This is a genomic window from Pseudoalteromonas sp. S16_S37 (assembly GCF_014694405.1).
Classification (GTDB): domain Bacteria; phylum Pseudomonadota; class Gammaproteobacteria; order Enterobacterales; family Alteromonadaceae; genus Pseudoalteromonas.
On the sequence record NZ_JAAUWV010000046.1, the window covers coordinates 1 to 41,044 of the forward strand.

The 41,044-nt window shown below is 40.9% G+C and carries 35 protein-coding genes and 2 pseudogenes; 23 read left to right on the top strand and 14 right to left on the bottom strand.

The window, feature by feature from the left end; genetic code table 11:
* Window positions 1-120: 120 nt before the first annotated feature.
* The 3 genes and pseudogenes from HC733_RS16830 to HC733_RS16840 all read left to right on the top strand — a co-directional run.
* Window positions 121-381: pseudogene (locus HC733_RS16830) on the top strand (ISAs1 family transposase); the annotation flags it as partial.
* 607 nt (window positions 382-988) lie between these two features.
* The gene (locus HC733_RS16835; RefSeq protein ID WP_190366174.1) at window positions 989-1,222 is read left to right on the top strand and encodes a hypothetical protein; all 234 of its coding nucleotides are present in this window, start codon (window positions 989-991) and stop codon (window positions 1,220-1,222) included.
* Window positions 1,223-1,225: 3 nt separating this feature from the next.
* Window positions 1,226-2,158, top strand: coding sequence for a diiron oxygenase (locus HC733_RS16840; RefSeq protein WP_190366175.1), 933 nt, complete (start codon window positions 1,226-1,228; stop codon window positions 2,156-2,158).
* Window positions 2,159-2,686: 528 nt separating this feature from the next.
* Here the strand turns inward: HC733_RS16840 and HC733_RS16845 are convergent.
* Together HC733_RS16845 and HC733_RS16850 are read right to left on the bottom strand one after the other, a co-directional pair.
* Window positions 2,687-4,873 carry a winged helix-turn-helix domain-containing protein gene (locus HC733_RS16845; RefSeq protein WP_190366176.1) on the bottom strand — a complete coding sequence of 729 codons (2,187 nt, stop codon included), beginning with the start codon at window positions 4,871-4,873 and terminating at the stop codon, window positions 2,687-2,689.
* Between the two features lie 448 nt (window positions 4,874-5,321).
* Window positions 5,322-6,265 (bottom strand): annotated as a pseudogene (locus tag HC733_RS16850) (ISAs1 family transposase); the annotation flags it as partial.
* A gap of 150 nt (window positions 6,266-6,415) precedes the next feature.
* Between HC733_RS16850 and HC733_RS16855 the strand changes: the two are divergent.
* Window positions 6,416-7,524, top strand: a protein-coding gene (locus tag HC733_RS16855) for an IS3 family transposase (RefSeq protein WP_190366177.1) whose coding sequence is annotated in 2 segments (ribosomal slippage) — window positions 6,416-6,662 and window positions 6,662-7,524 — 1,110 coding nt in all. Because the reading frame shifts where the segments join, the coding sequence is not laid out codon by codon here.
* 225 nt (window positions 7,525-7,749) lie between these two features.
* On the opposite strand, the gene rnd is transcribed toward HC733_RS16855, so the two are convergent.
* The 3 genes from rnd to HC733_RS16870 form a co-directional block, all read right to left on the bottom strand.
* On the bottom strand, window positions 7,750-8,880 hold the full coding sequence (rnd, locus tag HC733_RS16860; protein ID WP_190366178.1) for a ribonuclease D: 1,131 nt from the start codon (window positions 8,878-8,880) through the stop codon (window positions 7,750-7,752).
* Between the two features lie 55 nt (window positions 8,881-8,935).
* Window positions 8,936-10,588, bottom strand: coding sequence for a long-chain-fatty-acid--CoA ligase FadD (gene fadD / locus HC733_RS16865; protein WP_190366179.1), 1,653 nt, complete (start codon window positions 10,586-10,588; stop codon window positions 8,936-8,938).
* A 120-nt stretch (window positions 10,589-10,708) separates the two neighbouring features.
* On the bottom strand, window positions 10,709-11,560 hold the full coding sequence (locus HC733_RS16870) for an alpha/beta fold hydrolase (protein WP_190366180.1): 852 nt from the start codon (window positions 11,558-11,560) through the stop codon (window positions 10,709-10,711).
* Between the two features lie 219 nt (window positions 11,561-11,779).
* On the opposite strand from HC733_RS16870, the gene HC733_RS16875 reads away from it, so the two are divergent.
* The gene (locus HC733_RS16875; protein WP_190366181.1) at window positions 11,780-13,114 is read left to right on the top strand and encodes an alkaline phosphatase; all 1,335 of its coding nucleotides are present in this window, start codon (window positions 11,780-11,782) and stop codon (window positions 13,112-13,114) included.
* A 31-nt stretch (window positions 13,115-13,145) separates the two neighbouring features.
* Here the strand turns inward: HC733_RS16875 and HC733_RS16880 are convergent, their stop codons facing one another.
* The 5 genes from HC733_RS16880 to HC733_RS16900 form a co-directional block, all read right to left on the bottom strand.
* A complete protein-coding gene (locus HC733_RS16880) occupies window positions 13,146-15,173 on the bottom strand; it encodes an EAL domain-containing protein (protein WP_194710087.1) in 2,028 nt (675 codons plus the stop codon).
* A 92-nt stretch (window positions 15,174-15,265) separates the two neighbouring features.
* Window positions 15,266-15,559: a hypothetical protein gene (locus HC733_RS16885; protein ID WP_190366182.1), complete on the bottom strand. Its 294-nt coding sequence runs from the start codon at window positions 15,557-15,559 to the stop codon at window positions 15,266-15,268.
* Between the two features lie 39 nt (window positions 15,560-15,598).
* Window positions 15,599-16,285, bottom strand: a complete 687-nt coding sequence (gene tsaB / locus HC733_RS16890; RefSeq protein WP_190366183.1) for a tRNA (adenosine(37)-N6)-threonylcarbamoyltransferase complex dimerization subunit type 1 TsaB — start codon at window positions 16,283-16,285, stop codon at window positions 15,599-15,601.
* Window position 16,286: 1 nt separating this feature from the next.
* Window positions 16,287-18,113 (bottom strand): ATP-dependent DNA helicase, encoded by a 1,827-nt coding sequence (locus HC733_RS16895; RefSeq protein WP_238937595.1) that lies wholly within the window; start codon window positions 18,111-18,113, stop codon window positions 16,287-16,289.
* A 167-nt stretch (window positions 18,114-18,280) separates the two neighbouring features.
* On the bottom strand, window positions 18,281-18,517 hold the full coding sequence (locus HC733_RS16900; RefSeq protein WP_190366185.1) for a hypothetical protein: 237 nt from the start codon (window positions 18,515-18,517) through the stop codon (window positions 18,281-18,283).
* A 330-nt stretch (window positions 18,518-18,847) separates the two neighbouring features.
* Between HC733_RS16900 and hisG the strand changes: the two genes are divergently transcribed.
* The 12 genes from hisG to HC733_RS16960 all read left to right on the top strand — a co-directional run bounded on the left by hisG (window position 18,848) and on the right by HC733_RS16960 (window position 28,354).
* Window positions 18,848-19,747 carry an ATP phosphoribosyltransferase gene (gene hisG / locus HC733_RS16905; protein WP_190366206.1) on the top strand — a complete coding sequence of 300 codons (900 nt, stop codon included), beginning with the start codon at window positions 18,848-18,850 and terminating at the stop codon, window positions 19,745-19,747.
* Between the two features lie 5 nt (window positions 19,748-19,752).
* A complete protein-coding gene (gene hisD, locus HC733_RS16910; protein ID WP_190366186.1) occupies window positions 19,753-21,051 on the top strand; it encodes a histidinol dehydrogenase in 1,299 nt (432 codons plus the stop codon).
* Complete coding sequence (gene hisC / locus HC733_RS16915) at window positions 21,044-22,117, top strand: histidinol-phosphate transaminase (RefSeq protein ID WP_190366187.1); 1,074 nt, start codon at window positions 21,044-21,046, stop codon at window positions 22,115-22,117. Before hisD ends, hisC begins: the two co-directional genes overlap by 8 nt.
* Before the next feature lie 10 nt (window positions 22,118-22,127).
* A complete protein-coding gene (gene hisB / locus HC733_RS16920; protein ID WP_190366188.1) occupies window positions 22,128-23,189 on the top strand; it encodes a bifunctional histidinol-phosphatase/imidazoleglycerol-phosphate dehydratase HisB in 1,062 nt (353 codons plus the stop codon).
* Complete coding sequence (gene hisH, locus HC733_RS16925; RefSeq protein ID WP_190366189.1) at window positions 23,186-23,779, top strand: imidazole glycerol phosphate synthase subunit HisH; 594 nt, start codon at window positions 23,186-23,188, stop codon at window positions 23,777-23,779. The genes hisB and hisH overlap by 4 nt, the downstream gene beginning before the upstream one ends.
* Window positions 23,780-23,787: 8 nt before the next feature.
* Window positions 23,788-24,522, top strand: coding sequence for a 1-(5-phosphoribosyl)-5-[(5-phosphoribosylamino)methylideneamino] imidazole-4-carboxamide isomerase (locus tag HC733_RS16930; protein ID WP_190366190.1), 735 nt, complete (start codon window positions 23,788-23,790; stop codon window positions 24,520-24,522).
* Window positions 24,504-25,283, top strand: a complete 780-nt coding sequence (hisF, locus tag HC733_RS16935; RefSeq protein WP_190366191.1) for an imidazole glycerol phosphate synthase subunit HisF — start codon at window positions 24,504-24,506, stop codon at window positions 25,281-25,283. The genes HC733_RS16930 and hisF overlap by 19 nt, the downstream gene beginning before the upstream one ends.
* A complete protein-coding gene (hisIE, locus tag HC733_RS16940; protein ID WP_190366192.1) occupies window positions 25,274-25,891 on the top strand; it encodes a bifunctional phosphoribosyl-AMP cyclohydrolase/phosphoribosyl-ATP diphosphatase HisIE in 618 nt (205 codons plus the stop codon). Before hisF ends, hisIE begins: the two co-directional genes overlap by 10 nt.
* 139 nt (window positions 25,892-26,030) lie before the next feature.
* A complete protein-coding gene (locus HC733_RS16945) occupies window positions 26,031-26,804 on the top strand; it encodes a glycosyltransferase family 25 protein (RefSeq protein WP_238937593.1) in 774 nt (257 codons plus the stop codon).
* A gap of 116 nt (window positions 26,805-26,920) precedes the next feature.
* Window positions 26,921-27,421 carry a hypothetical protein gene (locus HC733_RS16950; protein WP_190366193.1) on the top strand — a complete coding sequence of 167 codons (501 nt, stop codon included), beginning with the start codon at window positions 26,921-26,923 and terminating at the stop codon, window positions 27,419-27,421.
* Window positions 27,414-27,647 carry a helix-turn-helix transcriptional regulator gene (locus HC733_RS16955; RefSeq protein WP_190366194.1) on the top strand — a complete coding sequence of 78 codons (234 nt, stop codon included), beginning with the start codon at window positions 27,414-27,416 and terminating at the stop codon, window positions 27,645-27,647. Before HC733_RS16950 ends, HC733_RS16955 begins: the two co-directional genes overlap by 8 nt.
* Before the next feature lie 95 nt (window positions 27,648-27,742).
* On the top strand, window positions 27,743-28,354 hold the full coding sequence (locus HC733_RS16960; protein ID WP_190366195.1) for a M23 family metallopeptidase: 612 nt from the start codon (window positions 27,743-27,745) through the stop codon (window positions 28,352-28,354).
* Window positions 28,355-28,375: 21 nt separating this feature from the next.
* On the opposite strand, the gene HC733_RS16965 is transcribed toward HC733_RS16960, so the two are convergent.
* The 3 genes from HC733_RS16965 to HC733_RS16975 all read right to left on the bottom strand — a co-directional run bounded on the left by HC733_RS16965 (window position 28,376) and on the right by HC733_RS16975 (window position 30,883).
* Window positions 28,376-28,918 (bottom strand): cytochrome b/b6 domain-containing protein, encoded by a 543-nt coding sequence (locus HC733_RS16965; RefSeq protein ID WP_190366196.1) that lies wholly within the window; start codon window positions 28,916-28,918, stop codon window positions 28,376-28,378.
* 148 nt (window positions 28,919-29,066) lie between these two features.
* Window positions 29,067-29,969: a lipase chaperone family protein gene (locus HC733_RS16970; RefSeq protein WP_190366197.1), complete on the bottom strand. Its 903-nt coding sequence runs from the start codon at window positions 29,967-29,969 to the stop codon at window positions 29,067-29,069.
* On the bottom strand, window positions 29,966-30,883 hold the full coding sequence (locus HC733_RS16975; protein ID WP_190366198.1) for an esterase/lipase family protein: 918 nt from the start codon (window positions 30,881-30,883) through the stop codon (window positions 29,966-29,968). The genes HC733_RS16970 and HC733_RS16975 overlap by 4 nt, the downstream gene beginning before the upstream one ends.
* 574 nt (window positions 30,884-31,457) lie before the next feature.
* On the opposite strand from HC733_RS16975, the gene HC733_RS16980 reads away from it, so the two are divergent.
* The 5 genes from HC733_RS16980 to HC733_RS17000 all read left to right on the top strand — a co-directional run bounded on the left by HC733_RS16980 (window position 31,458) and on the right by HC733_RS17000 (window position 39,712).
* Window positions 31,458-33,107: a trypsin-like serine protease gene (locus tag HC733_RS16980; RefSeq protein ID WP_190366199.1), complete on the top strand. Its 1,650-nt coding sequence runs from the start codon at window positions 31,458-31,460 to the stop codon at window positions 33,105-33,107.
* Window positions 33,108-33,194: 87 nt separating this feature from the next.
* Window positions 33,195-34,400 carry a hypothetical protein gene (locus HC733_RS16985; RefSeq protein WP_190366200.1) on the top strand — a complete coding sequence of 402 codons (1,206 nt, stop codon included), beginning with the start codon at window positions 33,195-33,197 and terminating at the stop codon, window positions 34,398-34,400.
* 155 nt (window positions 34,401-34,555) lie between these two features.
* Entirely contained in the window at window positions 34,556-35,332 is a 777-nt protein-coding gene (locus HC733_RS16990; protein ID WP_190366201.1) for a putative porin, read from the top strand.
* Window positions 35,333-35,634: 302 nt separating this feature from the next.
* Entirely contained in the window at window positions 35,635-38,232 is a 2,598-nt protein-coding gene (locus HC733_RS16995; RefSeq protein ID WP_190366202.1) for an ExeM/NucH family extracellular endonuclease, read from the top strand.
* 256 nt (window positions 38,233-38,488) lie between these two features.
* A complete protein-coding gene (locus tag HC733_RS17000; RefSeq protein ID WP_190366203.1) occupies window positions 38,489-39,712 on the top strand; it encodes a hypothetical protein in 1,224 nt (407 codons plus the stop codon).
* A 79-nt stretch (window positions 39,713-39,791) separates the two neighbouring features.
* On the opposite strand, the gene HC733_RS23430 is transcribed toward HC733_RS17000, so the two are convergent.
* Window positions 39,792-40,166, bottom strand: a complete 375-nt coding sequence (locus HC733_RS23430) for an FAD-dependent monooxygenase (RefSeq protein ID WP_190366208.1) — start codon at window positions 40,164-40,166, stop codon at window positions 39,792-39,794.
* A gap of 90 nt (window positions 40,167-40,256) precedes the next feature.
* On the opposite strand from HC733_RS23430, the gene HC733_RS17010 reads away from it, so the two are divergent.
* Window positions 40,257-40,934, top strand: coding sequence for an ISAs1 family transposase (locus HC733_RS17010; protein WP_238937594.1), 678 nt, complete (start codon window positions 40,257-40,259; stop codon window positions 40,932-40,934).
* Window positions 40,935-41,044: the final 110 nt, after the last annotated feature.

The window sequence follows — 41,044 nt, forward strand, 5'->3', positions numbered from 1 at the left end:
AGCACACAAAAAGCAAAGGCTCAATTCGCAGCAAGCTCGTTGCTGCTAGTTTTGACGATGATTTTAGAGCAGAGCTTTTGTTTGGTTAACAGGAATTAACAAAGTGTGCTCGGGCCCTGTGATCTTGCTGATGTTTTGTTTCTTATCATCTCGGCAGTTTTATCGGGTTGTGAAGGCTGGAAAGATATCGAGGTGTTCGGGCACAGTAAACTGCCGTGGCTCAGGCAGTTCAGAGCATTTAAATACGGTATTCCAACGCGACATAACATTGCACGTATTCTTAAAACTGTGGAGACTGATTCTTTGGTTTTGGCCTTATTCAGTTGGGTCAACGAACAGCGCTCTCAGTCTGGTAAGCCAATAATTGCTTTTGATGGCAAAAACCAATTAGAAGTAAATAAACAAAACTAGTCAACAGACTTAATATTGAATAGAAAACTGGTTTTATTTAAATGAAAAACAAAAACAATTTACATTTATTAAAAGGCAGGGAGTAGAGAACAAATTAACACAAGACAAGACAAGACAAGACAAGACAACATTAAAACCCCGTATCATCTCACCAATCTCTATCAAGCAAACAAATTTTTTGTAAAAGATTAACCAAACTATATGGCCAATTAACGCCATACAGAAAAATTTGATTCTGTAATAAATGAGGCACGCCCGAATTCAACTAAAATACCAAGCTCCATAAAATTAACGATTTAACATCATCAAAAAGTGTCCTTTAAATATGGAAAATGAACGAGTACCCATTATGAGCACATTATTTTTAGATGATGGATATATATAAAAAAGCCAAAAAAAAAGTTAAAAGCTTGAATTTCAAACACTTAACATTGACATAAAGTTAGTAAACTAATCATAACTTCAAAACAATACATAAAATTTCTAACCACGTGATAATTCAACTGCGTCGTAAACATGCGAAGTTTAAAAACAAACAATAAGTTTCATTTACAAATTTTTTTAAGGATATGAAGAAATGTCAAAAACAACAAAAACAGTAATTTCAGCTTTCTTAGCGTGTTCATTTGGCTTAGCACCTATCAGTATGAGTTTTGCACAAAGTAACATTGGCATTGGCATTGGCATTGGCATTGATATTGTCATTGATATTGATATTTTTAGCTGTTCCAGCTTTCCAGAGTGCAAGCCGCCAGCAATAAAGAACGACAAAAAAGATATACTCAATAGCCTAAATAATAACGGAGAATAAGTAATGTACACAAACAGTGCCGAAGCATGCCTGAATGAACAAACGATTTTCAAAGTGCTCAGCAATAATTGGAATACTCGCGCTGCGGTTAGAAAAGAACGACTAGATTTAGATCAGTACTGCGAGTCGTCTCTTCCTGAATTTCCGATCAGTATGGTGCCTTTTTGGGATTGGCCTGAATTTGCAGATGTAACAGAAGAAACGAAACAACGCTTACTCGCCGGTGCGTGGATTTTCTACAACGAACACACTATCATGACTGAAGATGAAATCGTAAATCCTTTATGTAGCAAGCTTCTAAAAATAACCAATTTGGGGATTGATTCGCCAAAAACTAAACAGATCCTTGCGCAAACGATGGTCGACGAGCAGTTTCATATTCTGATGTGTCTGGAGGTATGCAATAGCGCTAGAAGGCGTTTCAACCTTGAATCGTTTGTTGTTCCCTCTTCAAGACCTATCATTAATCTTAAGAAGTACATCTCAGAGATTGAGGATGAACATCAATCTTTGTTAATTCAGCTTGCATATGCAACAGTCACAGAGCTAACTATCAATAATTTTCTTCGGGCAATCTCTGAAGATAAAACCATTCAGCCTTTAAATAGAATGAATACAGCTTTACATCGAAAAGATGAGGCTGGCCATGAAGCTGTGTTTAAAGAGCTCAGTGCAACCGCGTATAGTCACTTAACGCCAAAAAACAAAGCGTTCTTTAAGCGTTATGTTGAGCAAGCTCTCCATGACTTCGCAAACCCAGACAGCAGAAGTTGGGATGCGCTTTTAACCCACCTTGAGATACCTAATCGTGAGGCAATCATCGCTAAGTTAGAAGCTACGATGTACTTCCCCGACCTATCTGAAGATGTATTAGCACTTTATAAAATTATTGAAAAGTCGCAAAAAACATCGGGTACAACTGAATTAGTATCGTAAGAAATTGAGATGCATGTAGCTTCAGTAACACCAAGACAGTCACAAATCATAAAGAAGTGACTGTCAGCCTTAAACCGCAACTTTTCAGCGACCCCACAGACTTTTCTTTTTATATATGAGCAACCTGTATAAGTAATTTTGTACAGTGATTTAACCACTATTGTTTTGTTGACCGTAAATTGAACTTAACTCTGATAAATTATCATCGATACAATAAATTCTAGGCAAGAGTAGATATTAGCATCCGTAATTTGATACCACTTTATGGTAAGCCAATTAGCTTGGTGTATCACGTTGCCCGCGAACCACCTAAACCATATCGGGTAAACTTATGGTCATTTATAAGATTCTGACCTTCTTCAGCATGACGAAAGACATCTATTTTGGTACAACTGTCTGGTAAATTGTTCTCATAATTAAGCAACTATCATCACTCCAAACTTGTATCGTTTCAGGATCTCATTACCTTAAGTGAAAGTGTTATTTTAAGGTGTAGTTTCATGTTAAAAACAACAACTATATGCTTATTCAAAAGTCTATGCGGACTACATGGCTTTCTGTGGCCCTTTTCACCGGGTAATACAACTCTCCTTGGCCTATAGAGAAATACCAAGCGTTGTTCAAATCAAGTTCTATCTGATGAAGAGGTTCTTGTGAAGTCAAAGATTGAGCTTTCAACTTACCATTGTCAATGTAATACAGTACGCCCTTATACACATTCCAACTACCATCGCCAATGAACTGATTTTCGATGCTCGTCAATTCAGCCTGATCAAATGTATCACTTATTTTAAACAGCCCTCCGAAAGAGCGTGTTGCATAATATGCATTTTGTTCACAATCCGATTTAATAACATTGACATCACCCAACTTTCGCTCAAATTTGTGCTGTTCAACGTCTACTTTGAAGAGATTCCACTTTCGTTCTTCCAGTACGGATACGAGGATCTCTTTACTACTACACAACCAAACTGGAGATCTGTATAACGCACCACTATTGTTGAACGATAGTTCCCCTTCTTTACCTGTTGAAAAGTTCAAGGTGTAAAGTTTATTGTCTTTTATGTATAAAGCGTATGTGCCATCGTGTGATACTTGCAACCATTCAAGTGCATGATTACGTTTGAATTGAGACAACTGAAAGAACTTGTTATTTTTTAGTTCCCATATTTGTTTAATCCCGGAGCGATTGGAAATAAACAAGATTGAATCTCGAGCTTTAGCAGGAACAGGGTTGAAGTCATCAAAGCTAGATTGGATAAGAGGTTTTTTTTCAGGCGATTCAAGCTTTGTATCTAGCGATGTTGAATAGACGTCATAGCTATAAAAATTGCCACTGGCAGCATACAAACTAGTTTGCCCACCCCGAGTAAGATACTTAATACTCGGGTAGTCAGTTTTGTATTGCGTCACATTTTTAGTTTCAAGGTCAATTTTCGTCAGCTGATTATCTGCATTTATGTAAAAAACATGCTTTCCTAGAGGCCCCCAAACGACTCTATAAGGTGAATGTTCAAAAGAAGCAATGGTTTGCAAACTACCACTTGAAATATTCAGAAGCTGAAGCTTCACACTGGATAATGCTGCGGCTCGCAGAAATAATAAGTTTTTTCCGTCTGGTGAAAGGTCTAAACTGTAATCTCCAATGTATGAGACTGGCGGCGAAGATAATATTTCTTCGCTATTATTCAATAAATTAAACCGCTTGAGTATAAAAGGTGCGTTATTACTTTGTTTAAATGGGAAATATAACCATTTGTTGTCGTTGCTCACTTTCATTGCGCCAATATGAAATACGTTACCACAGCTCGTTAACTCCCTATGCTCGTTAGACATCATGCTATAGCGAATAATTTGGCATCCGTTTCTTTCATTTTGAAAGTAATAGACAAATTCATCGTTGTGACCCCAAACCGGTGAGCGACTATTCAACTGCGCGCCTGATAATACTTTGATTTCGCTCGTTTGGAGGTTTTGAAACACAATTTTCCAAGTGTCATTGATATCTCGCCGATGTTCAAACACAAGCCACTGACCATTATTTGAAACGGCCGGAGAAAACTCTTGCCCAGATAAATAAGAAACTGAGGAAATACTGAGTTCGCCCGTTTGAATCGTATTATCACGACCCAATTGCTGAACCCCCCATCCCGCCACTACGAATACAATGGCGATTAAAATGAATATTTTAATAAGTGTTTTTAGCGAAATAGCATTATAAGAAATAGCTTTGTCGTCGCTCATCTGTGGCTGTTTTTCAACAAGCATAGAGTCGTAATGTTGACTTGCAGTTTCTACCTTTGCTCTTAGGCTATTATCAGTCATGCATACAAGCGGCTCTATTGACTCATCTTGGGCACCTTGATTTGATTGAGGTGTCTCTTCGTTAACAGTGCGAATTGAACAAACGAGGGCATAACCTTTTTGATGGTAAGTTTTAATATATTTTGGTTGGTTATACTTATCGTTAAAAATCTTTCTCAGCTCTGATATTTTTGCGGAAATATTATTGTCTGACGTAAATCGACCACCCCAGACGAGTTCATAGAGCTTCTCCTTATCTAACACTCCCCCGTTTGCATTAATTAATGCCATTAACACTAGGCCCTGTTTATTTTCTAAATTATGCGTTACTGAGCCATGTGAGAGCGTATTCCGTTGGTAATCAAATCGATATTCACCAATTATATAAGTTGTATTTTCCTTAACGCCCATGATTCTCTGTTGCCTCTACTAATTTTATTATTATTATTCTTAGTATTTAATGCCATAACAACAATTGTAAATAGCTATAAACGTGCACATAGGTTATCCAAAATGATAATACCTAATATCCGTACAAAAAACCACACTCAAAACATTTAAAATTATTACAAAAAGAAAAACACCATAAAACCCCTAGCAAAAAACAAAAATAAAACCAATAATAACCAAAACTTAAAATGCAATTAAAAAGCAGGTGTCCACTTCCCTTAACATGCAGGGTGAGAGCATACTTCGTTAACGACCATTAACCGAAGATAAGCTCTGCCCTGAATTCATCGTCAAAGCTGGCCCGAACGCACTTACCACGTATCGAATCTTTACGGCCTGTGTGCTGTTTTACCAGATTGCGAACGACCCGTCTAAACAGCGCCATGTTTTCCGCCGAAATCGGCTCACTTATCTGACAGGCATCTTCTTTAAACACGACATCCAGTACCCAATGCTGCTGGTTCTCGATGTGCCAATGGTGACGGATAGCTTTTTGTAACATCTGAGCATCAGGCTCAACTGAAGTGACATAAAAGTGCGTGTCTATTTTTGTTATCGACTTGGATTTTTTGTGTCTTTCAACCGCGACCAGCGAAGTAAGCCCAGGCCATTTTTCTCTTATCTCTTCAGGTAGTTTGTCTGCGTTTAGAGCATAAGTAATGCGGGTTTCCTGACGTCCATGACCACCGCTGACTTGTACATCTTCAGGCAAATTCCTCTCTTCTTCAAAGGCTGCTTCAAAACATGAAGTGACTGCTTTATAAAGTTTTTCTGATTTGCTTTGACTTGAACCAAGTAATCAGCCCCTCTTGAAATCAGTGCTGAGAGCGTCGCTTTCTGACAATGTAGTGCATCTAGTGTGACGATAGAATCTGAAATATCGAGCACATCTAATAAGGCCCTAACTGCCGGTATCTCATTGGACTTATTTTCTACCATTCGCTGATACAAGGTTAAACCAGACTCGCAATCAAAAGCGGACACCAAGTGTAAGTTATCCTCACGCTTTTTACTGGCACCGCGCAGAGTTTTACCATCAAACGCAATGATTGGCTTACCAGACTGGGAGCGCTGTTCGTTGACCCAACTGAACAAGGCCAAAACCAATGAATCAGTCTCTACTGTTTTAAGAATTCGTGCAATGCTATGTCGCGTTGGAATACCGCGCTTAAATGCTCTGAACTGCCTGAGCCACGGCAGTTTACTGTGCCCGAACACCTCGATATCTTTCCAGCCTTCACAACCAGATAAAACCGCCGAGATGGTAAGAAACAAAACATCAGTAAGATCATGATGTTGATTGATAGAAGAACGCTTATCTTCAACAAGTTCAAGGTGGCTAAATAACGACATAATTAACAAGTAGATAGTGATAATGTGGGCGTTATTAGATCAGAAAAGGGGCGGGTGTTAAAGCCTTTTTACAAAGTGTGATCCCGCCGTGCCTTAACATGAGACATGTTTAATTAGAGTTTTCTGTAATATCAAAATCAGGAGACAACGATGAAAAAGTCACGTTTTACAGAATCTCAGATCATAGCTGTGCTTAAAGAAACCGATGCGGGTATGAAGGTTGAAGAAGTGTGGCGCAAGCATGGGATCAGCAGTGCTACGTATTACAACTGGAAAGCTAAATATGGCGGTATGGAAGCGTCAGATGTTAAGCGCCTGAAAGAGCTTGAAGAAGAAAATGCCAAGCTTAAAAAGATGTACGCAGATGTCAGCCTAGAAAATCATGCGATTAAGGAGTTATTCGCAAAAAAGGGTTGGTGACAGCGCAGAAGCGAAGTAGCGCCAACACACTGGTTCAAGCGGGTTTAAGTATTCTAAAAGCGTGTAAGTTTGTGGGTATTGGTCGCGCTACCTACTACCGCTCAGAACGAGACTGGCGAAAGGCTGACGCAGCTGTCATTGATGCCATCAATGCACAATTAAAAAAGTCCCCCAGAGCTGGATTCTGGAAATGCTATGGTCGCCTTCGTTTTAAAGGTTATCCGTTTAACCATAAGCGCGTATATCGGGTGTATTGCCAAATGGGTTTGAGCTTAAAGCGCAGAGTGAAACGCGTATTGCCTAAAAGAGTTGCGCAGCCATTGGAAGTTGTCGCTCAAGCTAATCATCAGGGGGCCTTAGATTTTATGCATGATTCTTTATACTGCGGAAAACGATTTAGAACGCTCAATATTGTTGATGAAGGCACTCGGGAGTGTTTGGCTATTGAAGTAGATACTTCGCTGCCAGCGGAACGGGTTGTTCGAACGCTTGAACAACTCAAAGCAGAGCGCGGTTTACCGAAACAAATTCGAGTAGATAACGGGCCTGAATTAATCTCAGCGTGTTTAACTGATTGGTGTGAAGCACATAACATCGAATTAGTTTATATCCAGCCTGGCAAACCACAGCAAAACGGGTTTGTTGAACGGTTTAATGGCTCATTTAGACGAGAATTTTTAGATGCTTACTTGTTTGAAAGTATCAATCAAGTGAAAGAAATGGTGTGGTTCTGGCGATTAGATTACAACGAAGAACGCACACATGAAAGCCTTGGTGATCTGCCGCCCGCAGCTTACCGAGAAAAATTAGAAAACTCTAGTTTACAGGTGTCTCACTAACGGGGGAGTGGACATTTCCTTTTTGTTCCCTTTTTGATACAAAAATATGTACCTTCTTTATACATCCACGCAGAATAAAATAAATAGAATATTCTTAACGCAGATTTCCTATTTAAAACATATAATTGACACAATATCAATGTTTGTGTCAATTATATGTTCTTTACAAAGTAGAGATTCACAGTTAAGTGCTAACAATAGTTCGTTTAAGTTATTCGATGGAAGCTAGACATCCCACTCTTCTAAAACATCTTTAACTAGTTCATAACGCCAAGGTTGTAGCAAATCAGGTTTCATTAAAGACGCGCGCTCTTCAGCGGTTTTCTTCCAATTCCAACTAATTAATTGATTGATTTGCTTTTTAGAAGCCAGTACATCAGCAGGAATGTCATTGTCTTGGGCAACTTGCTTAATGAGCGAAGTCAGTTGCTTTGCCGCCTTTTTATATTCAGGGTAATCAATCAGTCTAAGTAATTTTTTCGGGCATTGTGGTTCACTAACAGCTCTCCCCTTTTCTACGCAGGCAAGGATCTCCTTTCCAGATCGATTCACTTCCATTGCTTCGATGCCCGGCACGTTACGCAGTCCATTCAATGATGTTGGTCTGCGTTTTGCTATCTCGACCATATTGTGCTCTTTGAGAATAAAGCTCAGCGCAAGATTTTTCCTGTGTGCTTTGGCGCGTCGCCAAGCCGCCAGCTCTTTTAACACCGCTAAGTCTCGGGGTTTTAGCTGCCACGCGTTTTTTATATCTAAATATACTTGCTCGTCTGGCACGATAAAGGCACGTTTAGCGGCTATCAGCTCACTTTCACTAATAACAATATCCACCAGTCCACGCTCTTTGATAAGCGCAAAAATATGTTCAAAACACGGCATTAAATAAAAAACGTCAGAGGCGGCGTAGTCTAATTGCTTTTCCGTTAGTGGCCGCTGCAGCCAATTTGTTCTTGACTCGCTTTTGTCTATTTCAACGTCTAATATGGTTTTCACCATATTCGCAAAACCTACACAGTTGCCTTCTCCAAGCACCTGCAAAGCAAACTGAGTATCAAACATTGGACATGGTACGAAACCTGCAAACTTTTGAAAAACTTCAATATCTTCAGAAGGAGAGTGCAATACTTTGAGCACATTTGGATCTTTGAAGACAGCCCATAAAGGTGCCAAGTCTAGCTCCAAAAGTGGGTCAATCAAAGCAAGATGATTTGCGGCAAACACTTGGATCAATGCAACTTCAGGGTACAAGGTACGACGACGCATAAACTCGGTGTCTAACGCCACCACCTGCGCACCTAATATTTTTGCTACAAATTCATTAAGCTCTTTTTGGGATTGAATAACTTGGTACTGCACTGCGTCTCCTAGACATATTCTTGCTAAAAAAAAGCCGGCTAATGCCGGCGATTCTTTATTCTTTTAAGGCCCTGCGTAAGATTTTTCCTACGTTAGTTTTTGGCAGCTCATCTTTGAACTCTACCAATTTAGGTACCTTATAATTGGTCAGATTATCACGACAATGCTTGATTATATCCTTTTCCGTTAAAGAAGGGTCTTTTTTAACGACAAATACTTTAACTTGTTCACCACTTACGTCATGAGGTACACCTACAGCTGCAACTTCAAGCACGCCTTCATGCATTGCAACCACTTCCTCAACTTCGTTCGGGAACACATTAAAACCAGATACAATGATCATGTCTTTTTTACGGTCAACGATATAAAAGAAGCCTTCATCATCGTATGTAGCAATGTCACCGGTTGCAAACCAGCCGTCTTTTAAACACTCGGCCGTTGCATCTGGACGGTTGTAGTAACCAGCCATCACCTGTGGACCTTTTACACACAATTCGCCAGCTTCACCCTTCGGTGCTTCTTCACCATTTTCTAAAATAATTTTTAGATCGGTACTAGGCGCAGGTAAACCTATAGAACCATTATAACCATCTAAGTCATAAGGACAGATTGTGACAAGTGGCGCACATTCTGTAAGCCCGTAGCCTTCCATAAGTTTACTTTTGGTGACTTTTTGCCAGCGCTCTGCAACCGGACGCTGCACCGCCATACCACCACCTAAAGACATTTTCAAATGTGAAAAATCTAAGTCTGCGAACCCAGGGGTATTTAGCAGGCCGTTAAATAGCGTATTTACTCCTGTAATAGCCGTAAATGGATATTTGGATAGTTCTTTTACAAATGCAGGCATATCACGAGGATTCGTGATCAAAATATTATGCCCACCATACTTCATAAAGGTTAAGCAGTTCGCGGTTAACGCAAAAATATGGTAAAGCGGCAACGCAGTGATGACAATCTCTTGGCCTTTGTCTAACACTTTATCTAAACAGCCAGAAACTTGTTCTAAGTTACCAACCATATTGCCATGAGTTAGCATCGCGCCTTTTGATACCCCCGTTGTACCGCCAGTGTATTGCAAGAACGCTAAATCAGTTAAGTTTACATCGGGTACTACATATTCATTTGAGTTTGCACCAACCACACTTTTAAAGGAGATCGGGTTGGGTAATGAATAGGCAGGCACCATTTTTTTGATATGCTTAACAACAAAATTGACAAGGTGCTTTTTAATGCCTCCCATCATATCGCCAATTTCTGTCAGCACTATGTGCTTAACTTGAGTCTTCGGCAATGCTTTTTGTAATGTTTGTGCAAAGTTCGCTAAGATGAAAATAGCTTTGGTTTCAGAGTCATTCAGCTGGTGCTCAAGTTCTCTAACCGTATAAAGTGGATTCACATTGACCACAGTACAACCTGCACGCAACACACCTAATATTGCTAATGGTGTTTGCAATAAGTTAGGCATCATCACGGCAACTTTATCACCCTTGCCAAGCTTCAGGGTGTTTTGTAGATAGCTTGCAATGGCTTTGGTTTTTTCATCAACTTGTTTATAAGTTAACGTCTTTCCCATATTGGTGTAAGCAGGTAGAGACGCATATTCAGTAAAACTTTTGTCAAACAATTCAAGCAACGAGTTGTAGTGTTCTGGATCAATCGTTTCAGGCATACCTTCTGGGTAGCGCTTTAGCCAGATTTTTTCCACTCTTAGCTCCTGTGTTTTAGTTATTTTTTTGATACTTAACCTTAATAGATATAAGGCGCTTTAACAATTGAGCAAATACTCTAATTCGAGGATATTCCCACATTTAGTGAAAATATACAATTAGGTTAGGGTATTTCTATTCATGTGTTGTTCAACTAATGCAATACATTGCTGTGGGTTATCCATGTGGCAATGATGACCTCCCGAGATTTCCGTTACTTCTAAGTTGTTGAAGTTATTTTTAAATATAGAAAGGTTTTGCTTAACGAACTGATACCCTTTTGACCCTGTTATCAATAGGCTGGGGACATTAATATCTTTTAATACTGCTAATGCTTGAGCCTTTGAAAAGCGAAAGCCAGATTGCGTTTTCAGTCTAGGATCAGTAGTTAGATAAAAACCCCCCTCTACTTTTTGAGTATTTCTGCTCATCAATAATGCAGCATCTTGCTTCTTCAGGTCCCCTGCTTGACTTCTAGCGGTGGTGAGTGCGTCGAAATTAGAGTAAAGCCGTTTTTTAAACTTATCGGTTATCTTTCTTTGCTCGAATGCTGTTTGCATTTGCTGATGTATTTCATCAGGCTCAGAACACACGAGCCCAATGCCCTCAATCATAACTAAGCTATTAGTACGCTCTGGATATAAAGCAGCAAACAAGCCGCACACCATCGCGCCAAGAGAGTGCCCAACAAGATAGCAATTCGCTACCTCCAATTGGTCAATAATATTTAGTAAATCGTAAACGTAATCTAGAAAATAATAGTGAGCATCAGCGGAGCGCCACTTAGATTGACCATGGCCCATTAAGTCTACAGCAATATAGGTAAATTTAGAATCTATGTTAGATAACATGGGTTTAAAGCTATTACTGTTGTCGAGCCAGCCATGAACACAAACAACAACTTCACTTCCTTCGCCAAATGTTTGTGCTGCTATTCCAAGCTGTTTAAGGGCGTCTATCGCGTTTTTCATTGTAGTCACATAAATCTCATAGGTTATTGCTGGTAATTATTTTATTATCCTACGTTATCACAAGAGCAAATATAAGCTCGATTATAACCCTTTAATATTAAGGCAAACTTTGCATCGACTTAGCGCTGCGAGTTTGCAGCCAGATCAGTCCTTTAGGGTTGGTTACAATTAAGTAGTATTATGCATACAAAACACATGGGAATTCTAAGGACACAAAGAATGAATAAACCACTTAGTTTACTGAAGAACAACACTCTATTTGCAAAAACTTTGCTTGCTAGCACACTTGCAGCTTGTCTTTTTAGCGGACATGCAGCGGCTCAGTCTGCACCAAAAAATGTCATTTATATGATTGGTGATGGAATGGGTCCTGCCTATACAACCGCCTATCGTTATTACATGGATAACAAAGAAACTAAGGTAGTCGATGCAACTGTGTTTGATTCAATTTTAGTTGGAATGGCTCACACCTACCCTGATGATGACACAGTCGTAACCGATAGTGCAGCTGGTGCTACCGCGCTTAGCACAGGCACCAAAAGCTATAATGGTGCAATTGCTGTTGATACACATAAAAAACCGCTTAAAACCATGCTTGAAATAGCCAAGCAAAAAGGGATGACTACGGCACTGGTTGCCACTTCTCAAATCAACCATGCAACGCCTGCAAGCTTTGCTGCGCACAACGAATCGCGTCGTAATTATGATGAGATTGCAAACGACTATATCGATAACAAAATAGAGGGTAAACTAGCCGTTGATTTAATGCTCGGTGGTGGCACCAAATACTTTATTCGAGACGACAGAAATATTGTCGATGAGTTTAAAGCTGCAGGTTACAGCTATAGCGATAACTTAAACGCCATTGATACACTTACTTCGTTGCCAGCTTTGGGCTTATTTGCACCTGTGGGTTTACCGTTTGCCATTGATGAGAACCCCGACCGTTTAGAAAAAATGACCAAAAAAGCATTGTCTCTTTTAGATAAGAAAAACGATAAAGGCTTTTTCGTTATGATAGAAGGCAGCCAAATTGATTGGTGTGGCCATGCTAATGACATCGCTTGTGCGATGGCAGAGATGAACGACTTTGCTAATTCAATTAAAGTGGCTAAGCAATATGTTGATAGCAACCCAGATACGATTTTAGTGATCACTGCAGATCATTCTACTGGTGGGCTTACCTTAGGCGCCAACGGCCAATATCGCTGGGAAAGAGATATAGTCAAAGGGATTAAAGCATCTGTGCAAAGCATGACTTTACAAATGCTTGACTCAGATAACCTAGAAGAAATTTGGACTAAATCAACCTCTTTGCCGTTTGACAAGCAAACTAAGTTGTTACTTGAACAAGCTAAATCACAAGGTGATAAAGCATTGACACAGGCCATTACCGCTATTATCAGTGATGCAAGCTTTACAGGTTGGACAACGGGTGGGCACACGGCAATTGATGTACAGGTTTTTGCCTACGGTAAAGGCGCTGAGCAGTTTGCTGGCTCACAAAACAACACAGCAATTGCTGACAAGTTGATTTCATTTATCAAAAAATAAGACTACGGCTTAAATTAACACCGAGCAGTCATCAGACTGCTTCGGGACTTCGTTCCAACAGTTTTATAGCAGCTTCGATAGGCATTGCTTTATGATACAAAAAGCCTTGTACACAGTTGATATTAGCTGCTTTGACAACCATTTCATCCGCTTCAGTTTCTACCCCTTCGGCAACTGTGTTAAAACCAAGTTGAGTGCATAATTGAGCTAGATGGCGATACAGGGTTTCAGATTTACTGTTTGATGCATCGGGTAATAAGCTGCGATCGAGCTTAATAGTATCAATATTGAGTTTTGATAAAACAGACAAGCACGAATAACCCGTACCAAAGTCATCCATTGCACAGCAAATGTGGCTGCGTTTTAGCAGGTTTACAACCTCGATTGTTGCGGCGAAATCTTCTATATAACTAGACTCTAACAACTCAACTTCAACCTGATCTTCAAACCGTGAAAACGCCTTTACAACCCTTTTATAGCCGCCATTTAATAAGTTATCTGGCGAAATGTTAAAGCTCACCTTTGGCTTAAGACCTACAAGAGCAAACTTATCTAAGTCAACCTCAAGCTGATCAATCACAAAGTTATCAATTACATCGAGTAACTTGTGCTTTGCCAAAGTCTCTAAAAACCAAGGCCCTTCCACCGAGCCATCGGGCCTTTTTAGCCTAAGTAATGCTTCAAAGCCAATGACATTACCTGTTTTTAAATCCATTTTAGGTTGATAGTACAGCGTCAATGAACCTTGATTTAGAGCATCCGTTACTTCTTTTAAGCAATGGTGTTCAAGCTGTTGCTCGCTGTGATGTATGGCAAACATGCTTTCAGCTTTATCTTCTATTTCTCGGCCCGCAGAATAGCGCTTCATCAGCATGTCTAATGCTTTACCTGACATACTGTGGCGCCGATAAATCTTCAAAAACGGGTAGTAGATAGCAACATTTAAGGCCACTAGCAATACTTGTAACAAGACACCAAAATAACTTTCAGTTAAAAGCCAAGCATTTAAAAATATGGGTGTAAACCAAGGCACGGTTTGCTCTGCGGTGAAAGCTAATAGTCCGCTTGATATTGCATAATAAGATAACAAAGCGTTGATCATCGGCGCAAGCAAAAATGGAATAATAATGTATGGGTTAAACACAATGGGTAAAGCGTAAATCATCACTTCACTGATGTTAAAAACGGCCAGAGGAAGCGATATTTTGGCGATATGCTGTTCGTGTTTCGCGCCTTTAATCAAAAAGCTGGCTATGATTATCGCCCACACACAACCAGTGCCACCTAACAGCACAAATGCGCTGAAAAAGTGATAGTTGGCAACCCCTTCCCCTACAACGTAATTTGCAACTTCCGTTGGTGCCAAAATATGATAAGTATTATCGCCATGCACGCCAAAAAACCAAAACAAGTGGGTACTCAACAATTGCACAAATACCTTACCAAAATCAGTCAACTCTACTTGAAATGCTAACAAGTGACTGAATAACCATTTCGCCGAGTTATCAACAAAAGGATATAAGAATAAGGTTGTTGCGGTAACAGCGAGATAGGGAAAAATTAAGTTGATGTGTTTTCTTAAAAACAAACTAATAGAACTCACATTAACGATTCTAAGCCATTTTACTTGAACCAAGTACGATAGTAAGTGACTACAGAAGATTGGCATAAACAACGAGTACAAGACACCTTGAGTTTGGTCAATGTGGATCATGTTATTGTCGATGTACATATATCCTGTTGTGGCTGTAAAACAGCTCACGACTAAGATGGGCGCAGCGATAGTATGAACTTTTAAATTTTTGGCAAGATGGTAAGAAAAAGAAATCAAGCTAAGCAGCGGAAACAGCCCCCAAACCAGCTGATTAAAATCATTGAGATATTGATGCTCAAAGCCTTTTGCTGCAATATCGAGCCATTGATTTAGCAAGGTAATCAGAGAGGCCACAATAAAAAAGGGGATCAACGCAATGTAGCCTTCGCGTAAAGACAATATCGTTGTGTTTGCCGATATTTTTACCGCGATACGATTAAACTGATTTAGTATTGAAGTCGCCAAATACACACTCGGTTTTTTCTTTAAACAATACCGAGTTTTAGCCAGAACACAAATAGAACATTTTGTATTGGAATTGAATATTTTTCAATTCATCAAACGAACACATTCACCCCAATAAGACTTTGCACTTCAGCTCGACGCTCTTGGTTATTAATCGCCATATAGGTGCTAATCGCTTTGCTGTTGTTAAAGCTTGGCTGGTCGTAGATTGTTGAGGTGAATTCACTTTGCAGTTTTTTCGCAAGCTCTATGCCTTTTTCTGAACTTTTGATAAAACTTGTTTTTTCAGCGGGTTGCGGCGCAGACTCTTGATCAGCATTGACCTTCTTCACGGCAGGCTTTAACTGATAAGTATGTTGGCTTTGTACAATTAGCTGTGTTTTCATTGTCTGCACCGATGTAACTACTCTTATAAAAATATAAGATTATTCGCGACCTGGCAACTTTTTCCAAGTTACCGTATCTCGAACGTAGTGAGGCTGCGCATGGGCCGCATCAACTGACAAGCCTTGGCTAAATGCTTTATCGCCAAGTTCAAGCATATAAGATGCGTCTGGCAAAGTAATAGCCTCCTTGACGTCAAGGTTATTACTTTGCGCCAATTCTGGATAAGCTTGCCACGCAGTACCGACGGCAACCGTTGGTTTGTCAAAACGCTCTACATCTTCCGGCGCACAAACTATTTCATCACCAACAAGTGTTAAGATACCTTCACTTGATACCTGATAACGTGCAAGATAAATTTCTCCCATTCTTGCATCTATCCCACTTAGCACTTCTGATACCTTAAATTGATGTACAGCCTGAAGTGCCATCGCTTCAAGTGTAGATACGCCAACTAGCTGCAATTTTGCCGAAAACGCGAGCCCTTGAGCAATTGCGACACTAATTCTAACGCCTGTAAAACTGCCCGGTCCTCTGCCAAAAACGATGCCATCTAACTCAGCCAGCTGGCAATTTGCTTGTGTAAGTAGCTGCTCAATCTCTGGGAGGATTTTTTGACTATGTTGTTGCGGACAGACTTCAAAGTGACGATAAGTTTGACCATTAAAGTGAAGTGCCAAACTTAGCGCTTCTGTTGAAGCGTCAATTGCTAACAAGTTATGTTTCATACTATTTTATATTCTCAAGAAATTTAGTGGCTGTTTCCAAGCAACGAGTCCGCTTCATTGCTGGTAAGCTTTTTAAAAATGTTTGCCCGTATTTTCGCGTAACTAAGCGATTATCGCAAATAACCAGTACGCCTTTGTCCGAACTATCACGAATAAGGCGCCCCACCCCTTGCTTTAAACTAATCACCGCTTGCGGTAATTGAATGCTAGAAAAAGGCTCTTTACCCTGCATTTCAGCATCATTCATTCGTGCTTGTAATAGTGGGTCATCGGGCGACGTAAAGGGCAGCTTATCTATCATAACGCAGCTAAGTGCATCGCCGCGTACATCTACACCTTCCCAAAAAGAGGCTGTACCGAGTAACACCGCATTACCATGGCGCACAAACTGCTCCAAAATAATGCGTTTTGATGACTGTCCTTGCATAAAAACCGGATACTCAAGTGCTGTACTTAACCCTTCAAAAACAAGGTGCATAACGCGGTAGCTGGTGAATAATAAAAACGTCCGTCCTTTTGCTGCGCTAATGAGTTGCTTGGCAATTTTTACCAAAGTGTGTGGCATTAAATCGTCACGACTTTCTGGTAAATAACGAGGCAAACACAGTAACGCTTGATGTTGATAATCAAACGGACTTGCCACGATGCTTTGATGCGTAGGCTTTAGGCCAAGACTGGCATTAAAATGCGCCAAAGAATCATCAACAGACAAAGTGGCTGACGTAAACACAAAACTGGCTTTGGTTTTTTCAACAATCTCTTGAAACTTACCCGATACATCCAAAGGCGTGATATGGATAGAAATATAGCGCCGAGTCGTTTCAAACCAATAACTAAACCCTGTTTGCGAAACGTCAAATGCACGTTCTAGCTGCCCTTTAAACTTCAGCACTCTCTCAAACGGATGTTCGATTTTATCACTGCGGTCTAAACAAGTTTTTAAGACTTGATATAAAAAATCTAAGTCACTAATAACCCTATGCAACGCATCACAAACTTGTTTGTTTGCTAACGCTGCACGCCAGTCTCCTCGTCCACCATCAACACCAAAAGAGATCCTTAAATCTGCAACACTGGTTTCGAGCTTATTTAAGGTTTTACCAAGTTGCAGCATATCAGGGATATCAGAGCGGTAAATGAGTCGAATGTCGTTGATTAGGTCACCAAGTTGCTTAGTACTAAAAGACTCACCAAAGTAATCGCTGGCTATCTGAGGAAGTTGATGCGCTTCGTCAAAAACATAGTTATCTGCCGTTGGCATGAGTTCAGCAAATCCAGAGTCTTTTACAGCCATGTCAGCAAAAAATAAGTGATGATTTATGACCACTAGATCAGCTTCCATCGCTTTTAAGCGAGCTTTTCGGATATAACAGCTTTGGAAATCGGGGCAATCTTTACCTAAGCAGTTGTCTGCGGTGGAGTTTACATAAGGTAAAACTTTGGCGTCTTCTTCAATGCCCACACAATCGGCCAAATCACCACTGTCAGTTTCGGTAGCAAACTTAGCAACCATGGCTAGTTGATGCATGATGTCAGGGTCGTCACTTGGCACATGCGCAACATGCTGCGATAACCTGTAGGTACACAAATAGTTTGCGCGCCCTTTAAGCATGGCTGTGGTTTTGCCCACCTTCAAGGCTTTTTGTAAGGTCGGTAAATCGCGGTGATAAAGCTGCTCTTGAAGCGCTTTTGACCCTGTGGAGATAATCGATTTTTGTTTACTCAGCAGTAGCGGGGCTAAATATGCAAACGTTTTACCTGTACCCGTCCCTGCTTCAACCACACATTGACCATTATCGACAATGGTTTTCTCGATAGCGAGCGCCATTTCAATTTGAGGTTGCCTTGGCGTATAGCCATTAAAGTGCTGAGCAAGAGGTCCTTGCTGAGAAAAAACGTGTTGAATAGACAAGATACAGCTTAATTAAAAAATTTGCCTTGATTGTAATGAGTAAAGTACACCAGAGCAAGGAAACTGCATAAGTTAAAATAGTATCAAGCCCATGTATCTAAATGCGTCTCGTCATCTTCTGTTTGCTCTTCACTTTTAGCATTTTTTTTCTGCTCCGCCATTTCTTGCTCTCGCAGTTTTTTACGTTGCTGCTCAAGCAACTCTCGACGTAACTTTACTTTTGATACTAAACCATCTTTTACACCAGCAATGTAAAACAGCGGTTTGTGTTCAACTTCTAACCTCACGATATTAGTTAGAAATGGTTTTAGTGCATCCATAATCAATGCCCTCACCTTTAAAATCTACCTATATTATCGGCAGTTATAAGATATGCTTTAGAAATCAACAAAAAGTGCTTGCACACTTTTACCTTTTTGTGTTTTTCTAGATATACAAATACAGCATAACTAATATTTAACGAGTTAACCATGTTCAATACACTGACAGCAGTACATCATCACCATCATTCAACGGGATAACCTGTCAGGTATTTCGCTGGTGGGTTATTCCCTTAAAAGGAACCTCCGGCGAGCAGCACAAAATTTAATTTATTTTCGCCCCGAGGTTCCCCCTCGGGGTTTTTTGTTTTTTAAACGTAAGGAAAATAGATTATGAACAGCAATAGATTAAGAATCGCAATACAAAAATCAGGCCGCTTATCAAAAGATTGCCAAAACCTACTTAAGCAGTTGGGGGTAAAACTCAACCTTCGTGAGCAGCGCCTCATTGCCCACTCAACCAATATGCCTATCGACGTTTTAAGAGTACGAGATGACGACATTCCAGGTCTGGTTATGGATGGCGTTTGCGATTTGGGCATTGTTGGTGAAAATGTTTTGGTCGAAGCTCAAGCAGAACGCGCCGGCGGAACACAAAACGCAGAAGTCATTAAGCTTTCTAAGCTAGATTTCGGTTACTGTCGTCTTGCACTAGCATGGCCTCAAGAGCTTGGTCCGCAAGATAAGTCTTGGTTTGAGGGCAAGCGCATCGCTACCACCTACCCAGAAATTTTAAAGCAATATCTACAAAGAGAAAATATCAACGCCAGCGCGGTAATGCTCACGGGCTCGGTTGAAGTAGCACCGCGTGCGGGTCTTGCTGATGCCATTTGTGATTTGGTATCAACAGGAGCCACTTTGGAGGCCAACGGCTTAATGCAAGGCGACACTATTTTAGAATCAAACGCCTGCTTAATTCAAAATCCCAACCTAACCGACAGCAACAAACTCGCGCTTATTGACAAACTAATGCCGCGTTTAAAGGGCGTGAGACAAGCCAAAGAAAGTAAATACATTATGCTGCACGCGCCAAAAGATAAACTCGATGAAATTTGCGAATTGCTGCCAGGCACAGGCCAGCCCACGTTATTAGCGCTTGCAGGCAGTGACGAATATGTTGCGCTGCACATGGTTAGCACCGAAACCTTGTTTTGGGAAACAATGGAAGAGTTAAAAGCCTTAGGTGCAAACTCAATTCTTGTGATGCCAATTGAAAAGATGATGGAGTAATTCCCGTGATCCGTTGGAATGAGGAAACCCCACAAACCCAGCAAACGTTACTCACACGCCCTGCGGTTATGGCCAGTAAAACAGTCGAAAACAGCGTACAGCAAATAATAGAAGAAGTTGCATCTGAGGGTGATTCTGCCCTACTAAAATATGCTGAACTATTCGATAAAAGAGTGAACCCGCGCTTGGTTGTGCCACAAGATGAAATCGATAACAGTGCAGCACAGCTCAGTACAGAGCTTAAAAAAGCAATCGAACAGGCTTATGCGAACGTAAAAGCCTTTCACCAAGCACAGCAGCCAACTGACATTAAGCTTACCACCAGTCCAGGCGTTGAGTGTGAACTTAAATATCAGGCTATCGATGCGATAGGTTTATATGTGCCCGGTGGCAGCGCACCTTTGCCTTCATCTGTGTTAATGCAAGGGGTTTGCGCACAATTAAGTGGCGCAACAACTGTGGTTTTATGCACCCCAGTTAATGGCGATAGCCGTATTGCACCTGCCATTTTATATGCTGCCAAGCTATGCGGTATAACTACAGTGATTGAAAGTGGTGGCGCTGGGGCAATTGCAGCGATGGCGATCGGCACGCAAAGTGTGCCTAAAGTAAACAAGGTTTTTGGTCCAGGAAATAGCTACGTTACCATGGCAAAGCAGCTTCTAAGCCAATCGCAAACAGGCTTTGCTATTGATATGCCTGCAGGCCCTTCTGAGGTACTTATTATTGCCGATGAACGTGCTAATCCAGAATTTATTGCAGCAGACTTATTGTCACAAGCCGAGCACGGTAGCGATTCTCAGGTTATTTTACTGTGTAATAGTGAAGCAATCATTGAGCAAACACAGCGCGCACTTGATACACAACTACAAGCCCTGACCCGACGTGATATTGCGCAGGCGGCTATGGCCAACAGTGCGCTGATATTGGTTGATTCAATCGAGCAAGCGTTTGATATCTCAGCGCAGTACGGGCCAGAGCATTTGATTTTACAACTTGCTGATGCGATGCCATACCTACCGCTAGTTAAAAACGCAGGCTCTGTGTTTGTTGGTGATTATACGCCAGAATCTGCTGGGGATTATGCGTCTGGGACTAACCACGTGTTACCTACATATGGCTACTCAAAAGTCTATTCTAGCCTAAATTTATTAGACTTTTATCGCACCTATACCGTGCAAAGCATTACGCCACAGGGCCTGAAAAACTTAAGCAGTGCAATTTTGCCTTTAGCAGACGCTGAAGGATTGGATGCACACGCTAATGCCGTAAAAATTCGTCTAGAGGCGATGAAAAATGACTAAGCTATTATTTCCAAACAATATTCTGCCAGACAATATCAATGCGCTGACCGCATACAGCTCGGCAAAAAGTCAAAAGCTCACAGGTTCAACGTGGTTAAATGCCAACGAGAGCCCTTATGCAAAAACGTTTGAACTGAGTTTGTCTGATTTAAACCGCTACCCTGACCCACAACCTGAAAAGGTTATCAACGCTTATGCGCAATACGCAGGACTTGGCGCTGAGCAAGTGCTGATGACTCGTGGAGCGGATGAAGGTATCGAGCTTTTAGTACGTACTTACTGCAAAAGCGACAAAGACAGTATTGCATTATTTTTGCCAACGTATGGCATGTATAAAGTGACAGCAGATAGCCACAATGTCGCTATCAACGCGTTAACTCAAGAGCTATTACTTGAGGGGAGTGTTGAGCAGATTATGACAGCGGTTGGCAATAGCAAGTTAGTGTTTATTTGTAACCCAAATAACCCGACAGGCAGCCTAACTGATCTGAATAAAATATCTGCAATCGCTAACGCGCTAGAGAACAAAGCAATAGTCGTGGTAGATGAGGCCTATATAGAGTTTTGTCCACAACAAACCGCCAAGGCCCTATTACAAGATTTTGCCAATATCGTGGTATTAAGAACTTTATCTAAAGCCTTTGCTTTGGCAGGGCTCAGAACAGGCTTTATGTTAGCTAACACCGCGTTATTAGCGCCAGTGCGTAAAGTCATAGCGCCTTATCCCGTATCTCGAGTTGTTGCAACAATAGCCGAGCAAGCACTGCAAAGTGATGCAATCACACAAATGCGCAGACAAGTGACGATTTTAAATCGTGCCAAAGCAATGTTACTGCAATGGCTAGACGCGTCAACCGCAGTAAGCCAAGTTTTGAATGGACAAGGTAACTTTGTCACCGCGCAACTCAAAGACAAAGCCGATATAGACAAGGCCATGAAAAGTGGTCTCATCATGCGTCCGTTCACGCTGTACGAGCAAGATAACTGGCTAAGAATATCAATTGGTAATGAACAAGAATTAGAACAAGTGAAGCTGTGGCTTGAAGCACTTGGCAACGAGCTTTAAAGGAACAACCATGAGTAACCCCTATTTATTTATAGACCGTGATGGCACTTTGATTGATGAACCAATTACCGACAAGCAAGTGGATAGTCTTGAAAAGCTGGTGCTATTACCCAACGTGATCCCGGCACTATTACAGCTGCAAGCGGCAGGATATAAGTTAGTTATGGTTTCTAACCAAGATGGTTTAGGCACTGATAGCTTTCCGACAGCTGATTTTGATATTGCACAAAACAAGATGATGGAAATATTTACCAGTCAAGGGATTAAATTTGATGAGGTATTAATATGCCCACACTTTAATGAAGACAATTGCCAGTGTAGAAAACCAAAAACAGGCCTGCTTAAAGAGCTAATGCGTTCCGGCAAAGTCGATTTAGAGCGTTCTTATGTGATTGGCGATCGTCAAACCGACATCGGCCTTGCCGAGAGCTTATGTATTCAGGGCATATTGTATGAAGGTGATTGGCCAGCGATTGTCACACAGCTGACTACACAAAACCGCTGTGCTAGCGTAACTCGCAATACAAAAGAGACACAAATTTGCGTCAGTGCTAATTTGGATCAAAACGCCAACGGTGAAATTAATACCGGACTTGGCTTTTTTGATCACATGCTGGATCAAATTCGCACCCATGCCAATATTGGTTTAAACATTAAAGCCAGTGGCGACTTGCACATTGACGAACACCACCTAGTAGAAGATGTTGGCATTGCGCTTGGGCAAGTATTAAAACGTGCTTTAGGCACCAAATCACAAATAGCACGCTATGGTTTCGCGCTTCCTATGGATGAGTGTAAAGCCGAGTGTCAGTTAGATTTATCGGGCCGCGCCTCTTTTGTACTCAACGCTAACTTTAGTCGCGAAAAGGTCGGCGACTTAGACGTACAAATGGTTGAGCATTTTTTCAAATCGCTTGCAGATAATGCCCAAGTTAGTTTGATCCTCTCAGTGACCGATGGTAATTGTCACCACCAAGTGGAAGGCTTGTTTAAGGCATTTGCTCGTGCGCTCAGAATGGCGATTGCGCAAGACTTACAGCAGCAAACCGCAAGCTCTAAGGGGTGCTTATGATTGCCATAATTAACACCGGCTGTGCCAACATTAACTCCGTACGCTTCGCATTTGAGCGTTTAGGTGTAACCCCTGAAGTGATCACAGACCCCGCTCAACTTGCTCATTTTGACCGCGCGATTTTACCCGGTGTTGGCCATGCCAAAGTTGCCATGGAGCGTTTAAAACAAGGCGGGTGGCAACAAGCAATAGCCGAGTACGATAAGCCTCTTATGGGGATTTGTTTAGGTATGCAACTGCTTTGCGAGCACACCGATGAAGGGGATGTTTCATGTTTAGGCATGATCCCAGGTAACGTTGGCTTATTAGAAGTAGGCGAGCTTACCTCTCCTCACATGGGTTGGAACAATTTATGTGAAGTAAAAACACATCCACTGACTAAAGGACTTAGTGAACAACAACAAGTGTATTTTGTACACAGCTTTGCGCATACACCAAACGAGGCAACATTGGCGCAAGGAGAATATGGCAACGCATTTTCTGCCATTGTTGCACAAGATAACTATGCGGGTATGCAGTTTCACCCAGAGCGCAGTGCCAAAGTTGGTGCACAGCTGTTACAAAACTTTATTGATTGGCAATTGCCCTAAGGATACACATGATCATTCCAGCACTTGATGTATTACAAAATCAAATCGTACGTCTTTATCAAGGCAAATATGACACCGCTCAATTTTATCCTTTTGAGCTTGGTCAGCGATTACAGGACTATCAAAATAGTGGTGCTCATAAATTACACTTGGTTGATTTAGAAGGCGCGCGCGATCCACAAAAAAAACAATGGCTACAAATCCAAGCTGCCACCAAAGCTTTGAACGTTCCTTATCAAGTCGGCGGCGGTATTCGCAGTTTTGATGATGTAAAGCAATGGCTAGAAGCCGGTGCAAACCAAGTTGTCATCGGCTCGATGGCGGTTGATAAGCAACAAGAGGTTGCAACTTGGATACAAGAATTTGGTGCCGAGCGCTTTGTGATTGCACTTGATGTAAATAGAACTGAAACTGGTTGGGCTACCGCAACCCACGGCTGGCTAGCGGGTGGCCAAGACAATCTATTCGAGTTAGTGGATTTCTATTTTGCACTTGGTGTAGTTGACTTTTTATGTACGGACATAAGTAAGGACGGCACCATGACGGGTCCTTCTTTCAAGTTGTATGAACAGTTGGTTGCCCATAATAGCCAAATTAAAGTTCAGGCATCTGGAGGCGTAAGCTCGTTAGAAGATATAAAACAGCTCAGCGTTATTGGCGTTGGCGGCATTATTTTAGGCAAATCTCTACTTGATGGTGCATTTACAGTTGAGGAGGCGTTGGCATGTTATCAAAACGCATAATCCCTTGTTTAGATGTCAAAAATGGTCAAGTGGTTAAAGGTGTTAAATTCAAGGGTCACGAAGTTGTTGGCGATATTCTTGAACTTGCACAACTGTATAGTGAAGCGGGTGCTGACGAGTTGGTCTTTTATGAGATAAGCGCAAGTGTTGAAAAACGCTTATTGGATGTTAACTGGGTCAATAATATCGCCAAACATATCGATATTCCGTTTTGTGTCGCTGGCGGCATTAAATCCGTTGCTGATGCCGCTAAAGTGTTAGAACAAGGCGCAGACAAAATAAGTATTAACAGCCCAGCAATTGCAAGGCCGCAGCTAATTAAAGAACTACACGATGAATTTGGTAAACAGTGTGTAGTAGTTGGTATAGACAGTTTTTATGATGAAAACACGGGTGATTACCTAGTTTATCAACTCACTGGAGATCCCAATGCATCGAGTCGTACTCGCTACAAAACACAGCAATGGGTAGAAATGGTGCAAGAGCTTGGCGCAGGAGAAATCGTACTTAACTGCATGAACCAAGATGGTGTTCGTAAAGGCTATGATAACGCGCAACTAAGCCTGATCAGGCGTATGTGCGATATTCCACTAATCGCATCAGGGGGTGCAGGTAGCATGCAAGATTTCGCTGATGTATTTAAGCAAAGTCAGGTTGATGGCGCATTGGCCGCAAGCGTCTTTCACAAAAACATCATAGATATTGGCGAGCTAAAAATTTATTTGAACGAACAACAAGTGGCGGTGCGACTATGCAACTAACTCCAGATAACCTATCACAACTCGATTTTGTAAAAAGCCCGTTGATGCCAGCGATTGTACAAGATGCGGCGACGGGTCAAATATTGATGCAAGGCTTTATGAATGATGCAGCGATTGCTGCAACATTTGAAAAACAACTCGTGACTTTTTATTCTCGTTCTAAACAGAGGCTTTGGACCAAGGGTGAAGAGTCTAACAACGTATTAAAGCTCGTAAGTGCACACACCGATTGCGATCAAGACTCCATTTTAATCCTCGCTTCACCAGATGGGCCAACATGTCACTTAGGGACGCAAAGCTGTTTTGGCGATGCAAAACCCGCTACTAGCTTTTTAGCTCAACTAGAACAAGTCATCGTTGCCCGCAAAAATGATGACCCTGCTAGCAGTTACACAGCCTCCTTATTTGCCAAAGACATTAGCAGAAGCTGCCAAAAAGTGGGCGAAGAAGGCGTTGAAGTAGCGCTTGCAGCGATGAAACAAGACAAAGATGAACTGGTGAATGAGTCCGCCGATTTACTTTATCACTTATTGGTTTTATTGCAGCGCAGCAACAGTAGCTTAAAAGAGGTCGTTAATTGTTTAGAAAGTCGTCATAAACCAAGCTGAGACTAGCCTTTACGTTTTACCATGGTATCCTTGTAAATCAATCGCAAGCGCCCTGTGGTAAAACGTACTACCTTTTTTGTATTCAACGTTTTATGCTTGCTTCAAACCGTGCTTAAGACAGCCTTATAAAGAGCAGCAAATGATGAACGAACAGCCCCCTATCTATTTGATCAATTTAGACCAAAGTCCTGAGCGATTAGAAAAAAGCAGTGCACGGTTGAAAGCACAAAATATCGACTTCGAGAGAATATCAGGGGTTTATGGTAAAACGCTCAGCGACACCGAGTTAATCAAGAATTATCAACCATTACTGAATAGAGACCGATTTTATAGACCGCTTAGCAAAGGCGAAATAGGTTGTTATATGAGCCACCGTAAGGCATGGCAAGCCATTGTTGATAATAAACACCCCTATGCAATCGTAATGGAAGATGACTTTCGACTGGTCGGTGATTTGCACGATGTATTTGCTACAATTGAACAACTCCCTGTGAAGTGGCAGTTGATAAAACTTGCAGCTTATGAAAATCGTACACGCCCTATCGCTTTTTCCCATCCGATTAATGACACCTTCAACTTAGTCGTACACAAAAAGGCCATGACAGGTTGTTGTGCACAAGCAATTAGCTATGAGGGTGCCAAGGCGCTGCTTGCAGCAACAGAGCGATTTGCACGTCCGGTAGATACCGATCTTCAACACGTGTGGGAAACCGAAGTACCCGTTTACTCATTAATGCCATACTACATTGAGCAAGACTTAGACTTTGATAGCGATATCGGTGCTGCATCAGGCACTAAAAAAGTTAAAAAGCGTTTTTGGAAACGTAAATGGCTACAATTAAAAGAAAAAATGGCAAATAAAAAAGCTACCTCGCAGATAATTGATGCATTACACGCGCAATTAAAGAAATAGTCGAACCATAGCTCAAGTTAAATAAAATACACCTTATGTAAAAAATCTTTGACATGGACAATAAATCGCCTTACGCTTGTTGATGTCAAAAATATTTTACCTGAGGTTAAGAAAGCATGACTCGCGTAACACAACTAAAAGAATTTCTGCAAAGTATCAGCTTTAGAGAACTCACTCTGTCCATCGATTTGTTAGTGAGTATTTATATTTCATATTTCTACATACAGCGTTTAGTCAACGCGAGTGCTGAGCAATTAGCATCTGTGTCGAGGCTATCAGGTTTATTGTTAGAAGTGCTAACATATTCGGTCGTACTGATGATTTTGAGCTATTTGTTATTAGCGTTTATTAGTGATGATGAACTTAACCAACCGCTAGATGTAAGAGAAAAACAAATTAATTTAATTGGGTTTAAATACAAATCCCACATTTTACAAACTGGTATTTGTATCGCCATTTTCCAATATCAAGCCGAAGCAAACGGTTGGGGACCTGCCATTGAATACAACATTCCCCACCTACCTATGCACGTAATGGTTGGCGCATTCTTGCTCGCCGAGATTGCAAACTATGCAGCCCAGCTCTATAAAGGTAGAACTGGGGATATCTATGAATAAAGCAAAAGATGATGCTGAAATAACCAACTCAATTCGTACGTTGCGGTTTTTAAACAACGAGATGACGCAAAAGCAATTAGCTGATGCCATAGGCGTGACAAGGCAAACAGTGATGGCTATCGAGGCAAACAAGTACTCCCCTTCATTAGAAGTCGCTTTTAAGATAGCTGCCGTATTTAATTTGCCGCTTGAAGAAGTGTTTCAATATCGAACAAAACAACAGTAATCCGGTTAATAGGAAAGAAACAATGGATTGTTTTTAAACCCTTTTTGAACTGGCTACGTCTAAGTTTTTAAAAATAAAACACAGGACTGTTTGTTATGAAAACTCAGCTATTGAAACTTGTACTCATTGTTATTGCCCTGCCAGCTGCATGCACTAATCCCCCTGTAGATTGCTCAGCCTACGGCGAACAAAGTAGTTCACCATACAGATTACCTTATACAATTGGTCAGTCTTATAAGGTTGAAGTATCTACAGGGCATTATAGAGAGTCAAACAACGGCGTTGGCTTGTACTCCATTGATTTCAATATGCCAATAGGCACCAAGATCGTTGCCTCTCGCAGCGGTGAAGTTGTCGCAGTTCAAGAAAAGTTTGAAGATTATAACGGTGAAGACCTTAAAGAGAATTACGTTTTTATACGCCACAACGATGGCACAATTGCTCGCTATTTTCACCTAACACATCAAGGTGCATTAGTTTCATTGGGAGATAAAGTAGCGGCGGGAGATGTTATCGGCTTAAGTGGTAATACAGGGCAAAGTGGTGGTCCACATTTGCATTTTGATGTACAAAAATGCGGACCAAATTTACCGCCAAACTACAATAAACTCCCCTGTGGACAAACTATACCTGTCACATTCAATAACACTATCACGCATCAGTGCGGTGTTGTAGAAGGCAAACACTATCGAGCTGACAAGTCCTAGTATTTGGTTAACAAGCTAAAGTTAGAGCATTCTTTTTAAAATTTGATTACCTGAGTACTGATGCTTCAACAATGCACCTAGGTGTAAAAAAATGAACACTAACAGAGCATAACTACTGTATTGATGAATACGAGAATAGACATTCAACCATTGAAGATCTGTAATAATCGGCATCATCGTTATCCATCCAAAAACACCAAACGGTCTGTTCATCATAAGTAAACCTGAGCACAGCAGGGTTGCTACCAAGATATACATACATATGTGGGCAAGGTTAGCCGTCTTAATTTGCACTGTTGATAACGTTTCACCATAGTGAGGCTTTTTAGTTCGTAACGCATGAATAGCACGAAGTACAAACAAAGGCATATACAGTATTGTCAGCGATACATTGAAATCCGTGATGAAGTGTTTAGCAACTTGTATCACATATGTTTGCTCTACATACTGCGCAGATAACAAACTGACACATAAACCAGAAAACATTGCCCACAATATCACCACTGCCGAGATCCAATGTAATATTCTAGCCAAGCGATCGAATCTAAGGGTTGCATCTTCCATAATCATTTCGAGCTTAAAGTAATAAGTATCATTCTAAGAATGAAAAGGTTAGCAAGTGGTTAAATATTAACTTTAAGTTAAAATTATTAAAGATGATTTGATTGAACGCAATGTTTATGCTCGTACTAGCGTGTATTGCACATGTCAGTTATTTCTGTTCCCCTTTATTTTTGAGAAATGCGAGTGCATACACAAGACGTTTTTGTTCTGCGCTGTCGAACATAGTTTGCTTTAGTTTTTCTATCTCCTGAAGCTGTTCACTTTTGGTAGTGTTGTTGGCCAAAATATCTAAACTTCGTTGCTCGAATTTTACCAACTTCTGCTGCCATTTAATTTGCTTGTCTTTCAATTCGACAAGCCGTTGCGCTGCTTCTTCACCATATTTTGCTATCAAATCATTAGGCGTTTTGTGCAAAAAATTTTTGGAAAGTGTAGTGAGCGCCAAGCTAGACGTAATAAGTTGCCGCTCTTTGTCGGGTAGCTGACTGATGTGCTGTGAGATTAAATGCTCCTTTTGCTCACTATTGATCCTCTGATCTGCCAGTATTTGCCAACGCTGTAACGCATGCTCATTCCAGTTGTTTTCTTGTGCAAACCAACGTTCAATTAACTGTGGTGAAAAGAACTGGCGCTGCAAAGTCATCAATAGCTCATGGCGTTCAAATATATTTAGATTCTCATCAATTTCAGTAAGCGCTTGTTTATAAGCAAGATAAGCTTGCGCATATTGGTGTAAACACACCTCTAGTTTACTAATATGTTGTTGCCATTGTGATTGTAGTCCTTGATCTTGGAGTGTTAACAACCAGTCGTCTATCGTGTGCTTGTCTAAAACGGTTACATCATCGCAGTTTTTTAGTTCCTGATGATCAGGTAATTGGGATAACGGAGCCTGAGCAATTACTTTGTCAGCCGGTTTAGCTGGCAATATCAGCTTGCTCTGCTGAGCAACCTCTTTTTGCTTTTGCTGACTCTGAAAATACAACATCAGGGTGCCAAAGATTGCAGCAACAATCACTGGCGTAATAATCTTCAGGCTCCGCTTACTCATAGATTAAGATCCTTTAACCTACGAATATGTTGGCGATAAAGTGTCAACGGATCAGTTTCAAACAAATGATGGATACCAATGGTTTGGTTAACCTGATCAAGGTGGTTCATTTTAAAATGATTACCAATCACTTGCCCTAAATTACTAGAGCAAGCCGACACTAAGCCATCATTTGGTTCATCAAACACTTGTGAAAATAGCGCTAAGGCGTTATCCGCTGGGTCAAATACGTTAGTCCAAGCTTTAGAACCGCTCCATGAAAAATAGTATACGCCGTTGCTTGCCAAGGCACTTGAGTTAGCACAATAAGTGCTTGGAACACCTTCTGGATACTTTTGATTAAAAGCAAGGGTTCCTTGTGTGGTCAAAGCTGATAAGGCTTCTAATGCATCTTTAGGTGCGCTCGGCTTGCCTGATAATAAATCAATCAGTCCAGCCAAGTCATTTGCCAATGATGCCAAAAACTGCTCTGAAAAAGAGCCAGTATCCACACTGCCTCTTACTACATCGGCAAAACGACTACCCCAATTGACGCCACCAATACTGGTTACTGATGCAACCCACTGTGGCTTAACCGATGCGACATAACGAATGGTTTGTGCACCTTGGCTATGACCAATTAAGTTAACTTTGTCTTTACCAGTTATCGCGCGCACTAATGCAACCTGTTCAAGTAGCTGCTCCCCGCGTAATTCTGAGTTATGCGCTGAAGATACTTCCGCAACGTACACATTACCCCCTTCTTGGCGTATGACGGACGGTACGCGATAGAAATAGTCAACACCCAATAGGTTATCAAAGCCAAATAAGCCATGGACTAAAACCACTGGATACTCAAGTTCTTCACTGCTGTGGGCGGCGGTGCAACACAAAGAGGAAATACCAATAATGAGTGAAAATATGTAACGTTTCATAGATTAATACCTTTGCAATGTTAATTTTTAGTGAATATTAACGTTAGAACACTATTGATATAGATCAAGGGGTTGGTCGAAAAAATATCGTACTCTATTAAATTATTTTACTAATAGGCTAAAATTGTGAATGCTTAAGCGCTTGTCACTAAGTTTATTTATATTAATGAAATTAAAAGGAATATATAGGTTAGGCTGTGTAGAGAGGTTTAATTTTAAGCACTTATAAACTAGCGACTTCTACAAAAATAAAGGCCACCTGTAAATTTGCTCAGGCTGTTAAATAAATTCGTAATACTTTTCCCTCATACTTTAAAATAAATGAGTCATTCTTTATTTTTTGTTTCCAAAAAGAAACCAAAAAACACAAAACACCATTCTGTTTACATCCATTTACATGGTATTTGTAAACTAATCAGTACAATCAACCTATTGATCTAGCTTAATATTTATCCACTAGAAAGTACAAATCAACTGGTCATACCTCGCACAAAGTTTAAACTAGCTATTGATCAAAAATGTATCTCAGATTATTCCTAGATTACTCACTACCGAGTAACAACAAGGATACAACATGTACAATAACAAAATGACAACTATCACGTTAGCCATATTAAGCACATTAGCCTCTCCCCTGTTGATGGCAAAACCTGCAACTTCACCTGATGTTGAAATCAATATCGTTGGTGGAACAGAAACTGACGCACACTCAAGACCTTATCAAGTAGCACTGTTGATGAATGGTCAACAGGGATGTGGCGGTACTTTGATCAGTCAAGATTGGGTATTAACAGCGGCGCACTGTGTTGATAATGCCTCAACCAGTAGCTTAACAGTACGTGTCGGTGCTCACTCGATTAGCCGTAATGATGGACAAACATTACGTGTATCTCAGATTATTAGTCATGAACAGTGGCGCGGTGCCCAGAGTATTCGCGCAGGTTACGATATTGCTGTACTACGTTTAGCATCCCCTGCAAGTAGTCAACATACGCCTGCCAAATTAGCAACTGCCGACATTGAACAACAATATGCAAGTGTTGGTGATTATGTAACAGTTTCAGGCTGGGGACTTACTTCTAACAGAGGTAGACCAAGTGACACATTGCGTGAAGTCGACTTACCCGTTATCAGCAATTCAAGCTGTAGTAGCCAGCTAAATTACAGTATTCCAAACTCTGTTATTTGTGGCGGTGGTCAAGGTGGTCGTTCTGCGTGTAACGGTGACAGTGGTGGTCCATTTGCTGTTCGTGTAGGAAATGATTTTTATAGCATCGGTACTGTAAGTTGGGGTATCGCATGTCAAGGTGCTTCAGCGTTTACAAGAACAACAAGCTACCTAGATTGGATCAAAGCAAAAACGGGTATCGGCGGCACTGATCCAGGTGACAGCGCACCAGTTGCAGACTTTGATTTCACAGTTAACCAACTATCAGTCACCTTTACTGACCGATCACGTGACGACAAAGGCGTACAAAGCCATCGTTGGAACTTTGGTGATCGCCAAGGCGGCACGTCATCACAAGCAAACCCAACTTATCAATTCAGCGAAGCAGGTACATATAACGTACAGCTAACTGTTACCGATACAAAAGGTCAAACTAATACAACATCTAAGCAAGTTAAAGTGTCCACTGGTGATGACAATGGCAGCTGCACAGGCGTTGAAAGTTGGAGTGCAAGTAAATCTTACGCCCTTAACGACAAAGTAAGCTTCAATGGCTACGAATATAAAGCTATTTGGTGGTCACAAGGCGCACGCCCAGATCTTTACCCTAACGTATGGCAAAAAGGCAATGCATGTGGCGACAGTTCAGTGCCAGTTGCAGACTTTAGTGCAAGCGTAAATGGTCTAAACGTAAGCTTTAACAACAGTAGCGCTGGTAACATTAGTTCAGTACTTTGGGACTTCGGCGATGGTAACCGCAGCAGTGCGTTTTCACCAAGTCACACTTATGCTCAATCTGGTAGCTACCAAGTAACGCTATCTATCACAGATAGCAATAATCAAACTGCCACTGTAACTAAATCAGTGTCAGTGTCTGGCGGCGATACAGGTAATTGTAACGGTGTGGCTACTTGGTCAGCGACAAAAATCTACCAACAAGGCGAACTTGCTCAAGTAGAAGGCATTGTTTATCGTGCTAATTGGTGGGTACAAGGTGAAAACCCTCAAGCTTCAGGTCCTTGGGGTCCTTGGACTCGCGTAGGTACTTGCCAATAAACTTAGGTTTTAATTTCTCAACCGGACTTTAAAAACCACTAAGTCCCATGTAATCTAACTTTTAGTTAAAAATAAGGGCTTGATATCATGGGACTTAATCAGCAAACCGTCAGTGAACTTACAAGATTAGGAGAACGGCTGAAAAAAAACCTCAATGCAATTTTTGCTGAACTTCCAGTAACAGCTAATACTATCAATGGCTTAACTAATTTTTTAGACTATCACCGCTCAAACAGTCAGCGTGTTTTTAACGCAAAAAAGGCAGCAACAGGTGATCAAGTGCTACTGCAATTACCTGGTATCAAAGCATTAGAGGAATTTATAAACAAATTGCAGCCGCATATTAGCGAGTCAAACCACCAACAGCTGAGTCAGGCGTGTCATCTATTTGCTGAAAGTATAAAAACCTATGCCAGCAGCCATGCAGATCTAAAGCGCCAACTTAAAAAATTACATGAACCAAATACGGATGAGCTTCCGCATCAACAAGATAAACGCGCACAGTTATATTATGCAGCCAAGTCTTTGCTGGGTTTTAGTGTTGAACATGTTTTTTGCACCTATATATTAACGTTACAAAAACCTGATTCTGATTTTCTGCAAGAAATTGCTTTGATCAGCAAAAAAGGCGTTAAAAGACAAAGAGGTGCGCCCCCTTTTGTACAATTTTACACGCATCCTCATCCAAGTGATTTTAAAAAGCCAAAACTGCTTTCAAAATCAAGTAAAATATCAGCAGATGAATTTACTATTGGTATTGCTGAGGAGTTTTCCACAGAAGGACTCGAGCAGGCTTATAGCAGCTATTCTCCTAGCAACTCTGGTATTGTATTTGATGACTTACCTAATGCACCAATATTTGATGCAACCTTTATTTTTAATAACCCAGATGAGTTAGTGAACCCTTTGACTCACCAAAGCCAATGCAGCTCAACGAGTATTTCAATCAAAAACCCTACTAAACGATTAACTCTGCTGGTGCTGGTCGACAAAGCCATAGACAGAAGCAGCAACGTTAATGTTGGCTGCTACCACGGTAATCAAAAAGTTGAAGAAGGCAAATTAAACGCCAGTGATATGTGGACGGAACGCCTACCCGATTTTCCTGAGTTAAGTATTATTAGTTTGCAAAACCCACATAACCTATTGAACAAAGATAGGCAGATGCAAGCAAAAGTAAGGTATCTACTCGACTATGCTAATTTAGATGCTGAGCGCTTTGTATGTTACCTGATGGATGTTGATTATCCAATTTGGTCAGCAACTTACAGGATATATTTTGAGCATAGTTGAGAGCAAGTGAGTTTATTACAATGATATTAAAGTGTATTTTCGCAAAATATTGCCTTTTTGCCTTGTATTAAGTGGATGTTCTGTATAAGTTTAGCGGCGCAAGTAGAGCGCTATACTCGCGCTCTAATTTTAACGCCATTATACAAAGGAATATTATGCGTTACTTATTACCTATGACAGCTCTATTATTACCACTTAGCGTACTAGCAACGAGTGTACAAGCTAACGACAAACAGTGGTTTAATTCCGCAAGCTATTCTCATACAGAAGAAAGTAGCTTTAACTCATTATACCTAAACAGCAAATATTATTTTGCCGAGCAACAAAATACCGGTATATGGGATGATTATGGCTATTTAGATACTGACTCTAACGTATCGTTAAGCTATACCGACAACGATGCTGAGAACTTTTTTAGCGCTTCTGGCGAAGCTTTCTACAACAACTTTTTTGTCAACGCGAGCGTTGAAAACCTAAGCAAAGAAGATAACCACAGTATTGGTTTTGGTTATTTATATAACGATATGTTAAAACTTCAAGTGCGCACTCTGCGTTCAGACGACCACTCTGACAAAACTTGGTTTCAGGCGCAGTACAATCATCAACTCAACGAGTCTGACTACCTAGGTGTAACAGTTGGTGTGCAAGACGCACCAGATAATTGGATGGTTTCTACTCGTTACTTTAAAAAGCTAGAAGGCGGTTCGTTTTTTACTATCGATGCCTCGCATGAGGATTATCAAAACGCCAGTTCGGTTCGCAACATCATGGCTAACTATTATGTAGACAAAACACTTGCCTTTGGTGCGGGTATTTATGACTCTAAATTGCAGCTAGAAGCGAAATACTTTTTGTCTGATAAGTACTTCTACCGCTTTGGTTACTTAGATAGAGGAAACCAAGTATCTGTCGCGTTTAACGCATACTTGTAAACTCAAACGGATGCGATAAATCACTGATCGCATCCGCGTCCTTTCATAGCTAATTTCACCAGAATTACCCGAAAAAACGATTAAATGTTAACTATATTGGTTATTTAGTTGCCAAATAGTCACTAAGCATGTGTTTTCTACTCGACTAATTACTCGCGTAATTAAAAGACTTTATTTACATTCATTCATCTAAAATCCTATATTAGTGAAATTTTTTAAACACAAATGCAATAAAATTAGAGTAGAATATCCAAATCTAGCCAAAGAGCTAGATTAGTGCTAAACACGGGAACTATAATAAAATGTTAAAAAAAACAATTCTTGCAACCCTGATCTCAGCGGCTTGCTTACCAGCTCATGCTGAGCTAATTATTTCTGAATATGTAGAAGGCAGCAGCTACAACAAAGCTGTAGAACTTTACAATACGGGCGATCAAGCAGTTAATTTAGCCGATTATGGGGTGAATTTTTACTTCAACGGTAGCACTGACGCTGGTCGTACTATCACACTTGAAGGCAGCCTTGAGTCAAAATCAACTTTTGTTATTGCGCACGCTAGCGCAAGCGAAGAACTAACTGCAAAAGCACAACTTTTATCAAGCGGCAGCTGGTTCAACGGTGATGATGCAATCGCTTTACTTAAAGCTGGCACCATCATTGATAGCTTAGGTCAAATTGGTGTAGATCCAGGCTACAGCTGGGCAGATGACGAAGCAGACACAAAAGATAAGAGTTTAGTGCGTAAACCACAATTTATGGTGGGAGATGCAAACGCCAGTGATGAGTTTGTGCCTTCCACACAGTGGATTGCCAACGCCAAAGACGACTTTTCTAACATTGGTAAGCACTCAGATGAGCTGCCGCCAGAACCAGAAGATCTAGTGTGTGATGCAAACAATGTATTAATTAGCCAAGTACAAGGTGCTGACGATGCTAGTCCATTAGCTGGTCAAACTGTCGAAGTACAAGGTGTTGTTACTTCTGCTCTACAAGGTGATGAGCAACTTAAGGGCTTCTTCTTACAAGAAGAGCTAGCAGATCAAGATAACGACCCATTAACCTCTGAAGGTATTTTTGTATATTTCAAAGACATTCAAGTTAATAACGGCGATATCGTTAAAGTTGCGGGTAAAGTAGAAGAGAAATACGGGCAAACTCAATTAAGTTCAGTAAGTGCAGTTAAAGTTTGCGGTAGCGCATCTGTGCCTGCTACTACTGTTACACTGCCGCTTGAAGCTGGCCTTGAGTCTGTTGAAGGTATGCTTGTTGAAATCAGCAACGCCTTAGTTGTAAACGACACCTATGGCTTAAAGCGCTATGGTGAAATACGCCTAGGTACTGAACGCTTATATCAATCTACACAAGTAGCCCTGCCAGGTGACGCCGCAAACGCAGTAGAAGCACAAAACAAGCAAAAAGAAATCTTACTAGATGATGGCTCTTCAGCACAAAACCCAGAAGTGATCCCATATCCAACTCCTGAGCTTGATGCTTATAACACGCTACGTTTGGGTGACACGGTTACTGGCGTGCAAGGTGTATTAGGGTATGGTTTCAGCCAATACCGAATTCACCCAACTACGCAGCCAAGTTTCGTTGCAACCAACCCTCGTACCGATGCACCTGAAGTAACAACTCGTGGAGATTTGCGTATCGCAAGCTTTAACGTATTAAACTATTTTAACGGTGACGGTCAAGGTGCAGGCTTCCCGACTCCTCGTGGCGCTGATAAGCCTGAAGAGTTTGAGCGTCAAAAAGCCAAAACAGTTGCAGCAATGCTGAAGTTAGATGCTGACTTGTTCGGTATTCTAGAGATGGAAAACGATGGCTTTGGTGAGCTTAGCGCGATTGCAGACTTAACGGCTGCACTTAATGCGCAAGATGCACAAAACACTTACGCCTACGTAAACCTTGGCACTGAAAAAGTCGGTGGCGATGCTATCATGTCTGCCATCATTTATCGCAGCAACAAGGTAAAAGAAGTGGGCACGGCTGCATTTACTGAAGCGGTACCTTTTGATTACGGTAACCGTCCACCAGTGATGCAAACATTTACTGACCTGCAAAGCGACGAAACCTTTAACTTAGTAGTTGCACACCTACGTTCAAAAGGTAGCTGTACAAAGGCTGAAGGTTTAGATCAAGACCAACAAGATGGCCAAGGCTGTTGGAACCTAACACGTGTTAATGCGGTTAAAGCGCTATCAAGCTGGTTAGCAACGTCACCAACTGGTCAAGACGACCCGGATACTATCATTCTTGGTGATATGAACGCCTACGGTCAAGAAGACCCAATCCGCGCCTATGTGGAGCAAGGCTATCAAGATATCAAAAAGCAGCTGCATCAAACTACAACGGATTACTCGTATGTATATCAAGGCCGCATTGGTAGCCTAGATCATGCGTTTGCCAGCTCTTCAATGATGGAAAAAGTGGTAGATATCGCTGATTGGCATATCAATGCCGACGAGCCTGTTGCACTTGATTACAACATGGAATACAAGTCTGACAAGCACCTAGCAAGTTTATATGCCGACAATGCGTACCGCGCGTCTGATCACGACCCTATCGTGATTGAACTTAAAACTAAAGCAAAGCAAGAAGTGATCGAAGGTGAATTTACCAATCTTGCCGGTTGGTTTTGGTGGCAACGCTTCTCAATTGAGCTACCTGAAGGTTATAAAAACCTTGAAGTAAGCATCAGCGGTGAAGGTGAAGCTGACTTGTACGTGCGTCACAACAAGAAAACTCATTTCTTCAAATACGACTGTCGCCCATATCTTTGGGGCAGCGAAGAAAGTTGTTCTCTTGAAAACCCACAAGCAGGTACTTGGCACTTTGGTCTAAGAGGTATCTTCCCTTATGCCAATGTAACGCTTAAATACAAAGCTACTAAGTAACTGAGCATGATCTCCTGCTAATCGATAACCGCCCGTAATATTTCGATATACTACGGGTGGTTTTTTTGAGCAAAATTCCTTAAGAAAAGTGTCCTGATTTAGTTGTGCAGAACAGTCTGCGAATTAATTGCCAGAGATCCACTAAATTCTAGTGAGCTAGTTGCAAACATATTCAGCACACAGATGTTTAATCGCTCTCTTTATGTTAACTTGTTATTCTTAGCTCATTAGTTCAACCCTTCAACTGCAGACAACTATGCCTACTAAACTTGCAAAAATTCATATTAAACTTTCAGCGGCATCAAATGACAGTGCTGAAAACATTAACAGCCTCAAATCGTTATGGGAAAAGATAGAGAAAAAAGAGAAACGTAATGAAAATTTAAAGAATAAAATAAATACATTGTACAGGAGTTTCGAAGAAACAGTCCTACCATATGAAAAAGATGTGATACAGCAGGTAGTTCGAAGTATAAGACACTTGTTGACCTTTATTCCAAAAAAGTCTTTAACAAGTAACCAACGTGAAGAGTTAATGGCGTGGATAGACTCGGAAATTGACTATTTAGAAAACCACCCATTTGGAGATGATATTGATACTGTCTCGTTAAGGGGAGAGTTCTCGGATGCGTTGACGGCATATCACCAATCTACATCTGTTGAAATCACGGATAATGATTTAGAGCAACTCAGAATAATGTTGAATAGCATGTTTCATGGTCAGTTAGATTTAAGTGAAGATGAACTGAGAGCCATAGCTCAAGACCCTTCGCAGCTCGAAGCACATATTAAGAAGCTCAGCGACAGCTATGAAAAAGTAAATGGCGGCAGGAGTACTCAAGATACATTTGACAACGAAGATGAAGAATTTGAACATCAAGACGAGTTTAAAAGCTTTTTTGAACAAAAAGCTTTTAAACAACAAACTGATGAGGAGACACTAGATAAGCTTTTTAAGTCTAGCCAACTAAATAAAATGTATAAGCGCCTAGCTAGTATTCTTCACCCAGATAAAGAAGTAAATGAATCCAAGAAAGCTGAAAAGCATGAAATTATGCAGCAATTACTAGCTGCGCGTGAAAATAATGACGCAGTAACTATTCTCAGGCTTTACCAAAACTATGTCGCAGATGCTGACTTTACCTTTGATAATAAAACCTTAGCTGCACTTGAAAAAATGCTTCGCCAAAAAGCTTATCAGCTTGATTTAGAGCATCAGAAAATAAAGACTTGTGATGAGCCTCCTGTACTTGTTTGGCGTCGATTTTCAGCAAGGAGTAAAAAAGCTGTAACAGAAGGTTTAGAAGCGCATATTGAAAATCTCAAAAAGGAGCTCATACATGGAGAAGCTATACTTGCAGAGAATAAAACAGTAAAGGCTATGGCTCGTCATTTATCGGAGAGGATTCAGCAAAATCATTATCCATCTTTTAATTATGCTGGTAGCTTGGATAACGTATTTGACTTATTTGACTTATAACGCTCGTATTTACAATTGTGAGCCAAAACGAGTGTCTTAGCTCACTCAAACTGTAGTACTTGCGATTTACTGTAGTTTGTCACGTATTAAGTGGCAAACCACTACCAAATCCACTGGCCATAGCATTGACCATAGCTGATAAATCAGTGTTTTTTGCGCGTTCGTTCCGCTGTTTACAATAATCAGGAGTGGAGTTGAATATTGATTTAGCAAGCTGTCGACCCATCATCGTAATATTAGTCGTTTTTGCAACGCGTAGGGTATTGAATTGTTTAAATATAGCTGCAATGTCAAAAGGATGTGAGCTGAAGCAATTCGCCAAATGCCACGCATCTTCCAGCGCCTGACAGGCTCCTTGACCAGATGTTGGTAACGGAGCATGCGCTGCATCGCCAATGAGAAGAACATTGTCCTTGTACCAAGTGTCAATAGGACCATGGTCACAGGGTGAGATCGCGAACGTATTTTAAGCAATTAACTCAGTGTATCTTGCCTTAAGGCTTCAAATATGATCGTATACTCTCTTTTTGAGTAATTCAGAATTATGAGCCTGACCGCTTTGACTAAACACTTTGAATCAATAAAAGATCCTCGCCGGCAAATTAAAGTTATTTATTCCTTACACGACGTCTTGTTTCTCACCGTAACGGCTATCATTGCTGGTTGTGAAGGCTGGGAAGATATTGAAGACTTTGGCCATTGCAGGCTTGAGTGGCTGCGGCAGTATGCCTCTTTTGAACACGGCATTCCCGTCCATGACACCATTGCACGCCTTATCAGTCGTGTTAATCCTGATGCACTTCATAGGTGTTTTGTAGAATGGATGAAAGAAACCGAAACTCTCACTGACAACCAAGTAATTGCCATTGATGGAAAAACCCTGAGACGTTCTTATGATCCATCAGACAGAAAGTCGGCTATCCATATGGTCAGTGCCTTCGCATCGCAAAACGGCGTTGTGATGGGACAGCTTAAAACAGATGCGAAATCCAATGAGATCACTGCGATCCCCGAGTTACTGGATTTACTTGAATTGAAAGGTCATTTAGTCACATTAGATGCTATGGGATACCAGACCAAGATAGCCAAAAAAATCATAGAAAAAGAGGCTAATTATTTACTGGCAGTTAAAGGTAATCAGGGGTCGTTACATCAAGCAATTCAACAGGCCTTCGATGAAGATTGCCAGAACGAACATACAGCCGTATACAGCTATAGCTAAATAATCATAATGTGCGATAATACTCTAATGGCATATAGTTTAGATTTCAGGCGACGGGTGTTTGCCTATAAAGAAAAGCACCAACTTACTTTTGAGCAAACAAGTGAACA

Excerpts from the sequence above, each read along its gene's own strand:
- HC733_RS16980 (WP_190366199.1), top strand. The coding sequence starts at position 31,458 with ATGTACAATAACAAAATGACAACTATCACGTTAGCCATATTAAGCACA.
- HC733_RS16875 (WP_190366181.1), top strand. The coding sequence starts at position 11,780 with ATGAATAAACCACTTAGTTTACTGAAGAACAACACTCTATTTGCAAAA.
- HC733_RS16930 (WP_190366190.1), top strand. The coding sequence starts at position 23,788 with ATGATCATTCCAGCACTTGATGTATTACAAAATCAAATCGTACGTCTT.
- HC733_RS16870 (WP_190366180.1), bottom strand. The coding sequence starts at position 11,560 with ATGAAAAACGCGATAGACGCCCTTAAACAGCTTGGAATAGCAGCACAA.
- HC733_RS16985 (WP_190366200.1), top strand. The coding sequence starts at position 33,195 with ATGGGACTTAATCAGCAAACCGTCAGTGAACTTACAAGATTAGGAGAA.
- HC733_RS16970 (WP_190366197.1), bottom strand. The coding sequence starts at position 29,969 with ATGAGTAAGCGGAGCCTGAAGATTATTACGCCAGTGATTGTTGCTGCA.
- HC733_RS16840 (WP_190366175.1), top strand. The coding sequence starts at position 1,226 with ATGTACACAAACAGTGCCGAAGCATGCCTGAATGAACAAACGATTTTC.
- HC733_RS16955 (WP_190366194.1), top strand. The coding sequence starts at position 27,414 with ATGAATAAAGCAAAAGATGATGCTGAAATAACCAACTCAATTCGTACG.
- HC733_RS16900 (WP_190366185.1), bottom strand. The coding sequence starts at position 18,517 with ATGGATGCACTAAAACCATTTCTAACTAATATCGTGAGGTTAGAAGTT.
- HC733_RS16895 (WP_238937595.1), bottom strand. The coding sequence starts at position 18,113 with ATGGCGCTCGCTATCGAGAAAACCATTGTCGATAATGGTCAATGTGTG.
- HC733_RS16975 (WP_190366198.1), bottom strand. The coding sequence starts at position 30,883 with ATGAAACGTTACATATTTTCACTCATTATTGGTATTTCCTCTTTGTGT.
- HC733_RS16995 (WP_190366202.1), top strand. The coding sequence starts at position 35,635 with ATGTTAAAAAAAACAATTCTTGCAACCCTGATCTCAGCGGCTTGCTTA.
- hisC (WP_190366187.1), top strand. The coding sequence starts at position 21,044 with ATGACTAAGCTATTATTTCCAAACAATATTCTGCCAGACAATATCAAT.
- HC733_RS16960 (WP_190366195.1), top strand. The coding sequence starts at position 27,743 with ATGAAAACTCAGCTATTGAAACTTGTACTCATTGTTATTGCCCTGCCA.
- hisF (WP_190366191.1), top strand. The coding sequence starts at position 24,504 with ATGTTATCAAAACGCATAATCCCTTGTTTAGATGTCAAAAATGGTCAA.
- HC733_RS16885 (WP_190366182.1), bottom strand. The coding sequence starts at position 15,559 with ATGAAAACACAGCTAATTGTACAAAGCCAACATACTTATCAGTTAAAG.
- HC733_RS16950 (WP_190366193.1), top strand. The coding sequence starts at position 26,921 with ATGACTCGCGTAACACAACTAAAAGAATTTCTGCAAAGTATCAGCTTT.
- HC733_RS16965 (WP_190366196.1), bottom strand. The coding sequence starts at position 28,918 with ATGGAAGATGCAACCCTTAGATTCGATCGCTTGGCTAGAATATTACAT.
- hisIE (WP_190366192.1), top strand. The coding sequence starts at position 25,274 with ATGCAACTAACTCCAGATAACCTATCACAACTCGATTTTGTAAAAAGC.
- HC733_RS17010 (WP_238937594.1), top strand. The coding sequence starts at position 40,257 with ATGAGCCTGACCGCTTTGACTAAACACTTTGAATCAATAAAAGATCCT.
- HC733_RS16945 (WP_238937593.1), top strand. The coding sequence starts at position 26,031 with ATGATGAACGAACAGCCCCCTATCTATTTGATCAATTTAGACCAAAGT.
- HC733_RS16845 (WP_190366176.1), bottom strand. The coding sequence starts at position 4,873 with ATGGGCGTTAAGGAAAATACAACTTATATAATTGGTGAATATCGATTT.
- hisB (WP_190366188.1), top strand. The coding sequence starts at position 22,128 with ATGAGTAACCCCTATTTATTTATAGACCGTGATGGCACTTTGATTGAT.
- HC733_RS16835 (WP_190366174.1), top strand. The coding sequence starts at position 989 with ATGTCAAAAACAACAAAAACAGTAATTTCAGCTTTCTTAGCGTGTTCA.
- HC733_RS17000 (WP_190366203.1), top strand. The coding sequence starts at position 38,489 with ATGCCTACTAAACTTGCAAAAATTCATATTAAACTTTCAGCGGCATCA.
- HC733_RS16990 (WP_190366201.1), top strand. The coding sequence starts at position 34,556 with ATGCGTTACTTATTACCTATGACAGCTCTATTATTACCACTTAGCGTA.
- hisH (WP_190366189.1), top strand. The coding sequence starts at position 23,186 with ATGATTGCCATAATTAACACCGGCTGTGCCAACATTAACTCCGTACGC.
- tsaB (WP_190366183.1), bottom strand. The coding sequence starts at position 16,285 with ATGAAACATAACTTGTTAGCAATTGACGCTTCAACAGAAGCGCTAAGT.